Consider the following 57671-nt stretch of genomic DNA (forward strand, 5'->3'; position numbering starts at 1 on the left):
TTTTTCATTCGTCTTACAAAGTCAGTCGCGGTTCCTGCAGACGGGAAGACAACCGGGGCTAAGGCTCTGCGGCTAATCTGGTACGTTCGACGGATAATACCACTCCCCCCCTATTTTTACTTTCGTGTGGTTTCGTGTTTTTCGTGGTAGAAAAATCGAATTCGCGAGGTTCATCGGTTCCCGTTGTGGTGTGATACTGGTGCGAAGCATGTCAGGCAGACAGGTGGTTCCGTCCTTATGGCTGGGTAGGTTGGTTTCGTTGATCTGGTTTGAACGGCTGCTCTGACAGCTTCCTGTTGTCTGCGACAACCTCGGATTATATCCGAGGCTACCCGCTTTTTTTTGTTCACATCAGCTGCGGTTCTGACATGGCTCGGTGAAAGAACCGGAGCTAACGCACTGCGGCTAATCTGGGACACCCTTATTCATCTTCCAGTGGTTCGGGATTTTCATCTGCGGGGGGCGGAGACACATCTTTTATAATGCTGTGTGAAACGTGAAAGCCGTTTAGAGAGAGTCTGGGAAGCCCGGTTCTGGAATGGACATGGCACTGTCACCTCCCGCTCGTTGCGCTCGGCCCGGATGTGCGTCCGGGCTTACCCGTTTTTGGGGGGAGCTGGTTTTTCGGCCACAGTGGGGCAAGCCAACTGTGGTACCCGGACGGTTTGCTGTTTCCGTTGAACTGGTTCCGGGGAATTTTTGCTACCACGAAAAATACGAAAACACACGCACGTTTTTTGTGATCTTACAGAGTGAGGAACGAGGTCGGATGATAGCTGTTTTCAAAAATGCTTTACCTTTGATGATTGTCAGAACGCTGATTTCAGGATCTGTCTGTTTTCATCGATTGAGGAAAATCTTAGGGAAGGGCGTGGAGAGGTCAAGGGGGATGAACAGAATCGGGTGGCGATATGAGTCGATACGGGCACGATATCTGGCGGTGCTGAGATGGTACCGGATCGAAAGTCTGCGAAGTGCGGCGACCCGCAGGCATACATCACGAACAAGTGTGGTTTCGAGCAGTGCAAATCTGGAAAAAACAGGCTGTATTACAGTGAAGAGTCAGAACAAGTGGCTCGTGTTTCAGTGCACTGTAAACTGGGCACGCGCGCGACTCAATTCAGCGTTTATCGCTGTTGGCGCGCAGGCGTCAAGGGGAGTTTCATCAGTAGGAGTGATCAAATGAGAAGAGTTGACTGTGTCCCGCTTTACTGTTGCGCCTCCAGGGTTGTTTGGAGCGAGTGTCATCATCTGATCGCTGCCTGGATTAAATGTGATGCGATCCGGAAGCTTCAGGGATGAGCGGTACAGACTGCTGGAGGGTTTATATCTCCCGTGTGAGCCTCCAGCCGGGGGATGAATTATTCGTAATACACGGAGGGCAAGCTTTAATGTTTTACTCCTGATCTGTTGAACTCTTGATGAATCTGTGAAGCAGCCCTTGCGAACAGGCGTGCTTCACGTTCACAATAGGCGAATTCAATTCAGCCTGAATTCAGGTAATTAGCAGCATTTTCAGAGCCAGTTGTTTCAGATCTTGATTGAGCATGACCTGTTACAATTTTGTTCGATGCTCTGGTAGTCATCAAGGTGGATGTTTCGATGTGGTCTTCGCGTCTGTTCTGGAAGCTGTTTCTGGTTTATGCCGGTTTAAATATCGCATCAGCGATTGTGTTCGTGTTGATCGTCTCCGGACGTCAGCAGAGCCAGGTCGAAGAGCAGGTACAGCAGCGGCTGCATGATAGCGCTGTGATCATGCGCAGTAGTCTGGAGGGTGTGTTCCAGGATGGCATTTCCGAACCATTACAGAAAAAAGTCAGGAAACTGGGAGAGGAAACCGGTACACGTTTGACCCTGATTGATATGGAGGGAGTCGTTCTGGCAGATTCTGACCAGGATACTTTAGAGCTGGTTCGTGAGATGGAAAATCACAAGAACCGGGTAGAGGTCATCCAGGCGATTTCATCTGGTGATGGGAACTCAAAACGCATCAGTCCCACTTTAAGCGAGCCGATGTTGTACTATGCAGTGTTGTATGAGAAAGATGGCGAGCCTCGGGGAGTGGTGCGTGTTGCGATTACGATGGCAAAAATCCAGGAAGAGATTTCGTCGATTGAAAAACTGATCTGGAGTATTGCGTTACTGGTGAGTTTTACCGTCATGCTGCTGACTTACTGGGTCGTAGCGCGGATGATTCGTCCTTTAACCATCCTGACCAACGCTGCTGAATCTATCGCAAATGGGGATTATGATCAGAAGCTGTATTTTCCCCAGCATGACGAGTTGGGAATCCTGGCGCAGTCATTTAATCATATGAGTAAAGAGATGGCGGAGCGTGTACGTCAGTTGCAGGCGAGTGGCGACCGTTTGAGCACCGTTCTGGAAGGGATGGTTGAGGGAGTGATTGCAATCAATGAACGCCAGCATGTGCTGTTTGCCAACGAATCTGCAGGCAGACTGCTGTTCTTCTCACCAGAGGATGCGGAAGGCAAAGCGTTATTTGAGTCTGTGCGTAATCATCAGCTGCAGAAATCAGTTACAGAAGTGCTCAAGTCGCTAGAGCCACAGCGGATGGAAGTCGAGCTGGAAAGCACCAGTGATCGTATTCTGGGAGTGACGACGACTCCTTTACCGGGGACACCCTGTCCCGGGCTGGTGATCGTGCTGTTTGATATGACGGAATTACGCCGCCTGGAGTCACTGCGTCAGGAATTCGTTGCGAATGTATCGCATGAATTGAAAACGCCACTCAGTTCTATTAAGGCGTACACTGAAACTCTGATTCGGGGAGCGATGGATGATCCCGAAATCAGTAAGACCTTTTTACTGCGAATTGAAGAACAGGCCGACCGGCTACATCAGCTCATCCTGGATCTGATCAGTCTGGCCAGCATTGAATCCGGTAAGCAGGTCTTTGATATTATCAGTATTGAGCTGGGGCCCTTTGTCGAATCCTGTCTTGTGGATCAACAGAAAGTGGCCGAGTCAAAACAGATCGAGCTGGTAATTGAAGAAAAAGAACCGGGAATCAAAGTGAAGGCCGATGAAGAAGGGCTGCATCAGATCCTGGGTAACCTGATTAATAATGCGATCAAATACACACCGGACCAGGGCCGCATTACAATTCGCTGGCAACGGGAAGAGGGAAATCTGGTGTTGTTGCAGGTGCAGGACACCGGTATCGGGATCGCGGAAAAATATCAGGCACGATTATTTGAGCGATTCTTCCGTGTCGATAAGGCCCGTTCCCGGGAATTGGGGGGGACCGGTCTGGGGCTCTCGATTGTCAAGCATCTGGTCCAGTCTTTTAATGGAACCATCGGTGTGAGCAGTAAGGTCGGCGAAGGCAGCACGTTTTCTGTAAGGCTTCCTCGAGGATAATCTTCACAATATAAAACGCCGTAAATGCTATGTTTTATAAGGGTTAAGGTAAATATACCAGGCATTCTGATGTTCTGGAAAGATTAAGTACTTCACGGTTTCTTAATATTATCTTAACAAATTGCGGTTATGGTAACTCACGTCTTAAACAGACAGGTCACGTCCTTACTCTTCTTTTCTAAAGCGTATGGCGTGGAGTGAAAACAAATATTGAACTTGTTTACCAGCATATCGCAATTGGGAGAGACAGACAAAATGATCACAACGAACATCGGGAAAGTATTGGCAGTGTTGAGTCTGGCCATTGGAGTTTCCCTGATCGGTGTTGGGTGCACAGGAGGTGGCAACAACAGTAGTGAACCAGCTGCAAAATCTGCAGGTTCTGAACCAGGGGCTTCGACAGAAGGGGCTGGAGAGCTGGCAGGGGACGTCAAGATTGACGGGTCGAGTACCGTTTACCCTGTGAGTGAAGCTGTCGCAGAGGAGTTTCGTACGGTTCAACCTAAAGTGCGTGTGACCGTAGGCTTTTCTGGTACTGGTGGCGGAATGAAGAAATTCATCGCCGGCGAAGTGGATATCTGCGATGCCTCTCGTGCGATGAAGGAAAAAGAAGCAAACGCGTGCAAAGAACAGGGAATTGAATTTATTGAGCTGTCCGTCTCGTTTGATGGTCTGGCTGTGATTGTGAACCCTAAGAATACCTGGTGTGACTGTTTGACTGTGGGGCAGCTGAAAGAACTGTGGCGTCCTGAAAGCGGTGTGAAGCAGTGGAAGGACCTTGATCCTAAATGGCCAGCAGAAGATATCAAGCTGTACGGTCCTGGTACTGACTCGGGTACGTTTGATTATTTCACGGAAGCGATTGTCGGCGAGTCCAAAGCCAGTCGTGCAGATTACACTGCCAGTGAAGATGATAACGTTCTGGTCACAGGGGTTTCCGAAGACAAGAACTCCCTGGGATACTTTGGGTATGCTTACTATGAAGAGAACAAAGAAAAGTTGAAGCTGTTAGGAGTTGATGGCGGCAAAGGTTGTAAGAAACCTTCACTGGAAACGGTTCGCGATAATTCTTATGCACCGTTATCCCGTCCCCTGTTCATCTACGTGCGGAAATCTTCTTTGGAGCGACCTGAGGTCGCTGCGTTCGTGAAATTCTACCTGGAAAATGCAGCTGCCTTGTCTAAAGACGTGGGTTATGTACCAGTTTCAGATGAAGTTCAGGAAGCGAACATGAAAGCTTTTAATGGAGCTACATCCAAGTAATGGAAGATCGTTCGAATTCGGAACAATCGATTGAGATCGAAAGTGGTGAGACAGCTGTACTTCAGCTGTCTCGCCCTTCGTCATTAGAAAAGGCGGGGGGGCTGTGGTGCAGCCTGCGTCCTTTCTACGAGGGTTGTATTCACTTTGCGCTATTTGTCTGTGCCAGTATTTCCATTCTGGTTACCGTGGGCATTGTGGTAGTGCTGCTTTATGAGTCAGTGCAGTTCTTTTACGATGTTCCCATTCTTGAGTTTTTAACGGGTACCAGGTGGACGCCGCTGTTGAAGCCTCAGCATTTTGGCATTTTACCCTTGTTGTGTGGTACGATGCTGGTCGCCGGGGGTTCGGCAATAGTCGCGGTGCCCATTGGTCTGGGGACTGCTATTTACCTGAGCGAATACGCGTCTCCCCGTTTTCGGGATATTGTGAAACCAATGCTGGAAATTCTGGCAGGAATTCCTTCCGTCGTATTCGGGTATCTGGCGATTGTTTTTGTGTCGCCAATTATACGTGACATCTTCCCCAGTGCCGGCGTCTTTAATGCGGCCAGTGCCTGTATCGTAGTCGGGATTATGATCCTGCCTATGATTATTTCCCTGAGTGAAGACATTCTACAGTCGGTCCCGCTTTCTTTGAGAGCAGCCGCTTTTGCCTTGGGGGCTAATAAATTTGAGGTGACAGTACGCGTGATTGTGCCTGCTGCTTTATCGGGAATTATTGCCAGTTTCCTGTTGGCGATTTCACGTGCGATTGGAGAGACGATGGCAGTGACTCTGGCAGCCGGTGCTACTCCCAAGCTGACCTTGAATCCGCTCGAAAGTATTCAGACGATGACCGCCTATATCGTGCAGGTGAGTCAGGGGGATACCCCGACAGGCACGGTTGAATATCGTACGATTTTTGCAGTGGGACTGGCCTTGTTTATTACTACGATGATCATGAATGTGATTGCTCAATATATTCTCTCTCGAGTAGGGGAGCGTTACGAATGAGCAATAAGCTTGATATTTATACGACAAAGCGACGTGGTCGTTTTATAAATATGCTGTTTACCTCTGTCTGTTTCCTGGCGACCATCACCTGTGTGTTGATGCTGGTGGTGTTGATCTGGAATATTGTTGTGCAGGGAAAAGGTTGGCTGAGCTGGGGATTTATTGACCATCTCCCCTCTCGTTTTCCACATAAAGCGGGCATTAAATCTGCCTTGTGGGGCAGTATCTGGTTGATCAGTCTGACAGCGATGTTCTCCGTTCCACTGGGAGTCGGGGCCGCTGTTTATCTTGAAGAGTATGCGCCTCGCAGTCGCTGGCGTAAATTGATTCAGTTGAATATTGCCAACCTGGCTGGAGTACCTTCCATTGTGTACGGTATTCTGGGACTTGGTCTGTTTGTACGGGCACTGGAACTGGAGCGGAGCGTGCTTTCCGGTGCACTGACGCTGACTCTCGTAGTATTGCCAATTATTATTCTGGCTTCTCAGGAAGCTCTCCGGGCAGTGCCCGACTCCATTCGACGGTCGGCTTATGCTCTGGGGGCAACCCGCTGGCAGACCGTCTGGTATCAGGTTTTACCAGCATCACTGCCCGGCATAATGACAGGCGTAATTTTATCTCTGTCTCGTGCCTTGGGCGAGGCTGCACCTTTAATTGCTGTCGGTGCAATGGCTTACGTGCCTTTTGTTCCAGAGAAGTTATCTGATGAATTTACCGCATTGCCGATTCAGATTTTCAACTGGACTTCCCGACCCCAGGAAGATTTTCATCATCTGGCTGCTGCAGGGATCCTGGTGCTGCTGGTGGTTCTGGTCAGCATGAATGCGATTGCCATTTTTGTACGTCATAAATACGGGAAAAAGATTCGCTGGTAATATGGATGGATTTTGTGCTACCTCAAAAACAGAGAAAAACATCGACACAGTTTTGATCAAAATTATCTATAATTGGTCTCAGCAAGGATTTTCAATCCATGGCTTCAACACCTTCGGTTAAAAGTAATATGCAACCATCCGACAAGACGACTTCCGATCAATCTAAAGGCCCGATCGTCCGTCCTTCGATTCCAGAGGGAAAGAGCATGCGGACGGCCGACGAATTAGCCCAGGCCACTGAAAAAATCAGTGTGAGTGATTTGTCGTTTTATTATTCGGAGAACCGTGCATTAACAGATATCTCACTTTCCATACCAGAACGCTGTGTGACTGCCTTTATTGGGCCGTCGGGTTGTGGCAAGTCAACATTTTTGCGATGTCTTAATCGAATGAACGACATGATTGAAGGCACTCGTGTCGAAGGAGAGATTCTGTTGGAGGGGCAGGATATTTATTCGTCTCGAACAGACATTGTCACATTGCGCAAACGGATTGGAATGGTATTCCAGAAGTCCACACCTTTTCCCAAGTCTATTTTTGATAATGTCTCTTTTGGTCCTAAGATCGCCGGCATTCGCAAGAAAAAAGATTTATTCGAGATTGTAGAACGTTCACTGCAGCGGTCTGCACTTTGGGATGAAGTCAAGGATCGTTTAAGTGAATCGGCCCTCAATCTTTCAGGGGGGCAGCAGCAGCGGCTGTGTATTGCCCGGGCTCTGGCGAATGATCCGGATATCCTGCTGATGGATGAGCCGGCTTCCGCACTGGATCCGGCATCAACAGCACGCATTGAAGATTTAATATTTGAGTTGAAAGAACAGTATACGATCGTAATTGTGACGCATAATATGCAGCAGGCAGCACGTGTTTCTGACCAGGCTGCGTTTTTCTATCAGGGGCTGCTGGTGGAATCGGGGGCAACAGAAGAGTTGTTTACGAATCCCAAGAAACAACAGACCGAGGACTATATAACAGGCAGATTCGGATAAGCCAATGACAAAGCACCTGCAGCGCGACATGGAGTCACTTGAAAGAGAGATCATCACGCAATCTTCGCTGGTTGAAGAGATGATCTCCAAGGCCAGTCGTGCCCTTTTCGAAGTTCAGGTTGACCTGGCGAATGAAGTCATCGAGAAAGAACGCGCCATCAACGAAAGCGAAGTCAAGATTGAGGAAGATTGTCTGAAAATCCTCGCGTTGCATCAACCTGTTGCTGTAGATTTACGTGAGACGGCAACCGTCTTGAAAATCAATAATGATCTGGAGCGGATTGCCGACCTGGCCGTGAATATCGCGGAACGGACCATCGGACTGTCACACTATCCCAACTTTCGAATTCCTGCTTCTCTGGAGCCGATGACAAAAGTCACCGTTTCCATGCTGCGTGATGCCATTGATGCCTTCATTGATTTTGATACAGAAAAAGCGCGCAGTGTCTGCAAGCGTGATGACATTGTTGACGGTTACAATCGGGAGATTATCAATGAAATTTATCAGTTGATGCAGACCGATCCTAATTTGATTAAACCGGCATTACACTTCTTTTCTTCAGCTCGCCACATCGAACGTATTGCCGACCATACGACTAATATTGCTGAAGATGTTATTTATCTGACCGAGGGTGAAATTGTCCGCCATCGGCATAAGGAAACATTTTCTACCTGATTCTATTTCATTTAGGTGGTGTAAGAAAAAGATATGTCTAAGAAACGCATTCTTGTGATTGAAGATGATCGTTCTCTCTCTGAAGTACTCGCATATAATTTGCGGCAGGAGAAATACGATGCTGTGGTTGCCCTTGATGGAATGGACGGCCTGCGTCAGGCGCAACTCAAAACACCGGACCTGATCATTCTGGACCTGATGCTTCCGCAGATGGATGGCCTGGAAGTCTGTCGCCGGCTCCGATCGGATCCTGTAACCAGTAATATTCTGATCCTGATGCTGACAGCCAAGTCCGAAGAAACGGACCAGGTGGTTGGTTTCACGTTGGGTGCCGATGATTATGTAACGAAACCTTTCAGTGTCAAGATTCTGCTGGAACGGATTAAGGCTCTGCTCAGGCGTCGAGAAAGTAACGGCGAAGCATCTGATACGATTGTCAGTCAAGGGGTAATGATCGACCGCAGGCGGCATCGTGTGATGATTGATGATGTTCCGATCTCTTTGACTCGGAGTGAATTTGAACTGTTGGAAGCTCTGGTTCGTCAACCTGGTCGTGTTTTCTCTCGTGCAGAACTGATTGATGCTGCTCTGGGAGATGATGCTCTGGTTCTGGAGCGAACCATTGATGTGCATATCCGGGCCTTACGCCAGAAGCTGGATAAGCACTCGGAGTTAATTGAGACGGTTCGTGGGGTTGGTTACCGCTTTCGGGACCCTGATACTGCCTTCAAAAAGCAGACGACGTAAAACCTTTAAACGTATTCGCCAAGACTGGTCTGCTGTGAACAGCAGGCCTTTTCTTGTATATGGTCTTAGAGAAAAGGCGTTTTTTAACAGATGGTCGCCGCTGGTATCTGTACATGCGAATTCCACTTGAGGGGTATCTCACTGGATCGGTAAAAAAACTTTTTTGAGAGTAGTTGACAGTACTCAAAAGACCGATATACTATTCTTAGTTGAGACTGAGTCTCATACTCTACTTGCAGTGAGGCCAAACCTGAAAACGGGGTTTAAAGACCGTTCCTACCTGATTGAGTCCCGTAATCACCACGCAACCAGCTTTTAATTAAAAAAGCATCAGTCACAAAGGATGCGACTGATGCCAGGGTATAACGCGAAATGTCTACCGTTACCGAGAGCCAGTTTGAACGATCAACGGCAATCCCCGTCCCTGAGATTGCTCCCCGTCGAAGATTTCTCTGTCACTGTCTGAAAGTGACTCCAGAAGAAGTCCAGCAGTGTATTACTGTCAGCAATGCTGAGACGGTCCATGAAGTCACCCGGAGCTGTGGTGCAGGAAAAGGTTGCACGGCCTGCCATTGTCGGATTAAAGACCTGTTGGCAGGTGCATGCGATGACTGTGGCCAGTCCAAGCGGCGTTGCCTGTGTGCGGCGCAGCCCGCTTAGATCGCATTACATTTGGCCATAGCGTCTTTCAAACTATTATACTCGGTTCAAATAGCCTTGGAGACGCTACAGTAAAACTGGACACAGTCTAGTCTGGTCTCATCAACATAAGCCCCTTTAGTAGGGGCTTTTTGCTTTTATTCCCTCGTTGGGTTTGCTGGTTGTCCGCCTGCTACCCTTGGGAATCCCTGTTTATTCGCGGATCTGTTCTGCCAGATAGTTCTGGATTCCAACCAGTTTGATCAGTTCCAGCTGTGATTCGCACCAGTCGATACTTTCTTCAGATTCAACAACCATCTGATCCATCAACTCGCGGCTGCCGGCATCTTTGTCTGCATGGCATAGTTCAATTGCTGAGTTGTACGTGGATACACCCTTGGTTTCCAGTTCCAGGCTGTTCTGAATCTGCTCTTCTACAGTTTTGCCGACACGAATGACATCGTAGCGGGCAATTTCCGGAACTCCGTCCAGGTACAGGATCCGGTCAATGACCTGCTCTGCATGTTTCATTTCTTCGATGGATTCATCATAGAAGTGCTTGGCCAGCTTATCAAATCCCCAGTCTTTACACATTTTGGATGAGATGAAATACAGGTTGATAGCTGTCAACTCGATTGTGAGTCCATCGTTTAAAGCATCGATTATTTTCTGACTACCCTTCATTGGTCTTACTTTCTCTTTCTGTTTTCTGGTAATGCTGCCTTCAACCTGGAGACACGCTGCTTGTAGTATTCGTGAATTGAAGGACATGTACCAGACTGAAACTGTCTAAAATCCGCTATTTTTATGGATTGAAACGAGATCTCTTCCCTTGCGGGCCAACAGCAGGATTTTTTGATACAGATTCTCAATACAGGCCGGTTTCAGGGATCCAGCTTGAGAAGTTCGACCTTGCGAAATTCAATCGGGTGACTTTCAGACTGCAGCGAAATGGTACCCTTGTCGAGCATGAGAGGAGCACCCTGCTCAATCAGTTTTTTGGCATCCGCATCTTCCGGGTCCAACTGGGGCTTTGTGTAGGATAGAACTGTTTCCCCGTCGATAATGTGTTTGATGATTTGATTCCCGCGGACTTCGACTTCTACGGTGACCCATTGATCTCCATGGTAGGTTTTGGAATGGGAGTTCACGCAATGCGGTTTAAACAGCTTATCATCCATGACAACATGGGTACCCGGAGTGCACAGGTTGGCTGTCGTGCGGGTTCCCGTCCCTTTTCCACCCAATAGCTGCACTTCAATGGAAACCGGGAACCTCTGGTCTTTCGACATACTCTCCGGGGACTGGCCGTGGACCATGATTCCACTGTTACGAAAGGCCCAGCCTGGTCCGCCTGTTGATTGCTCCCCGGTAAATCGATATTCGACACGGATGATGTAATGTGAAAATGGAGTTTTGTAAAACAGATGCCCGAATTTTTCAGCAAATTCACCGTACTGATCATAACCCACTTTCAGCAAGCCATCTTCCACGCGGAACGTTTTGCCAAAGTTCTCATTGACATCGTAACCTCGGATTTTCACAGTCCAGTCATCCAGGTTTTTTCCGTTGAACAAGGGAATCCATTTCTTCTCAGTCCGGGATTCATCTGCAGTAACGAAGGAACCAATGCAGAGGGTGAGAAACAGGGTCAGGCAGAACGTCAGGAATGATGTAGATTTCACGAATGGGTTCCTTAATCACGGAGCGTACGATACAGACTGGTCAACGGACAATACAATGTCCGGAAGTCCTGAGAAAGAGATCACAAAGACAGGAGAAAAACAAAGCTGACCTGTCGGGGTATTTTTCGATTATAAACCACGATTCAGCAAATGACATGTTTTTGAGAATGAACTTTGCAGTTTTCAACAGGTCTCCGCGGAAATATCCGGCCTTTGAATACAAAAAAACGCCCGTTATGAATTAACGGGCGTTTAAAATCAAAGAGGTACCAGGGATCTGGTATCGGCAAGCTTAGCTGCCAGCTTCTTCTTTTTTAGGATCAGCTGCGGGCTCTTCTCCACCTTCTGGTACTTCAGCGCCGGCACCACCAGTCGTTGAACCAGCTTCAGCAGGGGCTTCAGCAGCAGGAGTTTCTTCTGCAGGGGCAGGAGCATCTGCGGCGGGTTTGCCGCATCCGACGGCCCATGCTGAAAGACTGATGGTAGTCAGCACGACGAACAGTCGGCTCAGTTTTGTGAAAGACATTTTATTGTCCCTTCCGAATAGTTGTTGTAGGAAATGAGTCACTTGGTCTCTGTCTATGAAAGACATTGTCTTAAAAGCATTAAAAAATGAGACACTGCAGATTTCAAGCGACAATCATCTTTTAAACTCATATTTCAGTTTGAAATCATTGAAAGGACGTTGTTTTTTCAGTTCAGTTGACTGTTCCCTATGGATAAAAAATCAGAGCTGGTGCGATTGAAGGGGTGAGCAGGGTCTTGTGGTTCCTGAAAAACAGTCGGGTTGAGATGCCAAAAACAGGGAAAAAGGTCAAGTTTAAATTCGGTAAAACCTTCATTTTCAGCCATAATCTTAAGGTTTTAGTTTTTTAGAATTCTCAAAATTTTTATAAGAAACTTTGATATAACAGTTTGCTAATTCGTTCAGGGTTTGTCACACTTATCTCAGGTTGAGTGAAGCTGAAATGGTATTCAATCTTATTTATATAAGTGTCCAATTCACAGGCAGCCTGATTATTTCATTATTTTTGCGTTATAATACGCTGTGCGTATTTTTTCAGTGTGTCACTATTTTATGAGCAATTTTGCTAAAAGTGGTGATCAGTTACAGAGTGACAATAAACTCCGTTTTATTGTCGAGCGACTTTTAAGTTAGAGGATGGGCTTTATGGCCACTGGAACAATCAAAAAAATTACTGAAAAAGGTTTTGGCTTCATTAACGATGGCCAACAGGATATCTTTTTTCATCTCTCATCACTTGATGGCATCACATTCGATCAACTGGTTGAAGGTCAAACTGTAGAGTTTGAAACCGAAAAAAGTGATCGAGGTCTGCGTGCAGTTCGAGTTACTACTTCCGAGTAGAATCTAGACCAAACATTTCAATCCCACGCTTCCACGGTGTTGTGTAACATTCCGAGTCCTTGTATCTCAATACAGGCCTGGTCTCCAGGCTGAAGATATACAGGTGGTTTACGGGCCATGCCAACTCCGGGAGGTGTACCGGTAAAGATGATATCGCCGGGTTCGAGTGTCAGTATCTGAGACACGAATGCGATTACCTGTTCTATGGTAAAGATAAACTTATCGGTATTGGAATTCTGCAAAACCTCTCCATTAAGTGTCAATTTAATGGGGAGGCTGTTTGCATTGTTGATCTCATCTGCCGTTACCAGATAAGGGCCAGTCGGGGCAAATGTGTCCGCTGTTTTTCCTAGCAGCCATTGTCCGCCCGGACGTCCAATCTGCCAGTCGCGCGCTGAGACATCGTGGCCGTTCATATAGCCGGCGATGTAGCTTGGAGCGTCTGCTTGGGTTACGTTGCGACATGTTTTTCCGATTACTGCCACAAGTTCGGCTTCATAGTCAACTTCGCGGGCGACAGAAGGAATCCGTATTGGCTGTCCTGAGCCAGTGACGGAACTGCTGAACTTGCTGAAACAGACAGGTTCATCGGGGAAAGGCATCCCTGTTTCTTCTGCATGGTCACGGTAATTTAAGCCGATGCAGAGCACTTTGCCCGGTGAGGGAATCGGTGCCAGCAGGGTGCCCGTAATCTGTCGGTCTGCCTGTTCGGCTTGTTCTGCAGCCCGCCCAGCCCGTTCCAGTCCCCCCTCGATTGCGAGAATCCCTTTTAGTGATCTTGGCAGACTATCATCAAACGCTGACAGATCAAAAAATGTCAGTTTGTTATCCTGGTCAATTACAGAGGCAACTTGAATGCCCTTGTCTGTCTGGATCGTCGCTAACTTCATGCAGGTGTTCTCCTTGGATTACTTATTCTGAAATATCAGGAAGCAGGTGATCGGGCGATTGAGATTCGTTGAAATCTTATGCCGCTGCCACAGGCGGGTGTAGTGAACGTCGGGATCATAGCTTTCCATTTGAATGAGATACAGGTCTGTTACTGGTTTTCTGGCGTGGGTTTCAAATAACTGATACGATTGATTTTCTTCTCGACGGCGGAATGTTATGCTGTCAGCTGTGAGTTTCCTCTGGGATTTGCAGGAAATCAAATACAAAAATTCTGTTTCAGCTCTTATTAATTCGGATGATATTATGACAAAAGCGACCTATAAAGATGCCGGTGTTGACCTGGATCTCTATCAGAAAGCAATGTCTTCCATCCATCCATTGCTGGGAAAAACCCATCTGGCGCAAAAATCGCGTGTGATGGATTTACCGGGCGGTTTTGCTGGTCTCTTCCGCTTGAATAATCCGGAGCCTGGGCCTGCGGGGCGAAAATATGAAGACCCGGTTCTGGTTTCCGGGACAGATGGTGTCGGTACCAAAATCAAGGTGGCGATTGAGGCTGAAACCTATAATACGATTGGCATCGACCTGGTCGCGATGTGTGTCAACGACTGTCTCTGCCTGGGTGCGGAGCCATTGTTCTTTCTCGATTACATCGCGTTAGGTAAGGATGACCCCGAACGACTGGTGGAACTCATGGAAGGGGTCAGCAAAGGTTGTGTGCTCTCGAAGTCAGCTCTGCTGGGAGGGGAAACGGCAATCATGCCTGACCTGTACGGCGACGGCGACTTTGATATGGCCGGTTTCTCCGTCGGTGTGGTTGAACGTAACCAGGTTCTGGACGGTCATGCCATCCAGGCAGGTGATGTCGTGCTGGGGCTTGAATCGAGTGGATTTCACTCCAACGGATACAGCCTGATCCGCAAAGTCGTCTTTGAAATGGCGGGGCTGGGAATTAACGATCCAGTCGAAGAATTAAATCAGCGCACTGTCGCCAGTATCCTGCTGGAACCAACCCGGATTTATGCTGCAGCCATCAGTTCTGTGGTACGCAGCTATCCTGATCAGATCGTGATTAGTGGAATGGCACATATCACCGGGGGAGGGCTGGTCGAAAATGTAGAGCGAATTCTGCCTGCTAACCGCCGCATTGAAATTAAGAAATCGGCCTGGGAGATCCCACCAGCGTTCAGCTGGCTGCAATCACTCGGAAATATTGATGAAGAGGAAATGTTCCGCGTCTTCAATATGGGAATTGGAATGGTCGCGATTGTCAGGGCAGATCAGGCGAAAGACGTTCGGGAAAAACTGCACGCCAGCCAGTGTCCTACTCATATCCTGGGTAAAGTCACACAAGGCGAAAAGCAGGTTGTACTTGTCTGAAGTAATAGCCTTCTGAACCGGTTTCTTATAGATTAAAGCCGCAAGTGAATTTTGTTCTTTTCCAGATGCCGCACGATTAACCAGGTGATCCAGAAAAAGAGCGCGAAACTGCCCCAGGCATACCAGGCGGCGGCATCCCTGGTTGTAAATGGTTTGACGGCTTCCCCTACCAGATCATGTAGAATATAAGCCACCAGCGCATTCGTACCCAGCGTGCGGAACAGGGGGATCTGCAGATTGCCGCGATCGCAGGCCAAATGGAACAGCAGATAGACAAACAGTGAAAGGCCCGCTGAAAAGACGAGGTAGGAAAGTGTTCCCGCCCGCTGACTCATCATCCAGTAATTCCATTGCCGTTGATCCTGTTCCGGCGGTTTAACGAACGGCGGTTCTGCCAGATACGCCGACAGGGGTTCTCCCTGTTTGGCTTCGAATTGTGATTTATCCGGAATGACGGGGTGGACCGCTAACTTCTCCGTCGCGGGTTGTTCTGAAGCCGGAACATCATAAAAGCGTGTGCCACAGGAGATGCCCCAGCCCAACAGCATCAAAACGCAGGACCAGAATAATACAGGCTTCACACGCGGCAGACCTTCGGCGGCTACTACCCAGTCACAAGCCAGGGTGCCGATGATCGCAGGGATCGTCCAGGTTAAAAATCCGAGCGGTCCGCCATCGATGCCATTCGGCGGTGAGTTCACCCAGGTAAAATAAAAGTAATAGGACAGGATCACATGTGCCGCCGCGGAGAGAATCATAAAGCCAATCCGCACCGCAGCCCGTGCGCGGATGACGGGGGTAATCCAGAGAGACGTCACCGCGATGTGCATCAGCGTCTGGAACCAGTTACGCTTGAGCGGATCCGCGATGGCACCCCAGACTCCCAGGGATTGCAGTTCCTCCCAGGTTTTTGCAACGGGAGAGACGCGGTAGATAATCAGCGAAACCAGCACCAGGCCCAGCAGTCGTCTCACTACGCGCGCGTAAGCAGAAACAGCGCCTGCAGTCTGAACCCGTCCACCGAATGTCAATCGATAAGCAAAGCCAACCGCGAACAGAAAGTGCGGCATAATCGTGTCGGCGTAACTGCAGTACGTATTGTGATGTTTGAGTACGACCGGGCAGACCACAAAAAATCCCATGTAGTTGACCAGGAACATACCCGCCACCGTGTAGCCACGAAACTGATCCAGGGAGACAATGCGTTTTCTGACTTTCTCGGCCGTCGCAGGAGTCGTGGTGTCTGTCATGCTGTTTCGTCTGTTTCGTGGGGATTAAGGAAAAAGCAAGCGGTGTTGGTATTAACCTCTACTATACGGTCTGGCAGACAAATTGAAATACAGCACTTTTAATTTCATGCAAAACAGCGGTTGATCTTCGCAGGAAATGGATGAAAGCCCGTTATGTGAGTATATCAGCGAGATCGTTTCTGATCGCGACGGAAGATTCCCGGGGTCGTGCCGGTCTGCTTTTTGAAGGCGACGTTCAGGTATTCGGCGTGACGGAAACCAGTCCGCTCTGCAATTTCAATCAACGAGAGTTCGGTTTCTTCCAGCAGCTGTTTCACGCGATCCAGGCGGATGCGCATGATCTCTTCATGAGGAGAGCGTCCGATGATTTTCTGGAAGCGGCTCTCCAGCACCCGCCGCGACAGAGGAACGAATTTCAAAACGTCCTGCACGTTAATTCCATCGCAGGCCTGCTGGCGGATGAAACGGACGGCATCGGAAATCAGTTTATCGTCTATCGCCTGGATGTCCGTGGATTGGCGCGTGGCGATGCCCAGTGGTTTGATCAGTTGCGCTTCCGATGAAACCGATTCACCCGTAATCATCCGATCCAGCAGAGCAGCCGCTTCGTAGCCGGTGAGCCTGGTATTGGGGATCACACTGGAGAGCGGTGGCTCGGAAAGGTTGCAGAGGATTTCATCATTGTCGACTCCGATGATGGCGACTTCTTCGGGCACAGAAACATTAATCGTGCGGCAGACGTCGAGCAGTTGCTGGGCCTTAATGTCATAACAGGCCATGATGCCAATCGGTTTGGGAAGCTTGCGAATCCATTCTGCCAGGCGTTTTTGTTCGGCTTCCCAGAGAGGTGCCTGTTTTCTGCCAGTCGGCTGAGGATAAGTGTGACAGTGGAAGCCTGTTGTATCGATGCATTCCTGAAAATGTGCTTCCCGCCAGCGGGACCAGTTAAAACGATGATCACCACAAAATGCATAATGCTGAAAACCACGATCGATCAAGTGCTGCGCTGCCAGTGAAGCAATCACGCGATCATCGGTCTCCACCCAGGGAAGTGAAGGTGCCAGTCGGGCGGCACTCACATCAACGGCTGGCACTCTGGAGTTGACAACCGCTTCCGCGATCTTTGTGTTCTCAATCCGGGCGATAATGCCGTCCCCGTGCCAGTTGTTCAGCCAACTGACTGGAACGTTGCCTCTGCCATGCTCGGGGAGATAAATCGACCAGGAATGGTGCTCATGAATATAAGACATGATCCCGCGCAACAGCCCCCGGGCATAAGAGTTAGATGATTCTATCAACAGGGCGATTGAAGGGCGTGATTTCATGAATTCGGGAATTTACTTTGAAGGAAACAGCCTTTTTAGAGAACGTAATATTCCTAAGGAATACCTGTGTGCCGAAATAAGAAGTTGGAAACAGGGCCTGTAAATGTGGAATAAGGCTGATTTCTGTGTGGTGAAATATCTCAATTTATTCTGCGCAAGTTTACATGGTAACTGGTCGGCCCTGTTTTACAATAAAGAACATGGGTACGGCTCCGATGTGAGAAGGATTCGTCCAGATAAAAGTATCTCCTGCAGCGTTGAAGGATTGCCATGAGTGAGAAAAAAATTAATGTCGCGATTGTCGGTCTCGGTTTTGGTGCCGAGTTTATTCCCATCTATCAGGCACATCCGCATGCCAACATGTACGCGATCTGTCAGCGATCAGAATCGCATCTAAATCATATTGGCGATACCTTCGGAATCGAGAAACGATATACATCGTATGAAGAACTGCTGGCAGATCCAAATGTGGATGCCGTCCATATTAATACGCCGATTCCCGATCACGCACCGCAGTCGATCAAAGCATTGAAAGCGGGTAAGCATGTCGCCTGCACCGTCCCGATGGCGACAACGGTGGCCGAGTGCGAAGAAATCGTCAAGACGGTTAAAGAGACCGGCTTGAAATATATGATGATGGAAACCGTGGTCTACAGCCGCGAATTTTTATTCATCAAGGAGATGTACGACACAGGAGAGCTGGGAAAAATTCAATACATGCAGGCCAGTCACCCGCAGGACATGGAAGGCTGGCCCGAATATTGGGAGCGGATGATTCCCATGCATTACGCGACGCATGTGGTTAGCCCCGTTTTAGGCATGGTCAATGGCCGCGCTGAATATATCAGTTGCTTCGGTTCCGGCACGGTGAATGATGAAATCGCCGAGAAATCGGGGAACCGCTTCGCCGTTGAAACCTGCCACATCAAAATTAAAGATTCCGACATCGCAGCCCACATCTGGCGATTCCTGTTTGATACCGCCAGGCAGTATCGTGAATCGGTTGACGTTTATGGGACGAAGAAATCATTTGAGTGGCCTTTAATCGAAGGCGAAAACCCGGTCCTGCATACGGCTAAAAAGCCTGAACCGGAAATACCGGAACGCGTGGAAGTTCCCGATTATGCACACCTGCTGCCGCCCGAGATTCAGAAGTTTACCCGCGCCATTCACGATGCCGAGCATCTTTCGTTTCTGCAGGGGGCCGGGCATGGCGGTTCGCATCCGCATCTGGTGAATGCGTTTTTGAATTCGCTGGTTGAAGGTTCCGATCCCTGGCCGAACGCACCGCTGTCTGCCAACTGGACCTGTGTCGGAATACTGGCACACGAATCGGCGCTCGCGGGAGGCGAACTCAAGCAACTACCTGCCTTCACGCTGGAATAGCCGATGCTCTGAATCCTGCAATTAACTGAAACGCTTCTCGAATCAATTTTCTTTCATTTATCTTTCCGAGGGGAATCGTTATGGCTCGTTACTCCCTGTTTCTGCTGTTCCTGCTTCTGTCTGCAGCGCCGCTCTCTGCCGCCGAAGAGTTCATTGTCCATCAGTTTGAACGCAAACAGCTGGGAGATAAATTCTATGCAGAAGGAGCCACATTCGCCGATCTCAACCAGGATGGTGTCGCAGATGTCATCTCGGGGCCATACTGGTACGAGGGGTCCGAATATCAGAAACGGCATGAATACTATCCGGTCAAGGAATGGAGTATCAACGGTTATTCCGATAACTTTTTCGCCTTCGCTCACGATATCAACAAAGACAAGTGGCCCGATATTGTGATTATCGGTTTTCCCGGAAAAGAAGCATTCTGGTATGCGAACCCGCAGAACAAAGAGGGGTACTGGAAAAAGCATCTGGCACATCCCAATGTCGATAATGAATCGCCCACCTATACCGACTTGACCGGGGATGGGGAACCAGAGTTGGTCTTTCATACCGGAGGACAACTCGGTTACGCCGGCCCGGGGAAAGATCCGACTGCGCCCTGGCAGTTTCATGCGATTTCTCCCAATCTCAAATACGGCCGTTTCACACACGGACTGGGAGTGGGTGATGTCAACGGCGATGGCCGCGCAGATATTCTTGAGAAAAATGGCTGGTGGGAACAGCCGGCGGAAATCAGTAAACCCGGTTTCTGGACACGGCATCCCTTTAAGTTTACCGGAGCCGGCGGCGCCCAGATGTATGCTTACGATGTCGACGGGGATGGCGATCAGGATGTCATCACCAGTAAAGCCGCACATGCTTACGGCCTGGCCTGGTTCGAAAATGTGAAGGACGGCGACGACATCACATTCATCGAACATCGCATTATGGGCAGCAAACCGGAAGAGAACAAATATGGGATTGTGTTTTCTCAGTTACACGCCGTTGATCTGGTCGATATGGACGGCGACGGAGTCAAAGATATTGTCACCGGAAAACGATTCTGGGCGCATCAGGGGCATGATCCGGGAGCGAAAGAACCTCCCGTCAATTACTGGTTCAAAACAGTACGCTCCCAATCGGGCGTCGATTTCCTCCCTTATCAGATCAATGACAAATCAGGAGTCGGAACACAGGTCGTCGCCGGCGATCTCAATGGAGACAAGCTGCCTGATCTGGTGGTCGGGAATAAATCCGGCGCGTATGTCTTACTGCACAAAACAGAGAAGGTTGACGAAGCCACCTGGAAGAAAGCACAGCCAAAAAAGTTTGTCCCTGAGAAAGTCTCCCTGAAAAACGAGCTTAAACCGGGTGAGTTTTATGCTGTGAATCCAGAGGGAAAACGACTGAACGTCGACTTCGAACTGGGCAATCTGAATGACTGGATCGCAGATGGAACAGCCTTTCAGTCACAGCCTGCGAGAGGTAATATGGTACAGGCCCGTCGTACCGACATGCGCAGTAATCATCAGGGGCAGTTCTGGGTCGGCACCTTCGAGTTCCTGCAAGACAAGCCTGTCGGAACATTGACTTCAGCGACGATTAAAGTCGATCATCCTTATGCCAGCTTTTATGTCGGCGGTGGGCAGCATGATTCCACACGCGTCGAAATTGTTGATCACGCCACCGGCAAAGTGATTGCCAAGGCCAGTGGTCGCAACAACGAAGCCATGCATCAGACGCTGGTCGATCTTTCCAGGTACCAGGGCAAGGAGATCTTCATCCGCCTGGTCGATCAGCATCGAGGCGGCTTGGGGCACATTAACTTCGATCATTTTCGCTTCCACGATCAGAAACCCGTGTCCTTGAAAGTGGCTAACAGTGATACTCCCCCAAAAGGCCATACTCAGAAATACGACGGCCTGCCGGGCTCTAAAGCTGCTGAGGTGATGACCGTTCCCGAAGGATTTTCCGTTTCGTTAATCGCCGCCGAACCCGATGTCCAGCAGCCGATCGCCATGACGATTGACGATCGCGGACGTCTCTGGGTCGCCGAATCGTACGCCTATCCCAGTAAACAGCCCGAGGGGAAAGGGAAAGACCGAATCCTGATCTTTGAAGATAAAGACGCGGATGGCACATTCGAGACCCGCAAAATCTTTCAGGACAAACTCAATCTGGTCAGCGGACTGGAAGTCGGCTTTGGTGGCGTCTGGGTGGGACAGGCCCCGTATCTGCTCTTCATTCCTGATAAGAATGGCGATGACAAACCGGATGGAAAACCGCAGATTCTGCTGGATGGCTGGCATTATGAAGACACGCACGAAACGCTGAACTCATTCATCTGGGGCCCCGATGGCTGGCTCTATGGATGTCACGGCGTATTTACTCATTCCCGAGTCGGGAAGCCCGGCACACCCGATGAGCAACGGCAACCGATCAACGCGGGCATCTGGCGCTATCATCCCACCCGCCACGAATTCGAAGTCTTCGCTCATGGAACCAGTAATCCCTGGGGAGTCGACTTCAACGACCAGGGGCAGTGCTTCCTGACCTGCTGTGTGATCCCTCATCTGTTTCATATCGTTCAGAACGCCCGCTATCGCAGGCAGGCTGGACAGCATTTCAATCCTTATACCTACGATGATATCAAGACTATCGCGAAACACAGACACTGGACCGGCGGTCAATGGAATCAGTCGGACCGGGTGGCTTCCGATCTGGTGGGAGGCGGTCACGCCCATGCCGGCGCGATGATTTACCTGGGGGGAAGCTGGCCTGAAAAGTATCGCAATCAGTTGTTCATGAATAACATTCACGGTGCCCGTTTGAATCAGGATCAGCTGGCGCGCAAAGGTTCGGGCTACGCAGGCGATTTCGCTCCCGATTTCCTGTTCGCCAATGATCGTTCCTCACAGATTCTGTATCTGCGATACGGACCGGACGGGCAGGTTTATTTTATCGACTGGTACGATACGAATCAGTGTCATCATCGCGAGTTTCAGAAACATGACCGCTCGAACGGTCGTATCTTTCGGGTCGCGTATAACAATGCCAAGCCGGTCAAAGTCGATCTGCAGAAACTGACCAGTGCCGAACTCGTCAAGTTGCAGTTACACGACAACGACTGGTACGTCCGCCAGTCCCGTCGTATTCTGCAGGAACGGGGCCCGGATCCGGAAGTCCACGCCCAGTTAGCAGAAATCGCTTTCCAACATGACGATGTCACCCGACGTTTACGCGCGCTATGGGCTCTGCATGTGACCGGCGGTCTGTCAGAAGCCAAAGTCATGCAGGCATTAAAAGACCCCAGTGAATTCATGCGGGGCTGGGCGATTCAGCTGGCGCTGGAAACAGGAACCCCGACTGATGCCTTGCTCGCGAAAATGGCTGAACTCGCACAGAGTGATCCTTCTCCCGTTGTGCGGTTGTACCTGGGATCCGCCGTCAATCGGTTGCCCCTGGATCAGCGCTGGGACATCCTGGCTGGCCTGGTCAGTCATAAAGCAGATCAGAACGATCACAATCTGCCTTTGTTGTACTGGTATGCGATCGAGCCGTTAGCACCTCATAATATGCAGCGTGCGTTTCAGTTGGCGGATGCTTCCAAAATTCCTTTGATCGAATCCTATATCCTGCGTCGGATCGCCGATATCGGAACCGCCGAGGCTGTCGCTTTTCTGGTGGAACAGTTAGGGCAGTCGACAACAGCAGCGCGGCAGAAAGTCTTCCTCGATTCCATCAACAGTGCGCTGCGGGGACGGCGTCAGTTCCCGATGCCCGAACCCTGGAAAACGGTCGGTGAAAAGCTGATCGCCAGCAAAGACCCGGTTGTGAAATCAGAATCGCTGGCGCTGGCGGTCACCTTCGGAGACCCGGCAGCGATGCAGCAGTTACGCGAAATCGTGGCTGCTCAGAAGAACGATCTGAAAGGTCGTAAGTCGGCACTGACTTCTTTACTGGGAGCGAAAGACCCGGAGCTGCAGCCAATTCTGATTCCATTACTGGATGAGCAGGCCATGCGAAGGGAAGCCTTACGCGGGCTGGCCGGTTACTCTGCCGCCAACACTGCGTCTGAAATTCTCAAACGTTATCCCCAGTTCGATCTGAATGAAAAACGGGATGCCCTCAACACGCTCGCCAGTCGACGCGAGTATGCACATCAACTGGTAGCGGCTGTTGAAACGAAAGAGATCGCCGCGAAAGATCTCTCTGCGGAAATCATTCGTCAGCTGGGCAATCTCAAAGATCAAAGTCTGAATGAAAAGATTGGTAAAGTCTGGGGCATCGTGCGTGAGTCCGCCGCCGATAAGAAAAAGCAGATTGCCAGTTTCAAGAAGCTGATTGAACGACCGCATCCGACACCCGATCTGAATCTGGGGCGCGCTGTATTCGCCAAGACCTGCCAGCAGTGTCACAAACTGTTTGGCACAGGGGAATCGATCGGGCCCGAGTTAACCGGCTCCAATCGGGCAAACCTTGATTATCTGCTCTCCAATGTGATTGACCCGAGTGCCGTGATGGCGAAGGATTATCAACCCGTCGTCATCGTCACCGAGTCGGGACGAATTGTGACAGGCATTATCAAAAAGGAAGATAAGAACGCGTTGACTGTCGCGACTGCCAACGAGACGGTCATCATTCCCCGCGATGAAATCGATGAGATGAGCCTGAGCGATAAATCAATGATGCCGGACAATCTCTGGAAGCAGTTGAGCCGTCTGGAAGTCCGTTCGCTGGTCGCGTATCTGGCCAGTTCACAACAGGTTCCCATGCAAGCGACTCCCGATAATCTGAAGCTGTTTTTCAACGGTCAGAACCTGGCTGGCTGGACCGGAAACAGTCAACTCTGGTCTGTCGAAAACGGCGAGATCGTCGGACGTTCGCCGGGAATCAAACAGAATGAGTTCCTGGTCAGCGATCTGCAGGTAAGTGATTTTGAATTGAAGCTCAAGGTCAAACTGACTCCCAACTCCGGCAACAGCGGCATTCAGTTTCGCAGCAGCCTGGAACCGGGCGGCCATGTCAAAGGGTACCAGGCTGACGCAGGGAAAGGCTGGTGGGGGAAGCTTTATGAAGAACATGGTCGTGGTCTCCTGTTTAAAGAATCGGGTGAAGCCTATGTTCGTAAAGGGGAATGGAACGAGTACCGCATCGTCGCCGTTGGTTCACAGATTCGTACCTTCATCAACGGAAATCTCTGTACTAATCTCAACGATCCCCAGGGAGCCAAAACAGGCATCATCGCCTTCCAGATTCATTCCGGCGGACCTATGGAAGTTCGCTTCAAAGATCTGGAATTAAATCTGGGCCCCAAAGCGGACTGATCGCACCACAGTCAGACTGGTTTTCGCCGTGAAAGCCAGTTTGACCGTTTGTCAGCTCCTTTTGCATCCACTTCAGCCACCTGTCGGAAAAAGCTGAATAAATTCCCCTTGACGCCTGCGCGCCGACGACGATAAACGCTGAAATGAGTCGCGCGCGTGCCCAGTTTACCGTGCACTGAAACACGAGCCAGTTGTTCGTGATCTTCACTGGAAAACAGCCTGTTTTTTCCAGATTTGCACTGCCTGAAACCACACCAGTTCCTGATGTATGCCTGCGGGTCGCCGCACTTCGTAGAGTTTCGTCCCGGCACCGCGACTGCTCACACCAGCATCGGTCCCGTATCAACATATATCGCCAACTGACTTTGTTCAGATCCCCTTGACGCCCCCGCGCCCTTCCACATAATTCTGAAATCAGACACAACATAAAAAATCCTCTCTCCAGGTTCCCAGGTAACGGATGACCCCTGTGGCATCGCGCAGAAATGGCAGCACACTGTGTCCATAGATTCTACCCGATCTCTCCGACTACTCACAGATGAACACTCCGCACTAAAACAGCAATCTGTGGTGGCTTCACTTGATCGACCTTGATAAAGTGAGAGAACACAAGCTCGCGGCAGACTGACGCCACTTAATCTGACATGATGGTTTTCCAAATGTTCGATCACAGGGAGAGACTATGTGTTTTGCAGCCGTATCCAAGCAGAGATTCTTTCTGACTCGCATCATGGTCCTTTCATTTCTTGCATGGCAGGCCACTGATGAAAATCGCTGTATTGGGCAGGGCTTTCCTCCCGATGAAGCAGTCCAGCGGATGACGGTAGACAAGGACTTCAAAGTCGAACTGGTGGCAGCAGAACCTTTAGTCCGCCAGCCGGTCGCGATTGACTTTGATGATCGCGGGCGACTCTGGGTGCTGCAGTATCTGCAGTATCCCAATCCCGCCGGGTTGAAACGGGTCAAGGTCGATCGCTTTTCGCGGACCACTTATGACCGGATCCCTGAGCCTCCTCCAACGGGGCCGAAAGGCGCGGATCGTCTGACCATCCTGGAAGATACCAACGCCGATGGACAGTTTGACAAAGCCAGAGACTTTATCAGCGATCTGAATATCGCGTCCGGCTTTGCCTTCGGGCATGGCGGCGTGTTTGTGCTGCAGACGCCATACCTGTTGTTCTATCCGGATCGGAACCATGATGATATTCCCGACGGCGACCCGGAAGTGCTGCTGAAAGGGTTCGGCATGGAAGACACCAGTTCGGTCGCCAATTCACTGGTCTTTGGACCCGATGGCTGGCTGTATGGCACGCAGGGGACGAACATCACCGCCAACATTCGGGGCATCGAATTTGAGCAGGGGGTCTGGCGCTATCATCCGGTGAGCAGGAAATTCGAACTGTTCATGGAAGGGGGCGGCAACATGTGGGGCCTGGACTTCGACCAGTATGGCAATCTCATCGCGGGTACCAACTACGGTGGCTATCTGATGTTTCATGTGAAGCAGGGAGCCTACTACGCAAAATCGTTTGCCAAACATGGGGAGCTGCATAATCCGTTTGCACTGGGTTATTTTCAGCATGTGCCTCACAAAAACTTCCAGGGGGGACACGTCACTGTAGGCGGCATCCTGTATCAGGGCGATCAGTTCCCCGCCCCATACCGCAATAAATACATCGCCGTCGATACACTCGCACATGCCGTCCGCTGGCATCATGTGCTGCCGGACCAGTCCACCTTCCGCAGTGAAAATGGGGGTGTTCTCTTACAGGCCAACGATACCTGGTTTGCGCCCAGTGATGCAATTCAGGGGGCCGATGGAGCCGTTTACGTCGCCGACTGGCACGATCAGCGGACGGCGCACCCCGATCCGGATGCCAACTGGGATCGCAGGAACGGGCGCGTCTATCGGATTCGCAGTCAGTCAGCCAGACCATATCGACACGAGGACCCTCATTCCCTCTCCAGCGCCCAACTAGTCGATCTGTTAAGCAGCAGTAACGCATGGCAGGTCAGGCGGGCACGACGTATTCTGTCTGAACGACGCGATGCACAGGCGATCGATACTCTCAGAACGCTGTCACACAATCCAGACAATCAACATCTCGCTTTACAGGCGCTCTGGACCTTAAACGCGATGGGGGCGTTTGACCAGACACAGGAAGGCAGTCTGCTGACGCATCAGGATCCCCACATCAGGGCCTGGACTATCCGGCTCATTGGCGATCAAGGCCAGGTCACTGCAGAAAACTGGCAGAAACTGTTATCGATTGCCCAAACCGATACCAGCCCGACCGTCATTAGCCAGTTGGCGAGTACCGCCAAACGACTTCCCGCAGAACAGTGCATCACTCTGGTACGCACGTTATTGGATCGCAGTGAATTCAGTAACGATCCCCATATTCCCCTGTTACTCTGGTGGGCGTTGGAACGCTATTCCGTTTCCAGTCTGGAAGTGGTACTGCAAACTTTCTCCCGACCTGAGGATTGGCAGAATCCGTTTCTGCGCGACGTGATCCTGGGACGTCTGATGCGACGCTGCGCCGGGGAAGGCAGCAACGCAAGTTTAGTTGCCTGTGCCCGGTTACTGGCAGTAGCCCCGGATGAAACAGAGCGCAGACGGATGATTTCCGAACTGGATGCCGGGTTAAAAATGCTGGGCCGAGAACGTCTGCCCGGGCTCCCCCTGGGACCAAAGTACGGCAATATCGCTGCCATCACTCGCGTGGAGCAATCGGAGCAGGTCACGCGACTCAAAACGCTGCCCCCGGAACTCGCCGACCAGCTCGCGATGATCTGGAACGACAATACCACCGATCCGCTCATCATTCGTGTCGCCATGCGGCTTGGTAGCAAGGCCGCCTATGATCGTGCCCTGATATTGGCGACGGATCAGAAACGCACAGAGAAAACACGGCTGGAAATGCTCGCGATCCTGCAGGAACTGGGTGACTCTCAGGAATGTCGGGATACAGTATTGAAGATGGTGGACGGTTCCGAAACCCCCGCGATTCAACTGGCGGCACTCAATCTCTTGAGCCGCTTCTCTGATGAGCAGATTACGGAGCGTCTGCTGGCTCAGTATGAAAAGATGGATGTAACTCTGCGATCTCAGACCCGCGATGTTTTATTGGGCCGCGTTGATTCTGCGCTCGCATTCCTGCAGGAAATTGATCACGGCACTTATCCACCAGAGGAAGTTTCAGCAGACCAGTTACGGCGTGTTGCTTTACATAATGCTGCAAAACTGAATGCACTGGTACGAAAGCACTGGGGTACTATTCGCGCAGGGACACCGGAGGAAAAACTGGCCGAGATCCGCCGGATCTCCAATGACCTGCGTGCCGGTTCGGGAAATTTGGATCAGGGGAAACTGCTGTTCGAGAAACAGTGTGCCACCTGCCATAAGCTATATGAGGACGGCAAAGAGATCGGGCCGGACCTCACCAAAGCCAATCGGCAGGATCAGAGTTTTCTGCTGGTCAGTATCGTCGATCCGAACACGCAGATTCGCAAAGAATACTTGAACTACATTCTGGTCACGACGAACGGCCGCGTCTTGAACGGACTGCTGGTGGAAGAGACTCCCGCCAGTGTCACACTGCTCAATGCCAAAAATGAACGCACCACGGTCAGCAGAGATGATATTGACGAGCTGAAAGCATCTCCCGTCTCACTGATGCCGGAAGACCTGCTGAAAAAACTGACGCCGCAACAGGTGCGGGATCTGTTCCGGTATTTACAAAACAGTCAGAACTCAAAGCCTTAAATTGATGCATCTGATAAGAACAATCTCTGCTGGGAGAAAAGACCATGCTTCAGATTCGAACTCGACACGTTTTCTGTTTGTGCCTCGCCATCTTCCCGTTAATGACCTGTCAGACAGTAACTGCAGACGAGCCAACGCGGGTTTATCAGAATCGATTGCAGTTGCTCAAAAATCCGAAACCGCTGCTGGCGGACTATCCGGAATTCGTGCAGCCGATTGAAGAGGTCCGCCGGTATGAAGCGCCCTTACTGGTGAACGATGAAAATGCAGATCTAAGTGTCAGGGCCTGGCGATTCTCTTACAATGCACGCGGCATCATCGAGATGCCGAATCGACTGCGTGCTGATAAAACGGCGGTCATTATGGTGCATCCCTGGGGAATCGACGATGGTCAGGGGTGGAGAACACCCGAGCCGGCGGGGGTCTGCGATTTCTGTACGCCGACCAAAAATCATCTCGCCGCGCAACATACCCGTACTGTCATCGATCCGTTTCTCAAGCGGATGCGACCACAGGTCTCGCTGACGATGTACAGCCTGATCGCTCCCGTTGATCCCATTCGCAAAAAACTGTATCGCACCTTTGATTATCAGCCGACTGATGAGGAGCGGGCGGAAGCAAAAAAACAACTGAAGGCCCGACTCGATAGCCTGCCTTACAAAGGTCAGTCTCTGATTGAAACGCTGACCCTGTCCAGTGATCGACCGGTCATTGATTACTTTCGTCAGTTCCCCGGTTTGATGTCGGGCGATCAATATAACGGCGCGGAATTCTGGAAGGTGCCGGTCCCGGTGACCGCTGATGTGACCGTGCATAAAGATGACGTGCTGATTTTTGATCAGGAGGGCTATGAGCCGCTGAAGAAGTTCCTCCACAAACACGGCATTCGGCACATCCTGCTGACTGGTTATGCCACCGACATGTGTTTCTGTAAAACGACCGCCGGTTATGAAAACCTCTCTAAAGACTTTAATGTCTTCCTGGTGGGAGACGCCACACTCGCCACTTTTCCGGCTAACTCAACGCCATGCTATGCCACTAACGCCCACATTTCCTTTGCTTCGATCAATCACCTGATCACGCAGGTCTCGTGGATCAAAAAACTGGAGAAGTAAGTGCCTTGACCAGTTAAAAGACGTTGATTTATTGAGAGCGTGGATCTTTTGGTTTCTTTGTCTCAGTGTGCCTGGACTGGGTGGTCAGCCAGAGAGGGACATGCAGATCCCAGTAGATGGCAGAACCGCGCAGGCAGAGTATCAGTAAGGAACAGACCACACCAATCAGGACGGCATAAGCCGGGAGCCAGGTCAGCAGGAGGACATACAGAATGCAGCCGCAGGTCACGGGAATCGCATAGAGCTCACGGCGTTTGAGGAGCGTCGGTTGTCCCGCAAGTACATCCCGCAGCAGTCCGCCGCCAATCGCGGTCAGCACTCCCAGCAGGATCGGCGCAATGGGCATGCCGAAGTCGAGCCACATCACTTTTTGTGCCGCCTGGATCGCAAACATCGAGACCCCCAGGGCATCAAGGTAGAGCATCGTCCGGTGGATTTCCCTGCGAGTCAGTAATCGCTCGGTGAGGAAGGCGACGAAACTGGCAGCGAGTGCGACCCAGATGTAGTTCAGGTCTGCCGCCCAGAAGACCGGCACGCCCAGAATCAAGTCGCGGATCGTGCCGCCCCCAATGGCGGTAATCAGTCCCAGCACGCAGGCACCAAAAAAATCGATGCCCCGTGGAGTTACCGCCAGCACACCGGTGACCGCAAAAGCGACTGTTCCCGCCATCCCCAACAGATATTGTAAGGTGTCTACACTCATCGTTTACTTTTTGACGAGGATCATGCTTTCTTGACAAATTCTGATTTCAACTGCATGGCACCGATGCCGGGGATTTTACAGTCGATGTCATGATCCCCCTCCACCAGGCGGATGTTCTTGACTTTTGTGCCGACTTTTACAACCGAGGAAGAGCCCTTTACTTTCAGGTCCTTGATCACCGTGATCGAATCGCCATTCGTCAGTTCATTGCCATTGGCATCTCTGACGACCGGGCCAGCCGACGCGCCTGCAGCAGTGTCACCTGGACTCCATTCGTGCCCGCAGGACGGGCAAACCAGTAATTCCCGGTCTTCATACGTAAATTCCGAATCACATTCCGGACAGTTCGGCAAATCGCTCATCTCAATTCCTGCAGTTGGTAGGTCTAATCATCAGTCGCCGGTTTCCATACTCGGCATCTCGTTACAATAAGATAACGTTTCGCCGTGCGCAGGAACAGTCATGACGAAAGGAGCATGATACTGACAGACTTGCCCGCTGGATAAGAAAGGCGAGTTCCGGGATCAGGAGCCCGGCTTGGAATTTGCCATCATTCGACAGCAGATCAATTCAGCAAATCATCTTGTGCCTGTTGTGGTTCTGCTGTGTCGCCTTCTGAAACGGTTTCACCAGCAGGCGTTTGAGGTCGTGCATTTCCGATTAAGGGGGGATTTGATTCACCGACATCGGAATTGGCCTCTTTGATTTTTTCTGCCAGAATATCCGGGTCTTCCGCGAATGCAGGTCCATCAAATGCTTTCAGAGTATGATCCTTGTTTTCTACGAGCGTTAACTGGTAGGTCCCCCCTTTGAACAGGCTGAACCATTGAAAATGGTAAGTTTTCAATCCTTGATCATTCGGCTGTGAACTGTCTTCCTGGCTGTAACCCACCATCAGTTCGCGTGCTTCATCAATGGGTACATCACGGACGCCGTTAGCGACTTCCTGTAGAGCAGCGATGGAGGCATCGTAGTTCTGTTTCGCGCGATATTCGATCGCGACGACTACGAGCAGGACGGTAATTCCGCCCCAGACAATGAGGCGTTCCAGGGGATTACGTTTGCGTTGTGAACTTGAATCCGTTGATTCCTCGTTTTTTGGGTTCTGTTCCTGATTCATGCGCTCTCCTCAGGATTTGATGTGACAGGGAAAAAAGCACCGACTCAAGGAGTGGTGCTGATCAAGCCAGTGGTCGTATATGCGTACTGGCATTCAATCAATTTTGGCGGGCAGGAGCTCTTCCATTTTTTTTCCTTCTTCTTCCATCGCCTGAACGGACTCCTTCTTATCCTCTTCAGACATTTCACTGCTGCAACCATAAATTGCGGGAACCATCAGGGCAGCGATAAGGCAAAATAAGAACTGTTTCATGATGATATTCTTCCTGTAAATATGAAGTAAAGGACACCGACCAGCCACACGAGGGGCCCGGTGTCACAAGGTGTTTTTGCGACTGACATGTGACAAGACCGGCTATCAGTCTGTGCCCGATTCACAGGCGCGTTTCCCGGGCCGCTCGATCCCCCGGGATTAAATAGAACGAGGAATGCGACGGCTCATGGGAGAATGCACTCCAACCAGGTCTAGACTGTGCCCTGTTTTACTGTAGCGTCTCCAAGGTCATTTGGAACGAGTATCACAGATTGAGAGACGCTATGGTTAACTGTGATGCGCTCTAGAATTCGCCGACGATTTCACCACCGTTATAGGTATTCAGAGACATCCAGACGCCACCCGACCTGGGGTCTGATAAAGGAATCGTGGTCGCATCAGGCCAGGGGCCGGTATCAATGCTCGTGGAGATGAAGCGGACTCCCCCATCGGCCATCAGATAAAAGGCCCCCCCCACATGAACGCTTCCTGATCCAGGCCAGTTGGCGTTAGGGCCCCAGGCTGCCAGAAACGTTGGTTGGAACGCGTAGGGAGTGGATTTCCACCACGTTCCTGTGGCAGGGCTTCCACCACGGGGAGTTCCTTCCGGATCCAGCAACGGTCCGACATTGACATCCCCATTCGAATTGGGGGCGAGCAACGATGCTCGAAATACGCCATCGTTTCCACGACGTGCCGTACCAGTGCCTCCCGTACGAATCGCACCATCTTTATAACCGTGTGCGGAAACCTCTCCGACCACAATTGTATTCGAGGTTCCATCCATACAATCTCGCACTCTGACGCTGGTCATGATTTCAAAAACCCCGCTGAGTCGATGTCCCACGCGGCGATGCCAGTCATATCCTTCCGATCCGGCATAATTTGTCCAGGCAATATTATGACTATTCGCACCGCCATAACCAGGGTCACTGGGGCAGAGCAATTGCGGTAACAGTGTGGAAGCAATTCGATTTCCGTTACTATCGGTTTGTGGCCAGAAGGGAGCGGAAAAATTGATTGAGTTATACAGGGGGGCCTGATCAAAATAAGGCAGGATCATCGTGATCCAGGAAAAATTCAGCGGCTGTGTTCCCCCGTTATCGACATTGCTATAACGGTAAATGGCAGCAGGAGGAAACATCCCGAAACTACTGTGATAGTTGTGTAAAGCCAGGCCAATTTGCTTCATGTTATTGCGGCACTGGGTTCGCCGTGCCGCCTCCCGTGCCTGCTGCACGGCGGGAAGTAACAGCGCAATCAATATCGCAATGATGGCGATGACCACCAGTAATTCGATTAGTGTGAACCCTCGTTTCATTGTTTTTCTCGGTAGAGCCATGAGTAAAATCTTCGTGAAAATAACTGAAAAATAAAGGAAATTAAGAAACTTCTGCGTAGAAAATAGAAGTTTGACAATCAACTGGTTTAAGGTTTGAGTGTACACGGTTTTGCTTGTCTGTCAAAAAAAAACAAGCCGATTTGTGAATGTTGCACGGAATACCCTGCTTTACCTCCTCGGCACAGACGATGATGCCCGAACCCTCCGCCAGGACAGAGCCGAACAGACGGTTTTCAGCAGGGAATAGTAAAAAAACTATCCGGAGAAGCGGTTGCCGTTTCAGTTTGATATTCGAGTTCTCTGATAACGGCCAGGCACTACTCGCGCTGTTCTTCGCGCAGCGGTTTGATGTGATAGGGAATACCAGTTTCATCAGTCTTTCTCCAGACGACATCGAATGAGCCGTGATAGCCAAACAGGCGACCCCAGGTACGGTTCGTCACTTCTACCTGGATACGATATTTTTCGTTGTCGTCGTCATACCACTCGCACACATCGGCAATCCCCGAAAAAAACAACGGAAAGGAAAAACCAAGCGGTCCTTCATAGAATCGCTGCGCCCCTGATCGGATCCGCATGCCACCCCGTTCATCCACGGTCATATCCAGATCGACGGCAAGATGCTGATGTGATCCCAGGTAATCGACAATGCGGTTTCGCTGTTCGCTATAAATCATATACGCATCGAAGCGTCGTTGTTGACGACTTTTGAAGGTCCGTACCCAGGTGACCGTTTCGCGCCCGAACTGGTCCTGGTAGGCATAGTTCTCGATGGTAAAAGGAATATGCTTGCCATACTCCGGGAACATGATGCGCCGCCACGTTCCGACATACAGGAAGGGGACTGTATAGAATCGGCCGCGCCAGATTTCATCCATGGTTCCCGTGCCGATTGACGCGATCCCGTCTTCGCTGCTAAAGCCAAATCGCTCCTGGATCTTCGGGTGTAATTTCTCAAAATCAGATCCGAGGACCCGCTGATAAATCGATGCCATCAGTCAGCCTCCGGTTTTTTTCTCAGACAACGTCGCGCGGAGGGTAAATCAGTCATGACAGTCAGTCCCAGCAAAGCGACGACCGCCAGGAGCAGATTCAGGCTGACCGGATTGAATGCCGCCGACAGGTATTGAGGTGAGTTGACCCCCACTCCGATCGTGGCCAGCAGCATCAGCAGCACGGTCAATACCAGTGGCCAGCGTCGCTGAAAAAAAATCAGCACGGTTGCCCCCAGTACCACTTCCGCGATACCCGCGAAAACCAGCAGCGTGGGCGCAACGGAATCTGTAATCCCCGCGTCCGCCAGCATCTCCAGTTCGTCTGCGTGTCGCGCGATCAGCTTGGGGACGAGCCCCTGGTAGAGCCAGACGAACGCCACCGTGAGTCGTGCCAGGCCGTGGATCAGGGATCGCTGCATCGATACCGCCGGGTCAATGCCTTGCTCAATCCATAATCGCAGGCGGTCGAAACTCCAGGCGGTCGCCCAACCCATCAGTGGGCGAAAGAGGAAGCGGTCGAAGGTACGACCCAGCCAGCCGAAACGCGTCTGGTAATCGTAGCCCGTGACGAAGCGTACGCCATCTTCCAGGGGAGTGTACTGCCAGTAACCGGCGCCTTCACGAATCAGGGACTTGGCATCGTCCGACCAGAAACGCAGCGAGGAGGTGCGTCGGCCTGTGAGTTCATCGCGGCTGCCAACGGTCTCGCCTGCACCTTGGATGGCGAGTCCAAAGCCCAGTCGCGTTACATATTCGAAGCGCTGCGGTTCTGATTCTGCGGCGCGGGGAAGGTAGGAGATCGAAGTGAAGCGGGCGTCCCAGCGTTCGTGCAATTCCGGGTTCTGGGTTTTCTCCCACAACTCTTCCAGCGAACCTTGAATTTGCGTTTCCACATAGATGCCCATACAGGGTCCCAGCATGCGACAGAGGACAGCACTCGTGACGCTCATCGTCTCAAATTGTTAGATGGAACGATGAAATCACGCAGTGACCGTTACAGGGAAGTACATTCCTTATAACATGTGCGCAGCAGGGAATAAAGCAATTTCATGCCTCTGAACCCGCAAGCGAAAGCCGATCGCGCTGTTTCAATGCGAAGATACGACTTTGACGTCTCTCCATTGTATGCTAAGATCCCGGCCAACAGGCATCACTCCTTTTTACAGTTGCCTTCTTCAATGATTACAATGCTTATCAACTCCCTCTGAATGGTGAAGGAATCGCCTTGGATACTCTTATTCTCCTGCTCATTCTTATTACATTGATCGCGATGAGGGGACGTAAACGCTGGTCTGTCTATCTTCCCTTTTTTGTCTCACTTGTGGCGACTTTTCTCCTGTTTCTGAGCCACGCATCGGAAACACTGGACCTTAACTTCTGAACCGGAGTTGGTCTGGGTTCCGGTTGGCTGGCACGTCTCCAGAGCCAGTTGAGACGACTATCATAGGATGATTAAAGGAGAGACACGCGGATGCAGAAACGACTTGGATTCTGGATTGCTCATTTTAATATTCTTGCTGTCTGCACGGTCCTGCTGGGTGCCTTCGGCGTTCAGTTGGGAGAGCAGGAAGTTCCCTGTCCGCTCTGTATGCTGCAGCGGATGGCGATGATGCTGTGTGCCCTCGGGTCGGCCTATATCATCTTGCAGTCCCGGTCGGGGTCTCTCACTCTGTCGGACTTTGCCGCAGGGTATGGCATGAGTATTCTGGCCGCCGTATGCGGCGCATGCATTTCCACACGTCAGGTTCTGATTCACATTGTTCCCCCTGATCCCGGCTACGGCGATCCCGTGCTGGGACTGCATTTATACACGTGGGCGCTGGTTGTCTTTCTCGTGGTCCTGATTGACAGTGGATTGAATCTGATGTTTGCCCGCGAACTGGTAACGGATCACCCCATTCAATTCAACGGGATTTCGAAGGCGGTGATTGGCTTATTGGGTGCAGTGATTATCGCGAATGTAATCAGTGTCTTCTGCCAGGAAGGCTTTCACTGGATTCTACCCGATGACCCCGTGCGTTATGAACTGTTTTACGATCTGGGACTCTTCAAATCGACCTGACCCGCTAGACTGTGTCCAGTTTTACTGTAGCGTCTTCAGAGCTATTTGAACCGAGTATAATAGTTTGAGAGACGCTATGGTTAAATGTGATGCGCTCTAGCTGGCTACCAGCAAAAGGCAATCGAATCCAGGTCCTGCAGATACATGGAAATAAATGACGAAAACGAAGTCGCCAGTAATTTGTGGTTCCCGCCATAGTCCGATGCGAGTACGTGTTCCTGGCCGTTTGTTAAATCGAATACATATCCGTGCGAACCCATGCAAAAGTCCGCAAAACGCATTTCGCCTAAGGGGTTGAAACTTGAGCGGGGCAGATTCTCGCTCATTTCCGCCAGTGAGAAAAAAGAGATCAGTTCGGCATCCGCTTCATACTGTTGCATCCCGTTGACAACCCGCAGATAGTCCTTGAATGAAGCGGGCAGTATGATCTGATGCCGTTTTTCAAAGTCCTCAATCTCACTCTCAGTCGCCGGGCCATTGATTTTGGACTTGTTTTCTTCCCAGGCACGTTTCAATTCTTCATAGATCATACAAGCGATCCTGTGTGAAACTTAAGGATGACTGAACTATTCATTCCTGCTTGAAGACACGGGGATCGCTGTCTGTGTTCACTTTTACGAGACGAATTCTGCTCGAAGTGTCCCTGCCGACATCAATCAAAGAACCCGCATTCCCGTAGATACACAACACTCTGTTTGACCCGGTTGTGATGTTCTTCCAGGCTGGGATCCGGCTCGCCTTCGATGCCTTCGATTTCCAGGCTGTAGGGGCCTTCGAAATTGTGATCTTCCAGGATAAAGCGGACCTGCAGAAAGTCGATGCCCCCCGCTTCGCCGAGCGTTGTGAAATTCCAGTCTTTGAATTTACGGAACGAGTCTTTCAGGTGGACGTGCCGGACATGCTCGACGACCTCATGCAGCGATTCCAGCACGTTTGCATGTTTGTTGTAGTAATTGATATTGCCTGTATCAAAGTTGAGTTTAAGTTGCGGGTGATCCAGATCCTGCATCGTGCGTAACATGCCGGCGGCGTTCACGCAGATGCCGGGGTGTGTTTCAAAACAGTAAGTGATGCCTTTCTCCGCCGCGTCATCACCAAGCTCTCGCAGATGCTGATACAGTGTTTCCCGCTGCGATTCTTCTTCCAGTTCGCCTGCACCGCCGACCACCAGGCTGACACCCAGTTGTGAAGCCAGATCGAGTTTCTGTTTGGTGATGGCGAGCACTTCCGGGTCCAGGGGATTGCCGCTGGTAATATTGCAGCTGGAGAGTTGTACCTCATGCTCAGCAAGCAGATCCTGGACACGCTGAATGTCGTCTGCCGTCGATTCGTTCGTCAGTAGAGGTGTTTCTTTGAAGAAGGAGGGCACCCCGTGGTTTTTAATGTTCAGTTCGATGTGAGTGAGACCGGCGTCGCGGATGTGTTCAATTGCGGCAATGGGACCAAAGCGACCGTAAGAGTTTGTCAGGCAGGAAACGAGGGCGGCCATACATTCCACTTTCTGTATTAAGGATCGGCGAACCGTTATTGCAGTACTGCTAATAGAATGTTACTTTGAGCCAGCGTCAAATTCAAAGCGATCTGGCTAAAGTCTTTAAATCAGCGTTTTTCCTATCCCGGCAGAAACAGGGCAGAGGTTCTCACATGGATGAGATTCAGGCACAACTGAAAGCAGCATTAGCCCACCATCAGGCAGGGGAACTGGACCAGGCTGCGACCATCTATCAGCATGTACTGGATACGGATGAACGTCAATGGGAGGCCCGCTATTACCTGGGAACTCTACAACTGCAGCGCGGCGACCTGGATCAGAGTATCCGCAGTTTTCTCCAGGTTGTTCAGCTGCAGCCGGAACTGCCGGACGTGCATAACAATCTGGGGGTCGCCTATCATGCCGCGGGAAAGTGGCAGGAGGCTGGCCAGTCCTTCGAGCAGGCCATCCGCCTGAACCCGCATTATGAACGTGCGTACTTTAACCTGGGATCATTGTTCGAGAGCCAGGGCGTGTTCAGTGAGGCGGTGAAGTGTTATCAGAAGGCGCATGAATTAACTCCCGCCAATTTGGAAACCTATCAGAAACTGGCGGACACGCTGAAGTCAGCCGGCGAATGGGCGCGGGCAGAAGCCATCTACCGGGAACTGCTGGTGGCGACACCGGGTGACTTTGATCTGTCGATGAAACTGGCCTACGTGCTGGTACTGCAGCGTCAGTACCAGGAAGCGATCGTGCTGTATGAGTCGATGTTGAAAATCAGCCCCGATCATTATCAGATTCTGGTCAGTCTGAGTTATGTACAGGAAGCGATTGGAAATATTGATGCCGCAGTTGAAGCGGCAGAACGTTCCATTCAAGTTGCTCCGACCCAGCCCGAAGGATATAACAACCTGGGGAATGCCTTAAAGCTCAAACATGAGCTGGAAAAGGCCAGCGAAAATTTCAGAAAAGCAATCAGCTTGCGTCCCGATTTCGCGATGGCGGAATTCAACCTGGCGACAACCCGTCTGTTGCAGGGAAATCTGCAAGACGGCTGGCGCGGTTTCGAACGCCGTATAGACATTGATGCCAGTCCACGGCAGCAATATCCAGGGCAGCAATGGCAGGGGGAACCGTTAACGGGAAAATCGATCTGCCTGTGGTGCGAGCAGGGATTTGGTGACACGCTGCTGTTTCTTCGCTTTGCGATCGAACTGAAAAAACGGGGGGCCACTCGGGTACTCGTGCTCTGTCAGTCAGAACTGGCAGAGCTGCTGAAGCTGGTTCCAGAACTCGATCAGATCCTGGTCGCTGGGGACCCGCAACCGGAATGTGATTATCAGTGTGCCCTGTTGAGTGTGCCCTACTATCTGGAAACCACCCTGGAGACGATTCCCACAGCGGTTCCGTTTCTAAAACCATCCGCTGAGAGACAGCAGTATTGGGCCCACGTGCTTTCCGAATTGCCGGGAACCAAAGTCGGGTTGAACTGGTGTGGAAATCCGAGCTTTCCCAAAAATGAGCTGCGTTCGATCCCGTTACAGGCTTTTCTGCCTCTGGGGAAACAGGAAGGCATTCAGCTGATCAGCCTGCAGCAGGTCAACGGGCTGGAGCAGATTGAACCATTAAAGAGTGAATGGAATCTCTGGCAACCAGGCGCCGAATATCAGACGGCTTCAGGCAGTTTTTCTGAGACGGCTGCCTTGATTCAAAATCTGGACCTGGTCATTACCTCCGACACCGCAATGGCCCACCTGGCGGGATCACTGGGCATTCCCGTCTGGATTCTGGTTTCATATCTTCCCGAATGGCGCTGGCTGATGGAACGGAGCGACAGCCCCTGGTATCCGACGGCGCAGTTGTTTCGCCAGGCGGAACTGGGCGACTGGGAACCCGTCATTCAGGCGGTTCAATCTGAACTGGAACAGATTCTGGTGTCGAAGGAAGGCTAAATCTTGTAGGAATTCAAAATGGAGGGATTTTCTTCGTTTCTGTGATTTGAAGCTGCAACCGGTAGCGCTAAACTCAATTTCAGAAAGAGGATGTGCCATCTGCCTGCCTGGTGACGGTTGGGCGGATGAATCCTGTTTGATCGATTATTCCGGTCTCGTTCTCCAGGGGCTCTGCCGTCAGAATTTGACCCGCTTTTTATTGCGGGCTAAATTAGAGTATCTCTCTCCCTGTCTAATACCCCGTCAGCATTTCTGCAACGAATGCTTATTTCCTGTCGAAATATGAAATTGATTAAAAACAGACAATCTGAGTCTGATGTCAGTTCCGTTATGTCTATAAAAGAGCAGACCCATGCGACAAGCCGTGAGAGCCTACCCGAGTGATGTGTTTCCGACTACGATTAAAGAAGACGAAAATTCCGAATTCTATCAGCAGAAGCGAGCTGCTTTTTTTCGCGAGACGACAAATACTCCCTGCCTGCGACGAATTCCTGAACTGAGTAAACTGATCGATTCCGTCGTCGCCAGCTGGTATCTCGAGCCTTCATCGATCAGCAGTCGTGAATGGCATCGCATTCCCTGTCAACGGCCGCTCGGCCTGGCTGTTTTCAATCCTCAAACCAGGCAGTTGGAATCCGATCTGCAGATCGTGACCGGTCGCAATATTTCGGTGCGGGGAATCTCGTTCACCCATCCGACTCACATCTATTCCCGGGAAGTCGCGGTGACCTTTGACCTGGATAAACCAGTCAAGGAATTTTTGATCGTGCGTCTGGCCTGGAGCCGTTTCTCGGAGGAACGGGTATTTCAGAGTGGCGGTCAGTTTCTGTACCAGATTAAAGTTGATGCAGGTTGAGCAACTGTCTGTAAGCAGACTTCAGTTCCACTGAGCCAGTTCGGTACGTACTTTCTGGAGCATCAGCTTGATATCCATCTGCTCGGATTCCGGACAGCTTTTCAGGCAGCTTTCCAGAAGATCGGCCGCCAACCCCAGTTTCCTGGTTTTAAAGCTGAGTGCCGCCAGGTCTTTTCGATGTGCGTTGGACAGTGGATTCAAGGCACACAGTCTGCGTTGCACATTCCAGGCACGCGGGAAATCTTCGCGTTCTTCGTGAATCCGTTTGAGATTCAGCAGCATGCGGGTAATAATTTCCCGATGGGTGGCGGGCTTTAATACTCGCAGCAGGACATCGCGGGAAAAGTCGCCTAATTCTGCCAGATGGATGATACATTCGTTTTCGTTATAGATTGTTCCACGAGAGTAGGGATCAATGAACAACGGGCCCGACTGTGATTCATAGCGTACCAGAAACTGCATGGGGGCAGCGACCCCCTGGATCTCAATCCCCAGCTCATTGCCGACCGCCATATAAATCAGGGAGAGCGCAATAGGCAGACCCTGCTTTGTTTCGATCACATGATTCAGGTAGCTGCCTTCCGGCTGATGGTAACAGACTGTATTTCCCGTCAGCCCATGCTGTTTGGCCAGGCAGTCGACGAAGTATCTGACCAGGGTTGCGTCGTCATTGGCAAGCGCTACTTTCCCGGAGAGTTCGCAGGCGCGTTGTCGAATCCAGATTTTTACCTGTTCAAACTGCAGATCGGGTTGATCGTCGCGTGCCAGTTCCAATGCGGCAATCGTCAGGTCGACCTCTTTATCATGCAGCAGGAGTTTAGAAAATTCCTGGTCCTGTTTAAACTGGAATATTTGTGAAATGTCCATCAAAGACAAACTTGGTACTGGAGTGATTGGGTGGTATTTGCAGGAGGGTATACAGGTTGGGAGGCAGGTAGCGTCACTTATTATTTGTACCTGAATTCGGGGCAGGGCATCAATGCCATTTTTTTACGGAATGAGGAAAAGCTTTGTTCTTTGTAAAAAACACAACAGTGCAGTACCCGACCGGCACGGATCTTATCATAGTCAGTGATGCCTGGTCAAATCGGTTTGAAATAAACGTCTACTGGCCCGCCGCTTAGATTGACGCTGGCAGACCGAATCGACAAAATAAGCGAAACCCTGATATGTCAGAATAACATTGTTTGAGAGAGAGTCTGGTAAGTTTAATGCAATTTTTGCCTGTAGAAGAGCAGTTGGCAGTCCTCCAGCGTGGTGTGGAAAAGATCGTTCCTGAACAGGAACTGGCCGAAAAGTTAAAATGGAGTCGTGAAACGGGAACGCCGTTGCGGGTGAAATATGGGATCGACCCTACAGGGATTGACCTCCACTTGGGGCATACCGTTCCCATGCGAAAGATGCGTCAGTTTCAGGAACTGGGGCATCAGGCAGTCATCATCATAGGGAATTATACTGCCCTGGTCGGCGATCCCAGCGGTCGCGATGAAACCCGCGCCCGTCTGACTGCAGAACAGGTCGAAGCCAATGCCATCGACTACCTGAATCAGGTGGGTAAAGTCATCGATCTGGAAAATGCCGAAGTTGTCAGGAACGGCGACTGGTTCAGCAAAATGAACTTCGCAGATATCCTCGAACTCTGCAGTAAAGTCACCGTCGCACAACTGCTGACCCGCGATGATTTCTCAAAGCGATACCGCGAAGAAGCCGCCATTTATCTCCACGAGTGCCTGTACCCGATCATGCAGGCCTGGGATTCAGTCGAGATCAAAGCCGACATTGAATTGGGGGGCACCGAACAGCTTTACTCCTTCATGCTGGCCCGCGATCTGCAGAAAGATCAGAAACTGCGACAGCAGGTAAGCGTCATGTCACCCATTCTGGTGGGGACAGACGGTGTCCGTCGTATGGGCAAAAGCCTGGGGAACTACATCGGCATCAGCGAATCTCCATATGAGATGATGAAAAAATTCATGCAGCTCTCTGATGACAGCATGCAGATGTTTTTCGAATTACTGACCGATTTCCCTCTGGAGGAAGTCCAGACCATTCTGGCAGGTCATCCCAAAGAGGCCAAAGTTAAACTGGCGAAAACGATTATCACAGAATACCACGATGCCGCCGCGGCAGAGGATTCTGCCGATCGCTGGCAGCGGGAGATTGGTTCCGGCGGCCTGCCTGCGGAGATTCCCGTGGTCAAGTTTTCGAAGTCAGTATTAAATGAGGAAGGAACTCTGCCAGCTGCAAACTTACTCAAGCAGTTGGGCCTGTGTGCTTCCACCAGTGATGCGCGGCGTTCGATTCAGCAGGGGGGCGCCAAAATAGGGGAAGATAAGGTGAAGATCGAATCCCATGATCAGGCGATTGCAGTCGAGTCTGGTTTGTTACTCTGGGTCGGCAAGAAACGGTTCTGCCAGGTGGAACTGGTCGATTGACCTGCGAGCAAATGAAATAGACCGTCTTTTGCAGGCAATCAGGGGAAATCATTCCGCGCGGATTGCATTCGCAAGAAATACTTCGTAAAACGATGTTTTAAAGGTTAATTCAGAGATTTACGTTCTGACGTTCACAATCATAGTGTGAACAGAGACAAACTTTTTTTGAACGAAATACAGAAAGCAACAGTAATGGCAACAGGTTTTGGAATTGTCGGCTGTGGCATGATTTCGAATTTTCATGCAAAGGCACTGGAAGAGATTCGCGGTGCTAAGCTGGTCGCCTGCTTTGATCGATTCGCAGCATCAGCAGATAAGTTTGCAGAAGCGAATGGTTGCACGGCCTATCATGATTTGGATGAAATGCTGGCAGATCCCGAAGTGGATGTTGTCACCATCTGCACCCCCAGCGGGGCACACATGGATCCTGCAGTCGCTGCTGCCAAAGCAGGTAAACATGTCGTAGTCGAAAAACCACTCGAAATCACACTCAAACGCTGTGATGCAATCATCAATGCCTGCAAAAAGAATAAGGTCCAACTGGCGACCATCATGCCTTCCCGCTTTGGTGCCGCCAATCAGGAACTGAAAAAAGCGATCGACAAAGGCCGCTTCGGTAAACTGACATTAGGCGACACCTATGTCAAATGGTGGCGCACTCAAGAGTACTACGATTCCGGCGGATGGCGTGGTACCTGGGAAATGGATGGCGGCGGTGCCTACATGAATCAGGCGATTCATAACGTCGACCTGCTGTTCTGGTTCATGGGTGAAGTCGCCGATGTGAACGGCATGACCGGTACCCTGGCACACAAGCGAATCGAAGTCGAAGATACCGGCGTTGCCACCATTCGGTTCAAAAACGGTGCCCTGGGTGTGATCGAAGCGACCACCAGCGTCTTCCCCGGATTGCTCAAGAAAACTGAAATCTCTGGTACCAAAGGGACCGTGATCATCGAGCAGGACGATGTTCTGCACTGGGAGTTTGCGAAAGAGAACGCCCGCGATGAAAAGATCCGCACAGAGCTGGCCAAGAAAAGTGGCAACACCGGCGGTGCCAGTGATCCCTCTGCCATCTCTTATGCCGGACATATGGAACAGCTGAAAGACTTCATCAAGTCGATTAAAACCGGTAAGAAGCCGTTTGTCGATGGAAACGATGGCCGCAAGAGTGTGGAAATCATTCTGGCGATCTATCAGTCTTCCTGGACCGGAAAACAGGTGTCGCTGCCTCTTAAACGCGATCCCCGGATTCCGAAAGCAAAATAAAACGGAACGGATGCCAATTGAAGCAGGACGGGTTAAGGAGAGCCCGTCCTGCTTTTTTTATATCAATCGTAGTTTCACCCGCCGCGGTTCAGGTTAATTATTTCTACCACGAAAAACACGAAATCGCACGAAATTAAAAAACCAATGGGTGGGCCCGGATGCAATCCGGGCCGAGCAGAGCGAGCAGGAAACTGAGAGTGTGCTGTTCCTGAAAGTGAGCCACTGGTTTGCTCTCAGTCGTGTCATGGATTGAGGCAGGAGAGCATGCCGTGAGTGCGTATGTGTGCTCTGACAGTTTCCTGTTGTCTTCGACAACCCCGGAATTTATCCGTGGCCACCTGACGTTTTCTCCTGGCTAGTGAATTGGCGCAATTGCATAGATATTTCCCTCACTCAACCATGGGTGGGCCCGGATGTAATCCGGGCCGAGCAGAGCGAGCAGGAAACTGACAGTATGCTGTTCATGAAAGTGAGCCACTGGTTTGCTCTCAGTCGTGTCATGGATTGAGGCAGGAGAGCATGCCGTGAGTGCGTATGTGTGCTCTGGCAGTTTCCTGTTGTCTTCGACAACCCCGGATTTTATCCGTGGCCACTATTCCGTATCAATTCTGTGAAATCTTACTTTCTAATAGACAAACGAGAGATTCAGTTCTATCTTCAAAAAGTGTGAACTCAACAACAGGTCTATTTGTGGAGAAGAGCATGAGCCCCAGTCTGAATTATATAGTGCTGGTAATCACACTCTGTGTTTCTCAGATTGCCTCTGCAGAAGAAAAACAGCAGGAATCGGTAGAGGAGGCGAAACCGTTTCTGACTGTGAAACTGGTAGATCAGCAGGGGAAACCAGTAGAGGGGGCACGGGCCAGTATTTCTTCTGTGATTAATGGCTATGATCGTGAGCGGGGAGTAGGCTGGGAATTTGTCGGCCCTGAGGTCAGGTCAGATTCTGAGGGTCTGGTTCGGATTTCCAATCCTGCCCAGTTTGATTGCATGGTTTTTGCGCGTCATGCCGGTCGAAATCTCGTTGCTACTAAACGAACGGACCTGATTGAGGATCAGAAATCGCCACTAATTCTGACAATGTATCCTGAATGTCATGTTACCTGGAAGATCAAATGTAGTCAGCTCGATCAGATCGGGAAAGACGCAGGCCAGGCTCGGGGGCGTTGCTATTCCGGAGATCAGATTTGCCAAAAGTGTTTTCAGACAGGCTTAACGCTTCATTTCTTTTTGCCGCCAGGCGAATTTCGACTGATGTCGTATGGGAAACGATTCTGCCCGGTTGATAAAAAGATTGTAGTAAAAACGGGGCAAATAGAGTTTGATGCAGGTACGACAGATGCTTATGCGAGAAAGTGGATTCTGTTGGAAGGTAAGCCTGCTCCTGAAATTATTGATGTACAAGGATGGAAAAATGGGCCGATCAAGTTGTCGCAGCTCAGAGGGAAAGTGGTCATCCTGGAATTCTGGGGCTGGTGGTGTGGCCCATGCATCTACTATGGAATTCCAGAACTCTTCAAGCTACAGAAAGAGTACCCAGCTGAAGACCTGGCGATCATTGGCGTCCACACTCCTTATGGAGAAGAAGATCAGGTTACTTCGATCAAGGAACTAAATGAAAAACTGAGCAAAATCCAGAAGGATGTCTGGAAGGGAAAGCAGATCAATTTTCCTGTGGCTCTGACACGCTTTCGGAAGTTACCATACTCGCCTGGTGAAGAATCGTATGCGAATTCGAGAATGAGTGTTGAGTATGGAATTCTCAGTTTCCCGAGTGTGATTGTCATCGATCGCCAGGGAAACATTTTTGGCAGCCTAAACCTGCAGGAAAAAGCGGACCGTGACAAACTGAAGCAGCTGATCGAAGCGAAGTAAGGGTAGCGACCGGTTAAAATTCGATGTTATCCGCTCTGAGGATCGATCAACCATGTAATTGAATAGGATGACAAATATGCGATTGAGCCTGAACTGGATTATGCTGGTATCTATTCTGTTAGTTTCTCAGGTGGCTGCAGAAAAAAAACGCAGGAAACGGCAGAGGAAGCGAAACCGTTTCTGACTGTGAAACTGGTTGATCAGGAGGGGAAACCGGTCGAGGGAGCACAAACCGGGGCATCCGCTATTTTTAAAGGCTTTGATGACCAGCATGTGGGTGAATGGAGTTTTGGGCATTTTGAACTCCAGTCAGATTCCGATGGTATCATTGAGTTTCGTGACGCTGACCGATATCGAGGGCTGGTTTACGCACGGCACTCTGGGCGGGGTCTCGTTGCTGTCAAACGGACAGATCAGATTCAGGACAAGAAGTCGCCCCAGGTTCTGACGATGTATCCCGAATGTCATGTCACCTGGCAGATTAAATGTAACCAGCTGAAATCGACTGGGAAAAAGATCGGCACGATCCAGGGAGCTTGTGGTTATCAAAACCTGTTCTGTCAATGGTGTAATGGACCGGATTCGACTCTGCATTTTTTCCTGCCACCAGGTACGTTCACAATTGTGGGCCACGGGGAGCATGTGAGTCCGGTCGAAAAAACAATCGTCATCAAAGCGGGGCAAACAGAATATGATGCAGGAACAGCAGATGCCGCCGCCAAAAAGTGGATTCTATTAGAAGGCAAACCCGCCCCGGAAATTGTGGATATCAAGGAATGGAAAAATGGACCTCCCATTAAACTGTCACAGTTACGCGGGAAAGTAGTGATACTGGAGTTCTGGGGCTGGTGGTGCGGTCCTTGCGTCTACTCTGGCATTCCGCAACTTTTCAAACTACAGGACGAGTTTCCGCATGAAGATCTGGCAGTCATTGGTATCCATACTCCCTATGGTGAAGATGACGAGGTGACTTCCGTCAAAGAACTGGATCAGAAGCTGAGTAAAATTCAAAAGAATATCTGGAAGGGGCGAGAAATTGACTTCCCGGTGGCCCTCACACGCTTGCGAAAATTACCATACTCTCTCGGCGGAGAGCCAATTGCCAATTCGAAAATGAGCGTCGAATACGGGATCAACAGTTTCCCGAGTACCATTGTGATTGACCGCCAGGGGAATATTTTCGGCAATCTTAAACTGTGGAAGCAGTCTGATCGTGACAAATTGAAACAGTTGATCGAAGCGAAGTGATAAACTAACAGAGTCGACTATTACATTTCGGCAGAAAAAATCCCGCTACGGTTCGGGCTATTTATTTCTACCACGAAAAACACGAAACTGCACGAAATTAAAAAACCAATGGGTGGGCCCGGATGTAATCCGGGCCGAGCGCAGCGAGCAGGAAACTGAGAGTGAGACGTTTCTGAAAGTGAACCACTGGTTTGCTCTTAGTCGCGTCATGGATTAAGGCAGGAGAGCATGCCGTGAGTGCGTAAATCTGCTCTGACAGTTTTCTGTTGGCTTCGACAACCCCGGAATTTATCCGTGGCCATCTGACGTTTTCTCCTGGCTAGTGAATTGGCGCAATTGCATAGATATTTCCCTCACCCAACCATGGGTGGGCCCGGATGTAATCCGGGCCGAGCGTAGCGAGCAGGAAACTGAGGGTGTGACGTTCCTGAAAGTGACCCACTGATTTTCTCTCAGTCGTGTCATGGATTGAGGCAGGAGAGCATGCCGTGAGTGCGTATGTGTGCTCTGGCAGTTTCCTGTTGTCTTCGACAACCCCGGATTTTATCCGGAGGCATCCGACATTCTTCTCTCTCAACCATGGTTGTTACTTCCCACCAACCAGAATCTTTCGTGTCCGTTCGTGTTTTACGTGGTAGAAAAAAGAGAAGGTTTCAGAGTTTCCCTGATGGTGTGAAACATGTTAAACACTCACCACGCGGGCTTTATTACTCTGATTCGTATACCTGCTCAGCCTCTTTCTGCTGGCGATACGCGTGTATGACGTACATAAAGCACATGAAGTCGTACACGGTATGTGTCGTGACTGGAATCAGCAGGTTCTGAGGCGTAAAAAGAATCAGCAGCAGACTCATGTAAACGCCCATCAGTGTTGCCACGATGACGTACAGCCGCGTGATCGAATGTAATACACCAAACAGAATATTGGTGAAGATGATTGCAGCAATCACTCCGTATTGCGTTGCCCAGGATTGCAGTACGCCCCGAAACAGCATCTCTTCACCCAGGCCAATGAAGATACAGAGGATGAACAGTTCCCAGACTTTGCCGTGCTCCACGCGCGGGCCCAGTTCATCGAGCAGGAACTGCTGGATCTGTTGAAAACTCTTAATTGGCAGTTTGGCCGTCCAGAAGAAAAACAGGTACAAAGGCAGCGCAGCCAGAATGCCAATCAGCAGATCGGTCCAGCTCCAGTTGAGATTGGCAAGCGGGCTGACACCCAGTCCCCAGCCAACACCGAAGGCAATCACGATGATGCCGATCGAAATCAGCGAGCCACCCAGGATGAAAGATTGCTGGTCTTGCGCAGTCGTCTCTTCAAAATCTTCTTCTTCATCCCAATCGGCCATGGATAGTTCGTTCACTCTCTGTTTTAGGTTTGTATTGGAATTATAGCACTATCAGTCCCAATTCCAAATTCTGGTCAGTTAGCAGGATAGCCAGGTTTACCTGTTTTTACAGGAACGTCACTGTTTCAAAACTGCATCTTGCAGAAACTCACCATCTCGAATACATTTTCCCAATCTTAACAGGAAGTTTTGTGAATAGCAGGCGACTCAATAATGGTTTGTTGAGTTTCGTTCTTGATTCTGTTCAGCCCACTTATTCTTTTAAACAGAAGCGGTAGTGCAAGGATGCTGCACCGTTTACGTCAATGGCTCTGTCCTGATTTGGCGATCGATCTGGGAACGGCGAATACCATCGTCGCGATCCAGGGCGAGGGCATTGCGCTGGACGAACCCTCGGTCGTCGCGTTGCATAAAGGCAGCCGCAAGATTCTGGGCAAAGGAACGGCCGTCGGTAAACTGGCCAAGCAGATGCTGGGCCGCACTCCCGACAGTATCATTGCTGTCCGCCCCCTCAAAGAAGGGGTGATCACCGACTTTGAACTGTGTGAATCAATGCTCCGCTATTTTATTCACAAAGCCCGTCATCAGTCGCGCGGGTTGCGACCACGGGTCGTCATCGCGGTACCTGGTAGTATCACACCTGTCGAGAAAAGGGCCGTGTTTAACAGTGCCGAACGCGCCGGCGCCGGTCGTGTCTATCTCATTGAAGAATCCAAGGCGGCGGGCATCGGTGCCGGGCTGCCAATCTCAGAACCGATGGCGAGCATGGTCTGTGATATTGGTGGGGGCACCACGGAAGTCGCCATCATGAGTATGGGCGATACCGTCGTCAGTAATTCGGTTCGCATTGGCGGGGATCGATGTGACGATGCGATTGTCGAATACATGAAGCAGCATTATTCGCTACGGATTGGCGTGCAGACAGCAGAGGACTTGAAGCTGGAACTGGGCAGCGCCTATCCCCTGGAACAGGAGTTGACCGGCGAAGTCAAAGGCCTGGATATCATCAGCAGCATCCCCCGTAAAGCGATCGTCACCAGTGAAGAACTGCGCGATGCCTTGCATGGACCGCTGGAATCCATCCTGAACTGCTGTAAGCAGACCATCGAACAATGTAAGCCGGAGCTGGTCGCCGACCTGGCCGACAATGGTCTGGTCCTCACGGGTGGCGGTGCGCTGCTCCGTGGCCTGGCTTATTACATGAGCGAACAACTGGGGATTCCCGTACGCGTGGATGAGGATCCCCTGCGGACAGTCGCGCGGGGAACTGCGATCTGCCTCGAACATCTCAGCCAGTGGCGTCATGCCTTTGATAACGGCGATGGTGATTTTTAAAGGGACGGGGCTGCAGTCTATGAAACGCGAAACGCGGTTTTCGGAAATCAAACTGGTCCTGCTGGCATTGCTGGTTTCAGGCAGCCTGTATGCGATGCCGACTGCGTATTCGAGTCGACTGTATAATCTGATTCGCGATACAGCCAGGCCTGGCTTAGTCCTCGTGCAGCAGTTCAAAGCCTGGGAATCGACTGCGGCAAAACCGGACGCGTCAGACCCGCGTGTGGAACAGTTGGAGCGCCAGTTGACAGAAAGTAAACAGGCAAAGCGGCGACTGGAACTGCAGGCGCTGCAGGTCTCAGAAGAATTACAGCGTCTCAAACGGACGGGGGTTCCCAACTATCAGACACAGTCCAGCGACCGCCTGCTGGTTCCTGACCTGCTGGAAGCGCAGATTCTGGGTGAGTCCGCCATTTCACTGTTGCGGGAAGGGCAGTTCCTCAACCAGGGACGCGAGCAGGGGGTCTTCGAATCATCGTTCGTGCTGGAATCCGATTTCCCCCTGATTGATCAGGGCACAGCACAAGGCATCAAACCCGGATATGCCTTGTACGCGGGACAGGCCGTGATCGGAAAAATCGACGAGGTCGGAAGCTGGACCAGCAGCCTGATTCCCATCACATCGGTCAAGTACCGTGGCTCGGCTCGCATTGCCCGCCGCACGGAGCAGGGCTTACAGCTCGGCACCGATGGGATCCTGGTGGGACTGGGGGAAGGCAAATGCGAACTACTGCAGATTCCGCCGACTGAATCAATTCAGGTGGGACAGGATGTTTTTACGGGGGAAGTCGATCGCGAACTCCCTCTGAGCATGCAGTCCACACTCGGGCAACCCATGTATTACGGGCGCGTGATGGAAGCAGAACTGCCTCGGGGTGCACCTTACTGGAAGATAATTGTAGAGCCAGCCATCACACTGTCTGATGTCAAACAGGTCAGTGTACTGCGTCAGATAATCAATCCGCGACGGATGCTGGCGAACTGAGAGGATAGGGAGATATGAAATTATTCAGCCTGATGTTACTGGCATATGTCTGTCTGATTATTCAGATCAGCGTGGTTCCGGAACTGAGTCCCCAGGGGTATCGGCCGAACCTGATCATCATGGTAACAGGTCTGGCTTTGTTCTGGCTCCGCGATGCGCGTGTTATTCTCTGTGCACTGCTGGCGGGACTGGTCTGTGAAGCATTCGACTCTGCCATTCCCGGCACGGGAGTATTTCTGCTGACCACTCTGATCTGGCTTGCTTATCGAATACAGGTCCACTTTCAGCTACGTTCAATCTTCAGTCGATTTGTGATGCTGGCCTTTCTCTCATTTCTTTTTGACAGTCTGTTTCATGCATTGAATCGCCTGGAAGCGGGAGCAGAACTGATCTCTGAACTGACAGGCATACTACAGCAGTCAGCAGGAAACAGTCTGGAGACAGCAGTCATAGGGCTGTTACTACTGCTCAGTATCAAATTGATTCCCGTTGAACTTCGAACATCTCCCGCTGCTTCGGTCGGGTATTCCTCACAGTATTCCCGCTGATCACATTCGTCGGTTTTCTTGATTAAAATATTAACAACAGATCATCAATTAATGCGTAATCGTCCTGGCAGTAACCATCAGACTTCAGAAATCGAAGCAAGCGGCAACCCGTTTCAGGTGGATCGTCTGCCCGGTCTGCGGGTCTGTCTGTTGGGGCTGTTACTGCTGGCGCCGCTGCTGGCGGTGAGTGGGCGGCTACTGTTCATCCAGATGATGAATTCAGAGCATTTTTACTCGCAGTTTGGAAAGACAACTGAATCTTTCGAGACGATTCCCAGTCGAGACGGACGCATTGTCTCCATTGATGGACGCGTGCTGGCAATGGATGTCGAACGCTTCGACCTGCAGGTGCATTATCGCTGGCTGGAAGAGCCGCCAAATGAACGCTGGCTGAAACAGCAGGCGCTGACGCTGTTGAAGCCCCTGGAGCGTCGCCAGAAAGAAAAGGTAAAGGCCGCCCGCGACAAAGTTCTCGCACGACGTCAGCAGTTGTGGGAAGAACTGGCGCTGGTCATGCGGGTCCCGCAACAAGACCTGTTGACCTCAGGGAATGAGATACAAAAACGTGTTGAAAATATCATCGCAAGCGTGAATGAGAGAGCCGAGAAAAAGCGGACGGAGACGCAGCCAACTCAAGTGGCTGATGAAACAACAGAAACAGCGCCGGCAGATTATCCGCAGGCGTTTTGGAAACTGCTGAAAGAAACATTAACGCGACCTCCGCGACGACCACGGCGGGAACGGATTGTCGTCCGCGAAGAACTGGATTATCACACCGTCCAATCAGGGATTCCACGTGAAATTGCACTGGCCATTTCTGCGCATCCGGAACACTTTCCCGGCGTGAATATTCAGGTGGCAACCCTCCGCGAATATCCGCAGAAAACGATCGCCCCCCATGAGCTGGGAATACGACATCGCATTGATGAGAAAACCCTGGCAGCCAGGCAGCAACAGTTTCCCGACGGAGATCCATTGGATTACCAGGAAGGGGATCGCATCGGCAAAATGGGAATCGAGCGTTCGTACGATCGGTTTCTGCGTGGCCTGCGTGGCTTAAAACGCGTGGTGAAAAACCGGCAGGGTGAAATCGTTCGCAGCGAAGTCGTTCGCGAACCCAAGTCGGGCGATGATGTGGTGTTGACTTTGAATACACGGCTGCAGGGTGAGGTTCAAGATCTGCTGGATCAGTCTCTGGACGAACTGGCACAGCAGAAGGATGAGAAAGGCGCTCTCACCATTGAGCCTTCCACAGGCGGCTGTATTGTGGTTCTCGATGTGCGCAGTGGCGCGATTGTGGCAACCGCTTCCGCGCCGCGGTATGACCTGAATCTGCTGTTGAACCCTTCGCCGGAAGAATGGCAGGCGATACTGGATGATCCGCGACGTCCCCTGTTTCCCCGGGCCACACAGATGATGCTGCCTCCAGGCTCGACCTTCAAAGCACTGACTTCCATTGCGATACTGGAAAGTGGCAAGATTGATCCGGATGAGATGTATCCCTGCCGCGGTTATCTGGACCGACCTGATCGGCACCGCGACTTTATTTACCGGCACTATGGAGTCGGTCACAACGATATCAATCTCACACAAGCGTTATGCCAGTCCTGTAACGTCTACTTTTTTCAGGCGGCCCGTACGATGGGACCGGAGACGCTCTGCCACTGGGCCGATCAGCTCGGCTTCGGCAAGCCAACCGGCATTGATATTCCCGGAGAACGAGGCGGACATCTGCCCGACCCTTCACCCGGCAGGAAAAAGGGAAAGTCCCCCTGGTATCCCGGCGACACACTGGGCATCGCCATTGGTCAATCTCGGCTGACAGTGACTCCGTTACAGATTGCGCGGCTCATGGCGGTCGTTGCCAATAATGGTGAGCTGGTTGTTCCACATCTGGCTTACAGTATTGTTCCCTCGGCGGAATCGACGACGACCACCCGCCAGATCATCTCGCATCCCCAGCGTTACGTGAGCGGCATTCATCCAGATACATTGGAACGGGTGCGGGAAGGCTTGATCGACGTCGTGGCGAATCCCCACGGCACCGGTTATAAAACAGTGCGGATGAAAGAAATCTCCATCGCCGGAAAAACGGGGACCGCGGAGACCGGCGGAGGCAAAAATGATCACGCCTGGTTCGCCGGTTTTGTACCAGCCACGCGACCAAAATATGCATTTGCCGTCGTCATTGAACACGGGGGTTCCGGCAGCCGCGTTGCAGGACCTGTCGCGCAGAAACTGGTGCGGACGATGCTGGATACCGGTTTGCTTCACCCCACCAAAGCCAAACTGCAGGCGAACTGAACCCGGGCGATTCTATTTCGCTGCTTTTTTCGACGGGATCAATGCTTCCGGCTGATCGATATTCAGATAGTGCCCATGATCGGCGGTGAGAATCACGATGGTTTCATCCCAGTTGCTGTTCTGCTCCACCCAGTCCGTGATTACTTTAAACGCGGTATCACCACTTTTGACAGCGCCGATTGAGTTATCCAGATTGTTATCGTGATTGGCCCAGTCAACATCACCAGCTTCGACCAGCAGCCAGAAACCCTGCTTGTTCTGGCTGAGCACGCTGAGTGCCGACTCGGTCATATCAGCCAGTGTCGGGTTTTCTGAGACATCTGATTCAGAATAAACTTCAGCACTGTTCTTCAAACCGGGTGCCGGCTGGTAATCACCGTCTGCGGTCTGGTAAGGGAGATGAGCCGCGTATTTCTCGACACCATACACGCCCAGCAGTCGGGTTTTATTCTTGATGGCGGCAGCGGTTGCCTGTTTCAGACCGACCTTGCCTTTGACCTGAGGAGTTCTCAGAGCGACTGTATATTTTCCGCCCTGTTTGACGTCTGCCTTGTTGATGGTTTCTTCCGAGATATATTTCCAGCCGGGGACGAAGTTCTTGCCATGCGATTTGCTGCCGGTCGGTTTTTCCATCGTGCCAAAGCCTCCCCCCAGCACAACATCCATACCGGGTAATGCCTGCTGTGGATGCGAAACAGATGGTTGTCCCAGGAGGTCGCGAGCCAGATCCTGGTAGTCATTGCGGCTGACATTATGAGCATAAGCGGCCGCAGGCGTGGCGTGAGTAATCGGAACACTGGTGACCACGCCGACAGAATAACCTTTCTCCTGGGCCTCGTGTGCAATCGTCGCAACAGGTGCCCCATTGGGGTCGACGTTGATCGCGTTATTGTACGACTTGATGCCGGCCGTCATTGAGGTGGCCGTATTGGCTGAGTCCGGGTAAGCGTGTTCGCCATACTTGTTACCAGGGCTGCCAATCAGATATTTTTTATCATCGCCAGCTGTCCAGGGATTGGGGCCACCTTTTTGGGCGTTATATCCGCCTCGCATTTTTCCACCGGCGTTCAGAACGCGTTGACCGTTGACGTCCACGTTGGAGCCATCGTTGTGAGGAGCCGTGACCATGTAGCCAAACTGCGATGTGCCGTCAGCGGTATAATCCTGAAAATGGAATCCGGTTCCCCGTCCACTCTTGTATTTGTCAGCCGCGTTGTAATACAGGGCGGCGGCGCGCGTAGTATCCCAGTCCATTCCGTCGAACACAAACAGGATAATATTCTTTTTGCCTGCTTTGAGAGCCGCCTCCTGGATAGCATAGAGGTTGGTCTGGTCCAGATATTTGGCTTTCGGATTCAGAGTATTTTCAGGCAAAAATCCATAAATAGCTTCGAGTTTTTTTTCATCGCGATAAGGGCTGTTTTTCCCTTTGTAAGACTTCAGATTATAACCGGGAACTCCATTTTTGGTCCCGAAGGTGTAAACCGGGATCAGTCGCAGCGAATGACTGGACCACTGGGTATAGTTTTTCGGATCAAAGCCCCAGTGCGCCACCGGGCTCTTTTTATTTTTGATGGCTGCGGTCTGGATCTTTCGAATGTGATCTTCATCCGGTTTTTCCGCCTGGGCAGGAGTCACATTAAGAAGCAGGATCAGCGACAACAGGCTGGAAGTGACAGCAAAATTCATGGAAGCCTCTGGGTATCGATAAAAGCAGAATCGTTCTTGATGAAAACTGGCGGGAGTCAAATCATTATAGCCGCAGCCCGATACTGTTTGTAAAGCGCGTGGTGTGAAGCCTCAGTTAAGTTTTGGATATTGCAGCGTCAGAAACCCATTCCCAACTGACGGTCAATCAAAATATCCCGGAACGGATTTGTATGTACAGTATTGCTTGGCCTTTCTTGGATCGGGTCAGAGCCAGTCATTTTGAGTAAGATTGAGAACGGTTAGATCAAAAGAACCTATACTAACGGTACAAGTTGCCTGATAATTGTGCAAAATATGGGAATGGTATATGTTTTGCATTATTAAGATATTCTGTATTACCATAGAATCTTCAAGGAATGACTAACTCAGATCAGGAAAATAAGATGACTCCTCGGGAAGTGCTCGCCCTCTGTCGTGAAAAAGAAATTCAGGCCGTAGATTTACGGTTTATGGATTTTCCCGGAACTCAAAAACATTTCACTATTCCTGCTAAGATATTGGCAGAGAAGAGTTTCGAAGATGGCTTTGGTTTCGATGGCTCCTCAATGCGTGGCTGGAAAGCGATAAATGAAAGCGACATGCTGGTTGTTCCCCAACCGGATACCGCCTTCGTGGATCCCTTTATGTCCAATACCCTGGTGATGACCTGTAATATTCAGGACCCGATTACCCGGGAAGACTATGCCAAAGATCCGCGCAATGTTGCCCGAAAAGCAGAAAGCTACATGCGGTCGACAAAAATTGCCGATGTGGCCAATTTTGGACCCGAAGCAGAGTTCTTTATCTTCGATGACGTGCGCTTCGATCAGAACGAGCACGAATGCTATTACCATGTGGACAGTATCGAGGGGCAGTGGAATCGCGGCAAAGCAGGTAGCTCCTCCAATGCCGGTTATAAAATTCGCCATAAGGAAGGTTACTTCCCCGTACCGCCCGCGGACACCCTGCAGGAAGCCCGCACCGAGATGATGCTGGCGCTGATGGAGTGTGGCGTCGATGTCGAAGCACAGCACCACGAAGTGGCGACCGGCGGTCAGTGCGAAATCGATATGAAATACGCGCCGCTGTTAAAGACCGCTGACAATCTGTTGCGGTACAAATACATCGTCAAAAACGTCGCCGTCAGGCATGGCAAAACTGCGACCTTCATGCCTAAGCCGTTATGGAATGACAACGGTTCCGGACTGCATCTGCATATGTCGCTCTGGAAAGAAGGCAAGCCATTATTCGCAGGTTCACGCTATGGCGGACTCAGCGAGATGGGCATGTACGCCATGGGGGGGATCCTCAAACATGCGCCGGCGCTGTTTGCCTTCTGCTGTCCGACCACGAACAGTTACAAACGTCTGATTGCCGGTTTTGAAGCACCCATCAATCTGACCTATAGTTACCGCAATCGATCGGCGGCGATCCGCATTCCCGTGCACAGTCCCCACCCTGAAAACAAACGGTTTGAATTCCGCTGCCCCGATTCCTCTTCCAACCCCTACCTGGCGATGTCGGCGGTATTAATGGCGATGCTGGACGGGATTCAGAACAAGATCGACCCCGGACACCCCCTGGAAAAAGATATCTACGATCTGAAACCGGACGAACTGGCCGAACTCCCCAGCGTGCCTGATTCACTGGAACATGCACTGCAGGCATTACGCGATGACCATAAGTTTCTGCTGACCGGCGATGTCTTCACCGAAGATGTCATCGATACCTGGATCTGGTACAAAACCAATCAGGAAGTCGCTGCGCTGCGTGAGCGCCCCCATCCGTACGAATTCGCGATGTACTACGATATTTAAATCGGCGATATCCAGGCTCAAAAAAACTTTCAACTCGCGTCCGAGCACGTTGCGCAGGAGACGAAAACCGCGTTTTCTGCTGTCTTGACGAGTCTGTTGTGGTACCATGTTTGATGCCGGGGTTTTGACCCTGCTTTCTGTAACCAGCTTCAAACACGATATTCCGTTCCCGGAGAAGTCCTCATGAAACGTGCCTCTGGTATACTGTTCTTTCTTGTATTACTGCTTTCCAACCAGTCTGGACGTGCAGGCGAGACAGGACTGCACGATGGCTGGCAGGCGATGACGCCTCGCGAAGAACTGCGTCCTGATATTTCCTGGAAAGCGGACGCCGGCCCCGATCAACGCGGCGCCTTTCTCATTCAGGCGGATGGCCGTGAAGGTTTGATGGGACACATTCAGAAGGCGTTCCCCGTCGAAGGGGGAAAGACTTATGAATTCAGGGCACTGCGAAAAAACGAAGGCATCGACCTGGTCCGCCGTGCTGGAACAGCACGTCTGATCTGGCTGGATCAAAACGGAAAACGTGTCACGCGGGATAACCCCTCGTTCGCCTCTTATCGACCGGGAGAACATCCCCGGGCGGAACCGGAATTTCCCGGAGACCAGGAAACAAACGCCGGCTGGACAAAGGTCGCCGGTATTTACCGTGCTCCTGTAAAAGCGACGCAGGTTCAAGTGGAATTACATTTTCGCTGGGGCCCACCCCATTCACAAATTCTGTGGAGCGATATCAGTTTAAAACAGACCAAAGATTTAAAGCCCCGCATCGTACGCCTGGCGACAATCCATCATCGTCCCCAGGCAGGGAAAAAACCGAGTGACAAACCCGCCCAGTTCGCGGAGTTGATTGAGCAGGCCGCGGAGCAGAATGCAGATCTGGTCGTGCTCCCCGAATCCATTACGGTTTTCGGCACCGGGCTGACCTATGCCGAAACCGCGGAGCCGATCCCGGGGCCTTCCACTAAGTACTTTGGTGAGCTGGCTAAAAAACACGATTTGTATATTGTCGTCGGTCTT

46 protein-coding genes (1 of these 46 running past the window's edge) are annotated in these 57671 nt (G+C 51.0%); 28 read left to right on the plus strand and 18 right to left on the minus strand.

The annotated features are described in order from the left end of the window. Positions 1-1602 precede the first annotated feature (1602 nt). The 8 genes from pnpS to ACN0YH_RS23130 all read left to right on the plus strand — a co-directional run bounded on the left by pnpS (position 1603) and on the right by ACN0YH_RS23130 (position 9583). Positions 1603-3381: a two-component system histidine kinase PnpS gene (gene pnpS, locus ACN0YH_RS23095; protein ID WP_417381955.1), complete on the plus strand. Its 1779-nt coding sequence runs from the start codon at positions 1603-1605 to the stop codon at positions 3379-3381. Positions 3382-3636: 255 nt separating this feature from the next. Next, positions 3637-4644, plus strand: coding sequence for a PstS family phosphate ABC transporter substrate-binding protein (locus tag ACN0YH_RS23100; protein ID WP_417381956.1), 1008 nt, complete (start codon positions 3637-3639; stop codon positions 4642-4644). Further along, positions 4644-5636 (plus strand): phosphate ABC transporter permease subunit PstC, encoded by a 993-nt coding sequence (gene pstC / locus ACN0YH_RS23105; RefSeq protein WP_417381957.1) that lies wholly within the window; start codon positions 4644-4646, stop codon positions 5634-5636. The genes ACN0YH_RS23100 and pstC overlap by 1 nt, the downstream gene beginning before the upstream one ends. Beyond that, entirely contained in the window at positions 5633-6511 is an 879-nt protein-coding gene (gene pstA / locus ACN0YH_RS23110) for a phosphate ABC transporter permease PstA (RefSeq protein ID WP_417381958.1), read from the plus strand. The genes pstC and pstA overlap by 4 nt, the downstream gene beginning before the upstream one ends. Before the next feature lie 98 nt (positions 6512-6609). Continuing rightward, a complete protein-coding gene (pstB, locus tag ACN0YH_RS23115; protein ID WP_417381959.1) occupies positions 6610-7500 on the plus strand; it encodes a phosphate ABC transporter ATP-binding protein PstB in 891 nt (296 codons plus the stop codon). A gap of 4 nt (positions 7501-7504) precedes the next feature. Next, positions 7505-8176: a phosphate signaling complex protein PhoU gene (phoU, locus tag ACN0YH_RS23120; protein WP_417381960.1), complete on the plus strand. Its 672-nt coding sequence runs from the start codon at positions 7505-7507 to the stop codon at positions 8174-8176. A gap of 33 nt (positions 8177-8209) precedes the next feature. Next, on the plus strand, positions 8210-8923 hold the full coding sequence (locus ACN0YH_RS23125) for a response regulator (RefSeq protein WP_417381961.1): 714 nt from the start codon (positions 8210-8212) through the stop codon (positions 8921-8923). Positions 8924-9295: 372 nt separating this feature from the next. Further along, on the plus strand, positions 9296-9583 hold the full coding sequence (locus tag ACN0YH_RS23130) for a (2Fe-2S)-binding protein (RefSeq protein WP_417381962.1): 288 nt from the start codon (positions 9296-9298) through the stop codon (positions 9581-9583). Between the two features lie 192 nt (positions 9584-9775). Here the strand turns inward: ACN0YH_RS23130 and bfr are convergent, their stop codons facing one another. The 3 genes from bfr to ACN0YH_RS23145 all read right to left on the minus strand — a co-directional run bounded on the left by bfr (position 9776) and on the right by ACN0YH_RS23145 (position 11773). Beyond that, the gene (gene bfr / locus ACN0YH_RS23135) at positions 9776-10246 is read right to left on the minus strand and encodes a bacterioferritin (protein ID WP_417381963.1); all 471 of its coding nucleotides are present in this window, start codon (positions 10244-10246) and stop codon (positions 9776-9778) included. A 200-nt stretch (positions 10247-10446) separates the two neighbouring features. Then, positions 10447-11247: a 3-keto-disaccharide hydrolase gene (locus tag ACN0YH_RS23140; RefSeq protein ID WP_417381964.1), complete on the minus strand. Its 801-nt coding sequence runs from the start codon at positions 11245-11247 to the stop codon at positions 10447-10449. A 292-nt stretch (positions 11248-11539) separates the two neighbouring features. After that, positions 11540-11773 (minus strand): hypothetical protein, encoded by a 234-nt coding sequence (locus ACN0YH_RS23145; RefSeq protein WP_417381965.1) that lies wholly within the window; start codon positions 11771-11773, stop codon positions 11540-11542. 645 nt (positions 11774-12418) lie between these two features. On the opposite strand from ACN0YH_RS23145, the gene ACN0YH_RS23150 reads away from it, so the two are divergent. Next, positions 12419-12616 carry a cold-shock protein gene (locus ACN0YH_RS23150; protein ID WP_145228069.1) on the plus strand — a complete coding sequence of 66 codons (198 nt, stop codon included), beginning with the start codon at positions 12419-12421 and terminating at the stop codon, positions 12614-12616. Between the two features lie 17 nt (positions 12617-12633). Here the strand turns inward: ACN0YH_RS23150 and ACN0YH_RS23155 are convergent, their stop codons facing one another. Then, complete coding sequence (locus ACN0YH_RS23155; protein ID WP_417381966.1) at positions 12634-13506, minus strand: fumarylacetoacetate hydrolase family protein; 873 nt, start codon at positions 13504-13506, stop codon at positions 12634-12636. Between the two features lie 304 nt (positions 13507-13810). On the opposite strand from ACN0YH_RS23155, the gene purM reads away from it, so the two are divergent. After that, positions 13811-14887, plus strand: a complete 1077-nt coding sequence (purM, locus tag ACN0YH_RS23160) for a phosphoribosylformylglycinamidine cyclo-ligase (RefSeq protein WP_417381967.1) — start codon at positions 13811-13813, stop codon at positions 14885-14887. Between the two features lie 32 nt (positions 14888-14919). Here purM and ACN0YH_RS23165 read toward each other — a convergent pair whose 3' ends face one another. Beyond that, positions 14920-16137, minus strand: coding sequence for a hypothetical protein (locus ACN0YH_RS23165; protein WP_417381968.1), 1218 nt, complete (start codon positions 16135-16137; stop codon positions 14920-14922). A 164-nt stretch (positions 16138-16301) separates the two neighbouring features. Then, positions 16302-17462, minus strand: coding sequence for a XylR family transcriptional regulator (locus ACN0YH_RS23170; protein ID WP_417381969.1), 1161 nt, complete (start codon positions 17460-17462; stop codon positions 16302-16304). A gap of 270 nt (positions 17463-17732) precedes the next feature. Between ACN0YH_RS23170 and ACN0YH_RS23175 the strand changes: the two genes are divergently transcribed. The 4 genes from ACN0YH_RS23175 to ACN0YH_RS23190 all read left to right on the plus strand — a co-directional run bounded on the left by ACN0YH_RS23175 (position 17733) and on the right by ACN0YH_RS23190 (position 29041). Then, a complete protein-coding gene (locus tag ACN0YH_RS23175) occupies positions 17733-18848 on the plus strand; it encodes a Gfo/Idh/MocA family protein (protein ID WP_417381970.1) in 1116 nt (371 codons plus the stop codon). 80 nt (positions 18849-18928) lie between these two features. Then, on the plus strand, positions 18929-24157 hold the full coding sequence (locus tag ACN0YH_RS23180; protein WP_417381971.1) for a PVC-type heme-binding CxxCH protein: 5229 nt from the start codon (positions 18929-18931) through the stop codon (positions 24155-24157). A gap of 682 nt (positions 24158-24839) precedes the next feature. After that, on the plus strand, positions 24840-27926 hold the full coding sequence (locus tag ACN0YH_RS23185; RefSeq protein ID WP_417381972.1) for a PVC-type heme-binding CxxCH protein: 3087 nt from the start codon (positions 24840-24842) through the stop codon (positions 27924-27926). 44 nt (positions 27927-27970) lie between these two features. Then, positions 27971-29041 carry an isochorismatase family protein gene (locus ACN0YH_RS23190; RefSeq protein WP_417381973.1) on the plus strand — a complete coding sequence of 357 codons (1071 nt, stop codon included), beginning with the start codon at positions 27971-27973 and terminating at the stop codon, positions 29039-29041. A 28-nt stretch (positions 29042-29069) separates the two neighbouring features. On the opposite strand, the gene ACN0YH_RS23195 is transcribed toward ACN0YH_RS23190, so the two are convergent. From ACN0YH_RS23195 to ACN0YH_RS23225, 7 genes are all read right to left on the minus strand, one after another. Then, positions 29070-29744 carry a trimeric intracellular cation channel family protein gene (locus ACN0YH_RS23195; RefSeq protein ID WP_417381974.1) on the minus strand — a complete coding sequence of 225 codons (675 nt, stop codon included), beginning with the start codon at positions 29742-29744 and terminating at the stop codon, positions 29070-29072. Positions 29745-29764: 20 nt separating this feature from the next. Further along, a complete protein-coding gene (locus tag ACN0YH_RS23200) occupies positions 29765-30106 on the minus strand; it encodes a zinc ribbon domain-containing protein YjdM (protein WP_417381975.1) in 342 nt (113 codons plus the stop codon). A gap of 203 nt (positions 30107-30309) precedes the next feature. Further along, positions 30310-30864, minus strand: a complete 555-nt coding sequence (locus ACN0YH_RS23205) for a hypothetical protein (protein ID WP_417381976.1) — start codon at positions 30862-30864, stop codon at positions 30310-30312. A 93-nt stretch (positions 30865-30957) separates the two neighbouring features. Further along, complete coding sequence (locus tag ACN0YH_RS23210; RefSeq protein WP_417381977.1) at positions 30958-31116, minus strand: hypothetical protein; 159 nt, start codon at positions 31114-31116, stop codon at positions 30958-30960. A 304-nt stretch (positions 31117-31420) separates the two neighbouring features. Beyond that, the gene (locus ACN0YH_RS23215) at positions 31421-32437 is read right to left on the minus strand and encodes a DUF1559 domain-containing protein (RefSeq protein ID WP_417381978.1); all 1017 of its coding nucleotides are present in this window, start codon (positions 32435-32437) and stop codon (positions 31421-31423) included. A 338-nt stretch (positions 32438-32775) separates the two neighbouring features. Then, positions 32776-33453, minus strand: coding sequence for a DUF4166 domain-containing protein (locus ACN0YH_RS23220; protein WP_417381979.1), 678 nt, complete (start codon positions 33451-33453; stop codon positions 32776-32778). Then, positions 33453-34403, minus strand: a complete 951-nt coding sequence (locus ACN0YH_RS23225; protein WP_417381980.1) for a DoxX-like family protein — start codon at positions 34401-34403, stop codon at positions 33453-33455. Before ACN0YH_RS23225 ends, ACN0YH_RS23220 begins: the two co-directional genes overlap by 1 nt. Before the next feature lie 275 nt (positions 34404-34678). On the opposite strand from ACN0YH_RS23225, the gene ACN0YH_RS23230 reads away from it, so the two are divergent. Then, positions 34679-34834: a DUF5993 family protein gene (locus tag ACN0YH_RS23230; RefSeq protein ID WP_417381981.1), complete on the plus strand. Its 156-nt coding sequence runs from the start codon at positions 34679-34681 to the stop codon at positions 34832-34834. Positions 34835-34924: 90 nt separating this feature from the next. Continuing rightward, positions 34925-35515, plus strand: coding sequence for a disulfide bond formation protein B (locus ACN0YH_RS23235; protein ID WP_417381982.1), 591 nt, complete (start codon positions 34925-34927; stop codon positions 35513-35515). A gap of 104 nt (positions 35516-35619) precedes the next feature. Here ACN0YH_RS23235 and ACN0YH_RS23240 read toward each other — a convergent pair whose 3' ends face one another. After that, complete coding sequence (locus tag ACN0YH_RS23240) at positions 35620-36045, minus strand: SMI1/KNR4 family protein (RefSeq protein ID WP_417381983.1); 426 nt, start codon at positions 36043-36045, stop codon at positions 35620-35622. Positions 36046-36167: 122 nt separating this feature from the next. Continuing rightward, a complete protein-coding gene (locus ACN0YH_RS23245) occupies positions 36168-37004 on the minus strand; it encodes a sugar phosphate isomerase/epimerase family protein (RefSeq protein WP_417381984.1) in 837 nt (278 codons plus the stop codon). A 155-nt stretch (positions 37005-37159) separates the two neighbouring features. Between ACN0YH_RS23245 and ACN0YH_RS23250 the strand changes: the two genes are divergently transcribed. Together ACN0YH_RS23250 and ACN0YH_RS23255 are read left to right on the plus strand one after the other, a co-directional pair. Next, positions 37160-38941 carry a tetratricopeptide repeat protein gene (locus ACN0YH_RS23250; protein WP_417381985.1) on the plus strand — a complete coding sequence of 594 codons (1782 nt, stop codon included), beginning with the start codon at positions 37160-37162 and terminating at the stop codon, positions 38939-38941. 352 nt (positions 38942-39293) lie between these two features. Further along, complete coding sequence (locus ACN0YH_RS23255) at positions 39294-39797, plus strand: hypothetical protein (protein WP_417381986.1); 504 nt, start codon at positions 39294-39296, stop codon at positions 39795-39797. A gap of 21 nt (positions 39798-39818) precedes the next feature. Here ACN0YH_RS23255 and ACN0YH_RS23260 read toward each other — a convergent pair whose 3' ends face one another. Then, entirely contained in the window at positions 39819-40664 is an 846-nt protein-coding gene (locus ACN0YH_RS23260) for a SirB1 family protein (protein WP_417381987.1), read from the minus strand. A gap of 344 nt (positions 40665-41008) precedes the next feature. Here ACN0YH_RS23260 and tyrS point away from each other — a divergent pair, with 344 nt between their 5' ends. The 4 genes from tyrS (at position 41009) to ACN0YH_RS23280 (ending at position 46624) form a co-directional block, all read left to right on the plus strand. Further along, complete coding sequence (gene tyrS, locus ACN0YH_RS23265) at positions 41009-42232, plus strand: tyrosine--tRNA ligase (protein WP_417381988.1); 1224 nt, start codon at positions 41009-41011, stop codon at positions 42230-42232. Between the two features lie 192 nt (positions 42233-42424). Further along, on the plus strand, positions 42425-43501 hold the full coding sequence (locus ACN0YH_RS23270; protein WP_417381989.1) for a Gfo/Idh/MocA family protein: 1077 nt from the start codon (positions 42425-42427) through the stop codon (positions 43499-43501). Between the two features lie 702 nt (positions 43502-44203). Continuing rightward, complete coding sequence (locus ACN0YH_RS23275) at positions 44204-45376, plus strand: TlpA family protein disulfide reductase (RefSeq protein ID WP_417381990.1); 1173 nt, start codon at positions 44204-44206, stop codon at positions 45374-45376. Between the two features lie 186 nt (positions 45377-45562). Next, entirely contained in the window at positions 45563-46624 is a 1062-nt protein-coding gene (locus ACN0YH_RS23280; RefSeq protein ID WP_417381991.1) for a TlpA disulfide reductase family protein, read from the plus strand. A gap of 707 nt (positions 46625-47331) precedes the next feature. Here ACN0YH_RS23280 and ACN0YH_RS23285 read toward each other — a convergent pair. Continuing rightward, entirely contained in the window at positions 47332-47973 is a 642-nt protein-coding gene (locus tag ACN0YH_RS23285) for a CPBP family intramembrane glutamic endopeptidase (protein WP_417381992.1), read from the minus strand. 285 nt (positions 47974-48258) lie between these two features. On the opposite strand from ACN0YH_RS23285, the gene ACN0YH_RS23290 reads away from it, so the two are divergent. The 4 genes from ACN0YH_RS23290 to ACN0YH_RS23305 are packed head-to-tail and all read left to right on the plus strand — an operon-like array spanning position 48259 to position 53145. Further along, entirely contained in the window at positions 48259-49308 is a 1050-nt protein-coding gene (locus ACN0YH_RS23290; protein WP_417381993.1) for a rod shape-determining protein, read from the plus strand. Between the two features lie 19 nt (positions 49309-49327). Beyond that, complete coding sequence (locus ACN0YH_RS23295; RefSeq protein ID WP_417381994.1) at positions 49328-50293, plus strand: rod shape-determining protein MreC; 966 nt, start codon at positions 49328-49330, stop codon at positions 50291-50293. A gap of 14 nt (positions 50294-50307) precedes the next feature. Beyond that, complete coding sequence (locus ACN0YH_RS23300) at positions 50308-50841, plus strand: hypothetical protein (RefSeq protein WP_417381995.1); 534 nt, start codon at positions 50308-50310, stop codon at positions 50839-50841. 51 nt (positions 50842-50892) lie between these two features. Continuing rightward, positions 50893-53145, plus strand: a complete 2253-nt coding sequence (locus ACN0YH_RS23305) for a penicillin-binding transpeptidase domain-containing protein (protein ID WP_417381996.1) — start codon at positions 50893-50895, stop codon at positions 53143-53145. Between the two features lie 12 nt (positions 53146-53157). Here the strand turns inward: ACN0YH_RS23305 and ACN0YH_RS23310 are convergent, their stop codons facing one another. Then, on the minus strand, positions 53158-54834 hold the full coding sequence (locus ACN0YH_RS23310; RefSeq protein ID WP_417381997.1) for an alkaline phosphatase: 1677 nt from the start codon (positions 54832-54834) through the stop codon (positions 53158-53160). Positions 54835-55238: 404 nt separating this feature from the next. On the opposite strand from ACN0YH_RS23310, the gene glnA reads away from it, so the two are divergent. Together glnA and ACN0YH_RS23320 are read left to right on the plus strand one after the other, a co-directional pair. After that, positions 55239-56651 carry a type I glutamate--ammonia ligase gene (glnA, locus tag ACN0YH_RS23315; protein WP_417381998.1) on the plus strand — a complete coding sequence of 471 codons (1413 nt, stop codon included), beginning with the start codon at positions 55239-55241 and terminating at the stop codon, positions 56649-56651. Positions 56652-56834: 183 nt separating this feature from the next. Continuing rightward, on the plus strand, positions 56835-57671 hold the 5' portion of the coding sequence (locus ACN0YH_RS23320; protein WP_417381999.1) for a carbon-nitrogen hydrolase family protein. The gene runs 516 nt beyond the window's last position; the window shows 837 of its 1353 coding nt (coding positions 1-837); it begins with the start codon at positions 56835-56837; the stop codon falls past the right edge of the window.

The organism is Gimesia sp. (genome assembly GCF_048262075.1).
Lineage (GTDB): Bacteria > Planctomycetota > Planctomycetia > Planctomycetales > Planctomycetaceae > Gimesia.

Coding starts and splice junctions, on each gene's coding strand:
- ACN0YH_RS23195 (WP_417381974.1), bottom strand. CDS start 29,744: ATGAGTGTAGACACCTTACAATATCTGTTGGGGATGGCGGGAACAGTC.
- ACN0YH_RS23130 (WP_417381962.1), top strand. CDS start 9,296: ATGTCTACCGTTACCGAGAGCCAGTTTGAACGATCAACGGCAATCCCC.
- ACN0YH_RS23165 (WP_417381968.1), bottom strand. CDS start 16,137: ATGACAGACACCACGACTCCTGCGACGGCCGAGAAAGTCAGAAAACGC.
- ACN0YH_RS23300 (WP_417381995.1), top strand. CDS start 50,308: ATGAAATTATTCAGCCTGATGTTACTGGCATATGTCTGTCTGATTATT.
- ACN0YH_RS23175 (WP_417381970.1), top strand. CDS start 17,733: ATGAGTGAGAAAAAAATTAATGTCGCGATTGTCGGTCTCGGTTTTGGT.
- ACN0YH_RS23305 (WP_417381996.1), top strand. CDS start 50,893: ATGCGTAATCGTCCTGGCAGTAACCATCAGACTTCAGAAATCGAAGCA.
- ACN0YH_RS23295 (WP_417381994.1), top strand. CDS start 49,328: ATGAAACGCGAAACGCGGTTTTCGGAAATCAAACTGGTCCTGCTGGCA.
- ACN0YH_RS23235 (WP_417381982.1), top strand. CDS start 34,925: ATGCAGAAACGACTTGGATTCTGGATTGCTCATTTTAATATTCTTGCT.
- ACN0YH_RS23260 (WP_417381987.1), bottom strand. CDS start 40,664: ATGGACATTTCACAAATATTCCAGTTTAAACAGGACCAGGAATTTTCT.
- ACN0YH_RS23145 (WP_417381965.1), bottom strand. CDS start 11,773: ATGTCTTTCACAAAACTGAGCCGACTGTTCGTCGTGCTGACTACCATC.
- ACN0YH_RS23125 (WP_417381961.1), top strand. CDS start 8,210: ATGTCTAAGAAACGCATTCTTGTGATTGAAGATGATCGTTCTCTCTCT.
- phoU (WP_417381960.1), top strand. CDS start 7,505: ATGACAAAGCACCTGCAGCGCGACATGGAGTCACTTGAAAGAGAGATC.
- ACN0YH_RS23310 (WP_417381997.1), bottom strand. CDS start 54,834: ATGAATTTTGCTGTCACTTCCAGCCTGTTGTCGCTGATCCTGCTTCTT.
- purM (WP_417381967.1), top strand. CDS start 13,811: ATGACAAAAGCGACCTATAAAGATGCCGGTGTTGACCTGGATCTCTAT.
- ACN0YH_RS23215 (WP_417381978.1), bottom strand. CDS start 32,437: ATGAAACGAGGGTTCACACTAATCGAATTACTGGTGGTCATCGCCATC.
- ACN0YH_RS23270 (WP_417381989.1), top strand. CDS start 42,425: ATGGCAACAGGTTTTGGAATTGTCGGCTGTGGCATGATTTCGAATTTT.
- ACN0YH_RS23190 (WP_417381973.1), top strand. CDS start 27,971: ATGCTTCAGATTCGAACTCGACACGTTTTCTGTTTGTGCCTCGCCATC.
- ACN0YH_RS23200 (WP_417381975.1), bottom strand. CDS start 30,106: ATGAGCGATTTGCCGAACTGTCCGGAATGTGATTCGGAATTTACGTAT.
- ACN0YH_RS23275 (WP_417381990.1), top strand. CDS start 44,204: ATGAGCCCCAGTCTGAATTATATAGTGCTGGTAATCACACTCTGTGTT.
- glnA (WP_417381998.1), top strand. CDS start 55,239: ATGACTCCTCGGGAAGTGCTCGCCCTCTGTCGTGAAAAAGAAATTCAG.
- ACN0YH_RS23250 (WP_417381985.1), top strand. CDS start 37,160: ATGGATGAGATTCAGGCACAACTGAAAGCAGCATTAGCCCACCATCAG.
- pnpS (WP_417381955.1), top strand. CDS start 1,603: ATGTGGTCTTCGCGTCTGTTCTGGAAGCTGTTTCTGGTTTATGCCGGT.
- tyrS (WP_417381988.1), top strand. CDS start 41,009: ATGCAATTTTTGCCTGTAGAAGAGCAGTTGGCAGTCCTCCAGCGTGGT.
- ACN0YH_RS23100 (WP_417381956.1), top strand. CDS start 3,637: ATGATCACAACGAACATCGGGAAAGTATTGGCAGTGTTGAGTCTGGCC.
- ACN0YH_RS23155 (WP_417381966.1), bottom strand. CDS start 13,506: ATGAAGTTAGCGACGATCCAGACAGACAAGGGCATTCAAGTTGCCTCT.
- ACN0YH_RS23170 (WP_417381969.1), bottom strand. CDS start 17,462: ATGAAATCACGCCCTTCAATCGCCCTGTTGATAGAATCATCTAACTCT.
- pstA (WP_417381958.1), top strand. CDS start 5,633: ATGAGCAATAAGCTTGATATTTATACGACAAAGCGACGTGGTCGTTTT.
- ACN0YH_RS23150 (WP_145228069.1), top strand. CDS start 12,419: ATGGCCACTGGAACAATCAAAAAAATTACTGAAAAAGGTTTTGGCTTC.
- ACN0YH_RS23245 (WP_417381984.1), bottom strand. CDS start 37,004: ATGGCCGCCCTCGTTTCCTGCCTGACAAACTCTTACGGTCGCTTTGGT.
- ACN0YH_RS23225 (WP_417381980.1), bottom strand. CDS start 34,403: ATGAGCGTCACGAGTGCTGTCCTCTGTCGCATGCTGGGACCCTGTATG.
- ACN0YH_RS23185 (WP_417381972.1), top strand. CDS start 24,840: ATGTGTTTTGCAGCCGTATCCAAGCAGAGATTCTTTCTGACTCGCATC.
- ACN0YH_RS23220 (WP_417381979.1), bottom strand. CDS start 33,453: ATGGCATCGATTTATCAGCGGGTCCTCGGATCTGATTTTGAGAAATTA.
- ACN0YH_RS23290 (WP_417381993.1), top strand. CDS start 48,259: ATGCTGCACCGTTTACGTCAATGGCTCTGTCCTGATTTGGCGATCGAT.
- ACN0YH_RS23180 (WP_417381971.1), top strand. CDS start 18,929: ATGGCTCGTTACTCCCTGTTTCTGCTGTTCCTGCTTCTGTCTGCAGCG.
- pstC (WP_417381957.1), top strand. CDS start 4,644: ATGGAAGATCGTTCGAATTCGGAACAATCGATTGAGATCGAAAGTGGT.
- pstB (WP_417381959.1), top strand. CDS start 6,610: ATGGCTTCAACACCTTCGGTTAAAAGTAATATGCAACCATCCGACAAG.
- bfr (WP_417381963.1), bottom strand. CDS start 10,246: ATGAAGGGTAGTCAGAAAATAATCGATGCTTTAAACGATGGACTCACA.
- ACN0YH_RS23255 (WP_417381986.1), top strand. CDS start 39,294: ATGCGACAAGCCGTGAGAGCCTACCCGAGTGATGTGTTTCCGACTACG.
- ACN0YH_RS23240 (WP_417381983.1), bottom strand. CDS start 36,045: ATGATCTATGAAGAATTGAAACGTGCCTGGGAAGAAAACAAGTCCAAA.
- ACN0YH_RS23285 (WP_417381992.1), bottom strand. CDS start 47,973: ATGGCCGATTGGGATGAAGAAGAAGATTTTGAAGAGACGACTGCGCAA.
- ACN0YH_RS23205 (WP_417381976.1), bottom strand. CDS start 30,864: ATGAATCAGGAACAGAACCCAAAAAACGAGGAATCAACGGATTCAAGT.
- ACN0YH_RS23210 (WP_417381977.1), bottom strand. CDS start 31,116: ATGAAACAGTTCTTATTTTGCCTTATCGCTGCCCTGATGGTTCCCGCA.